Annotated in this window: 40 protein-coding genes (1 of these 40 running past the window's edge); 26 read left to right on the forward strand and 14 right to left on the reverse strand. The window is 42.8% G+C overall.

All coding sequences use genetic code 11. The features are described from left to right. The first annotated feature begins 154 nt into the window (after positions 1-154). Complete coding sequence (locus tag L4C35_RS15020; protein WP_428463647.1) at positions 155-1,315, forward strand: chemotaxis protein; 1,161 nt, start codon at positions 155-157, stop codon at positions 1,313-1,315. 71 nt (positions 1,316-1,386) lie between these two features. Here the strand turns inward: L4C35_RS15020 and L4C35_RS15025 are convergent, their stop codons facing one another. The 3 genes from L4C35_RS15025 to hdfR form a co-directional block, all read right to left on the reverse strand. Next, positions 1,387-3,246: an Ig-like domain-containing protein gene (locus L4C35_RS15025; RefSeq protein ID WP_428463648.1), complete on the reverse strand. Its 1,860-nt coding sequence runs from the start codon at positions 3,244-3,246 to the stop codon at positions 1,387-1,389. Positions 3,247-3,934: 688 nt separating this feature from the next. After that, positions 3,935-4,096 carry a hypothetical protein gene (locus tag L4C35_RS15030; protein ID WP_428463649.1) on the reverse strand — a complete coding sequence of 54 codons (162 nt, stop codon included), beginning with the start codon at positions 4,094-4,096 and terminating at the stop codon, positions 3,935-3,937. A gap of 305 nt (positions 4,097-4,401) precedes the next feature. Beyond that, the gene (gene hdfR, locus L4C35_RS15035; RefSeq protein ID WP_428463650.1) at positions 4,402-5,262 is read right to left on the reverse strand and encodes an HTH-type transcriptional regulator HdfR; all 861 of its coding nucleotides are present in this window, start codon (positions 5,260-5,262) and stop codon (positions 4,402-4,404) included. Positions 5,263-5,431: 169 nt separating this feature from the next. On the opposite strand from hdfR, the gene L4C35_RS15040 reads away from it, so the two are divergent. The 8 genes from L4C35_RS15040 (at position 5,432) to L4C35_RS15075 (ending at position 15,946) form a co-directional block, all read left to right on the forward strand. Further along, complete coding sequence (locus L4C35_RS15040) at positions 5,432-5,770, forward strand: MaoP family protein (RefSeq protein WP_428463651.1); 339 nt, start codon at positions 5,432-5,434, stop codon at positions 5,768-5,770. 123 nt (positions 5,771-5,893) lie between these two features. Then, the gene (gshB, locus tag L4C35_RS15045) at positions 5,894-6,922 is read left to right on the forward strand and encodes a glutathione synthase (protein ID WP_048897925.1); all 1,029 of its coding nucleotides are present in this window, start codon (positions 5,894-5,896) and stop codon (positions 6,920-6,922) included. After that, positions 6,906-8,888 (forward strand): flavohemoglobin expression-modulating QEGLA motif protein, encoded by a 1,983-nt coding sequence (locus L4C35_RS15050; protein ID WP_428463652.1) that lies wholly within the window; start codon positions 6,906-6,908, stop codon positions 8,886-8,888. The genes gshB and L4C35_RS15050 overlap by 17 nt, the downstream gene beginning before the upstream one ends. Before the next feature lie 316 nt (positions 8,889-9,204). Continuing rightward, positions 9,205-10,062: a PA4780 family RIO1-like protein kinase gene (locus L4C35_RS15055; RefSeq protein ID WP_428463653.1), complete on the forward strand. Its 858-nt coding sequence runs from the start codon at positions 9,205-9,207 to the stop codon at positions 10,060-10,062. A 513-nt stretch (positions 10,063-10,575) separates the two neighbouring features. Next, positions 10,576-12,504, forward strand: coding sequence for a carboxylesterase family protein (locus tag L4C35_RS15060; RefSeq protein ID WP_428463654.1), 1,929 nt, complete (start codon positions 10,576-10,578; stop codon positions 12,502-12,504). 265 nt (positions 12,505-12,769) lie between these two features. Next, positions 12,770-13,216, forward strand: a complete 447-nt coding sequence (locus L4C35_RS15065; RefSeq protein WP_428463655.1) for a hypothetical protein — start codon at positions 12,770-12,772, stop codon at positions 13,214-13,216. Positions 13,217-13,266: 50 nt separating this feature from the next. After that, the gene (locus L4C35_RS15070; RefSeq protein ID WP_428463656.1) at positions 13,267-15,387 is read left to right on the forward strand and encodes a protein-disulfide reductase DsbD family protein; all 2,121 of its coding nucleotides are present in this window, start codon (positions 13,267-13,269) and stop codon (positions 15,385-15,387) included. A gap of 4 nt (positions 15,388-15,391) precedes the next feature. Next, complete coding sequence (locus L4C35_RS15075) at positions 15,392-15,946, forward strand: protein disulfide oxidoreductase (protein ID WP_428463657.1); 555 nt, start codon at positions 15,392-15,394, stop codon at positions 15,944-15,946. A 91-nt stretch (positions 15,947-16,037) separates the two neighbouring features. On the opposite strand, the gene L4C35_RS15080 is transcribed toward L4C35_RS15075, so the two are convergent. Continuing rightward, complete coding sequence (locus tag L4C35_RS15080) at positions 16,038-16,487, reverse strand: c-type cytochrome (protein ID WP_428463658.1); 450 nt, start codon at positions 16,485-16,487, stop codon at positions 16,038-16,040. A gap of 361 nt (positions 16,488-16,848) precedes the next feature. On the opposite strand from L4C35_RS15080, the gene L4C35_RS15085 reads away from it, so the two are divergent. Further along, a complete protein-coding gene (locus L4C35_RS15085; protein ID WP_428463659.1) occupies positions 16,849-17,535 on the forward strand; it encodes a tRNA (adenine(22)-N(1))-methyltransferase in 687 nt (228 codons plus the stop codon). A gap of 106 nt (positions 17,536-17,641) precedes the next feature. Continuing rightward, the gene (locus L4C35_RS15090; protein ID WP_428463660.1) at positions 17,642-18,463 is read left to right on the forward strand and encodes a DUF2797 domain-containing protein; all 822 of its coding nucleotides are present in this window, start codon (positions 17,642-17,644) and stop codon (positions 18,461-18,463) included. 73 nt (positions 18,464-18,536) lie between these two features. On the opposite strand, the gene efpL is transcribed toward L4C35_RS15090, so the two are convergent. Further along, entirely contained in the window at positions 18,537-19,103 is a 567-nt protein-coding gene (efpL, locus tag L4C35_RS15095) for an elongation factor P-like protein EfpL (protein WP_428463661.1), read from the reverse strand. Positions 19,104-19,496: 393 nt separating this feature from the next. Between efpL and L4C35_RS15100 the strand changes: the two genes are divergently transcribed. After that, entirely contained in the window at positions 19,497-19,901 is a 405-nt protein-coding gene (locus L4C35_RS15100; RefSeq protein WP_428463662.1) for a thioesterase family protein, read from the forward strand. Between the two features lie 24 nt (positions 19,902-19,925). Here L4C35_RS15100 and L4C35_RS15105 read toward each other — a convergent pair whose 3' ends face one another. Then, positions 19,926-20,795 carry a 4'-phosphopantetheinyl transferase family protein gene (locus tag L4C35_RS15105; RefSeq protein WP_428463663.1) on the reverse strand — a complete coding sequence of 290 codons (870 nt, stop codon included), beginning with the start codon at positions 20,793-20,795 and terminating at the stop codon, positions 19,926-19,928. A 721-nt stretch (positions 20,796-21,516) separates the two neighbouring features. Between L4C35_RS15105 and L4C35_RS15110 the strand changes: the two genes are divergently transcribed. From L4C35_RS15110 to pfaD, 4 genes are read left to right on the forward strand one after another with little or no spacing between them, the layout of a single operon-like run. Further along, the gene (locus tag L4C35_RS15110) at positions 21,517-29,286 is read left to right on the forward strand and encodes a phosphopantetheine-binding protein (protein ID WP_428463664.1); all 7,770 of its coding nucleotides are present in this window, start codon (positions 21,517-21,519) and stop codon (positions 29,284-29,286) included. A 26-nt stretch (positions 29,287-29,312) separates the two neighbouring features. Beyond that, positions 29,313-31,358 (forward strand): PfaB family protein, encoded by a 2,046-nt coding sequence (locus tag L4C35_RS15115; RefSeq protein ID WP_428463695.1) that lies wholly within the window; start codon positions 29,313-29,315, stop codon positions 31,356-31,358. Further along, positions 31,355-37,201 carry a hotdog fold thioesterase gene (locus L4C35_RS15120; protein ID WP_428463665.1) on the forward strand — a complete coding sequence of 1,949 codons (5,847 nt, stop codon included), beginning with the start codon at positions 31,355-31,357 and terminating at the stop codon, positions 37,199-37,201. The genes L4C35_RS15115 and L4C35_RS15120 overlap by 4 nt, the downstream gene beginning before the upstream one ends. Positions 37,202-37,216: 15 nt before the next feature. Beyond that, a complete protein-coding gene (gene pfaD, locus L4C35_RS15125; protein WP_428463666.1) occupies positions 37,217-38,854 on the forward strand; it encodes an eicosapentaenoate synthase subunit PfaD in 1,638 nt (545 codons plus the stop codon). 158 nt (positions 38,855-39,012) lie between these two features. On the opposite strand, the gene L4C35_RS15130 is transcribed toward pfaD, so the two are convergent. Then, on the reverse strand, positions 39,013-41,358 hold the full coding sequence (locus tag L4C35_RS15130; RefSeq protein ID WP_428463667.1) for a glycosyl hydrolase family 18 protein: 2,346 nt from the start codon (positions 41,356-41,358) through the stop codon (positions 39,013-39,015). 510 nt (positions 41,359-41,868) lie between these two features. Beyond that, positions 41,869-42,117: a GlsB/YeaQ/YmgE family stress response membrane protein gene (locus tag L4C35_RS15135; RefSeq protein ID WP_428463668.1), complete on the reverse strand. Its 249-nt coding sequence runs from the start codon at positions 42,115-42,117 to the stop codon at positions 41,869-41,871. Between the two features lie 203 nt (positions 42,118-42,320). On the opposite strand from L4C35_RS15135, the gene L4C35_RS15140 reads away from it, so the two are divergent. Then, positions 42,321-42,626 (forward strand): hypothetical protein, encoded by a 306-nt coding sequence (locus tag L4C35_RS15140; RefSeq protein WP_428463669.1) that lies wholly within the window; start codon positions 42,321-42,323, stop codon positions 42,624-42,626. Here L4C35_RS15140 and L4C35_RS15145 read toward each other — a convergent pair. Continuing rightward, positions 42,623-45,010, reverse strand: coding sequence for a response regulator (locus L4C35_RS15145; protein ID WP_428463670.1), 2,388 nt, complete (start codon positions 45,008-45,010; stop codon positions 42,623-42,625). The two genes, L4C35_RS15140 and L4C35_RS15145, sit on opposite strands and share 4 nt — an antisense overlap. 80 nt (positions 45,011-45,090) lie before the next feature. On the opposite strand from L4C35_RS15145, the gene L4C35_RS15150 reads away from it, so the two are divergent. Further along, entirely contained in the window at positions 45,091-45,846 is a 756-nt protein-coding gene (locus tag L4C35_RS15150) for a substrate-binding periplasmic protein (RefSeq protein ID WP_428463671.1), read from the forward strand. A gap of 75 nt (positions 45,847-45,921) precedes the next feature. Here L4C35_RS15150 and ribA read toward each other — a convergent pair whose 3' ends face one another. Beyond that, positions 45,922-46,974, reverse strand: a complete 1,053-nt coding sequence (ribA, locus tag L4C35_RS15155) for a GTP cyclohydrolase II (protein WP_428463672.1) — start codon at positions 46,972-46,974, stop codon at positions 45,922-45,924. A gap of 237 nt (positions 46,975-47,211) precedes the next feature. Between ribA and yjjG the strand changes: the two genes are divergently transcribed. From yjjG to brnQ (L4C35_RS15170), 3 genes are all read left to right on the forward strand, one after another. Next, a complete protein-coding gene (yjjG, locus tag L4C35_RS15160) occupies positions 47,212-47,892 on the forward strand; it encodes a pyrimidine 5'-nucleotidase (RefSeq protein WP_428463673.1) in 681 nt (226 codons plus the stop codon). A 399-nt stretch (positions 47,893-48,291) separates the two neighbouring features. After that, positions 48,292-49,590: a branched-chain amino acid transport system II carrier protein gene (gene brnQ / locus L4C35_RS15165; RefSeq protein ID WP_428463674.1), complete on the forward strand. Its 1,299-nt coding sequence runs from the start codon at positions 48,292-48,294 to the stop codon at positions 49,588-49,590. A gap of 496 nt (positions 49,591-50,086) precedes the next feature. Then, positions 50,087-51,385, forward strand: a complete 1,299-nt coding sequence (brnQ, locus tag L4C35_RS15170) for a branched-chain amino acid transport system II carrier protein (RefSeq protein WP_428463696.1) — start codon at positions 50,087-50,089, stop codon at positions 51,383-51,385. Between the two features lie 499 nt (positions 51,386-51,884). On the opposite strand, the gene L4C35_RS15175 is transcribed toward brnQ (L4C35_RS15170), so the two are convergent. Then, positions 51,885-52,061: a restriction endonuclease subunit S domain-containing protein gene (locus L4C35_RS15175; protein WP_428463675.1), complete on the reverse strand. Its 177-nt coding sequence runs from the start codon at positions 52,059-52,061 to the stop codon at positions 51,885-51,887. A 640-nt stretch (positions 52,062-52,701) separates the two neighbouring features. On the opposite strand from L4C35_RS15175, the gene L4C35_RS15180 reads away from it, so the two are divergent. Further along, on the forward strand, positions 52,702-53,502 hold the full coding sequence (locus tag L4C35_RS15180; protein WP_428463676.1) for a hypothetical protein: 801 nt from the start codon (positions 52,702-52,704) through the stop codon (positions 53,500-53,502). A gap of 117 nt (positions 53,503-53,619) precedes the next feature. Here L4C35_RS15180 and L4C35_RS15185 read toward each other — a convergent pair whose 3' ends face one another. Together L4C35_RS15185 and dfrA are read right to left on the reverse strand one after the other, a co-directional pair. Beyond that, positions 53,620-53,817: a hypothetical protein gene (locus tag L4C35_RS15185; protein ID WP_428463677.1), complete on the reverse strand. Its 198-nt coding sequence runs from the start codon at positions 53,815-53,817 to the stop codon at positions 53,620-53,622. Positions 53,818-53,997: 180 nt separating this feature from the next. After that, positions 53,998-54,471 (reverse strand): trimethoprim-resistant dihydrofolate reductase DfrA, encoded by a 474-nt coding sequence (dfrA, locus tag L4C35_RS15190; protein ID WP_428463678.1) that lies wholly within the window; start codon positions 54,469-54,471, stop codon positions 53,998-54,000. 367 nt (positions 54,472-54,838) lie between these two features. On the opposite strand from dfrA, the gene L4C35_RS15195 reads away from it, so the two are divergent. The 4 genes from L4C35_RS15195 to L4C35_RS15210 are packed head-to-tail and all read left to right on the forward strand — an operon-like array spanning position 54,839 to position 57,055. Beyond that, positions 54,839-55,777: an IS4 family transposase gene (locus L4C35_RS15195; RefSeq protein WP_428463679.1), complete on the forward strand. Its 939-nt coding sequence runs from the start codon at positions 54,839-54,841 to the stop codon at positions 55,775-55,777. After that, entirely contained in the window at positions 55,770-55,934 is a 165-nt protein-coding gene (locus L4C35_RS15200) for a hypothetical protein (RefSeq protein ID WP_428463680.1), read from the forward strand. The genes L4C35_RS15195 and L4C35_RS15200 overlap by 8 nt, the downstream gene beginning before the upstream one ends. Positions 55,935-55,977: 43 nt before the next feature. Continuing rightward, positions 55,978-56,622: an HNH endonuclease gene (locus L4C35_RS15205; protein ID WP_428463681.1), complete on the forward strand. Its 645-nt coding sequence runs from the start codon at positions 55,978-55,980 to the stop codon at positions 56,620-56,622. Position 56,623: 1 nt separating this feature from the next. Next, entirely contained in the window at positions 56,624-57,055 is a 432-nt protein-coding gene (locus L4C35_RS15210) for a DUF6884 domain-containing protein (protein WP_428463682.1), read from the forward strand. A gap of 600 nt (positions 57,056-57,655) precedes the next feature. Here L4C35_RS15210 and L4C35_RS15215 read toward each other — a convergent pair. Then, positions 57,656-57,671, reverse strand: partial view of a hypothetical protein gene (locus tag L4C35_RS15215; RefSeq protein WP_428463683.1) — the 3' portion only. The gene runs 647 nt beyond the window's last position; 16 of the gene's 663 nt are visible here — the last part of the coding sequence; its start codon lies beyond the right edge, outside the window; it ends in the stop codon at positions 57,656-57,658.

Consider the following 57,671-nt stretch of genomic DNA (forward strand, 5'->3'; position numbering starts at 1 on the left):
CCACTTGCATTATAGTAAGTGCTCATCGCCTAACCACTCGTTAAAAATCACCACCCACTTTTCAAGCCGTTCTACGACGAATCTATTAGACTTTATCCCGCTAAGTTTTTAGACTGACACTCCTTTTATCCCCATAGTTAGTGTCATCATCTTCATGAACATAACCCGTATACTCTCGTTTATTACCTTTATCTATTTACTTTCTGGGTGTTCACTGCTCGAAGTAAAATTAGACTCACAGTCAACCCCTCTTACAACGCAAGAGCTTAATATCCGCTTACTCACGCGTGAATATAGTGCTGTCTTTTTTAAGCATGTTGAAGAAACCGCTGACGATATCGCAAGTAAAAATACCGATAACGACGATATATATACTTTCGCTATTCTTTGGAAGATCTATGCGCATGAAGGGTTACAGCAATCAGCCTACCAAATATCACCTTTCGCGGGTTTAATTGATAGTTGGGTATTCACCCGTCAGATGGAAATGTATTTTACGTCGGGTGATGGAAAAACATTGTTTGGATCAGAACAAATACTCGCAGTGAATACCAGCCACCAGCTCGCTGTTGAAATAGAAAAGCTCGCTGAACGAGTACTGAAACCACAACAATTTAAGCAATCACGCACGTTTGTGAATGACTTCGTTACCAAGCACCCTTTTGACAGTTACTCATTTGCTCGCACACCTGCATTTAATGACTGGCTAAGCTACAACAAAATTGATGAAAGTGAAGCTATCACCACCATAGGTACTATGCCTGAAGCACTTGGTGATTTGTCTGACCGCTTAAGTAACCTCTCAAGCTTGAGCCCTAAATTATTAACGTGGAAAGCTGAGCTTCTTGCGAGAAATAGCCAGATCGACGGTGAACAATTAAGTCGAACGTTAGAAAACATCAACCAGTCATCATTAAAATTTCAAGATTTTGTCGTTAACAACCCTGAATACATGAAAGTATTAGCGGCTGAAATGGGGAAAGTGCTACAGCCATTACTGGACGATTTCGATAAAAAAGCAGACACCAAACTGGGTGTGATTTCACAAGAGCGAATGGCATTAGAAGAAATGGTTGCACGCGAGCGAATCGCGATTGGAGTGATGGTTACTGCAGAGCGAGCAAATATAACACAAGACCTTGATGTGATTGCACAAAATGTCGTACAGCGTGCCATAGAACAGTTAACGATTATGCTATCGGACATTCTTGTCTACTTGATCTTATTTTCTCTGGTGATCTTTTTCGCACCGTTTGGGTTAGGCTTTTTGATGGGTAAACGTTACCAGCGCCCTGCGAAAATCACACGAGCATAATCACTAAAATAGCTTGCTACAGAGCCTGTTAAAACGATTAAAGGCGAACCGATGAAGGTCCGCCTTTAAGCTTATTCTTGCTTAGTTAATATAAACACATCAACTTTCTTGGCATTGCCCCGATAGGCTTCTTCAAAAATATAGCCAGAGGCAAACTCACCGCTATCACCGTAAAACTTCACAAAAAGGTCACCTTGTCGTCTTTTATTTTCATCATATAAATTAGACATAAAACCAGTACCATTAAATTCAGCATCAACACATGTGTATACATCTCGACCAGAGACTACGCATGTAGGGTTACCCTCATTTAAGTTAAGAACTACACGGCCAACGTTCACTGTTAATGGTTTTTCATCTTCAGATAAAACTGAGTACAAAAGCGCTCCACTGTAATTTGAACCTACACTTGCTTGGCTTCGAGTTGAGCTGGCAGAGAAAAAGGTTGTATAAAAGCTGTCATCGTACATATGTTCTTTACTTGTTCGATAAACCTTTACATAACCAGCGAAGCCAACAATATTATTATCTTCGTCTCTTCTCATAATGAAATCATGCCCAACATCTGAAGCTTGAATGTACTGCGCTTCAGATTGCACAAAGACTTCAATGTCATCACCTCGGTACACTAAAGTAATGTCTCGATCTTCGACGAGTATGGTGCCGCTTTTAACTGTTTTTGAACTATGAGCGGTTGAACTCCCAAGCGTAACAATTTCAAACTTGGTTAGTGCATTATTAACATTAATACTAAAATCAGTCTTAATATTATTAGATGTTGCTGAGATGATAGCTTGGCCAATTTCAACCCCCGAGATCATCCCTAGGTTACTAACAAGTGCGACATGCTCATCATCACTAGACCAAAGAATATCATTTGATATATCTTTTTTAGAACCATTGCTAAAGGTACCTACCGCCTTAATCTGCACCTTATTTCCCTTAGGCAAGTCATGCGAGCCATCTTGAGTAGAAAGATCGATTTCCTGTAATGTCGTCTTGCTGCTCGTAATTGATAATGGCTCGCTTTTAATGCTTCCATACTGAGCGTTTACTATCGTTTCACCCTCATTATGAGCTTTAACAACACCATCCTTTGTTATGGTTGCAATAGAATCATCTTCAACAGACCAAATAACACCCTCTTGTAATGCCAATTCAGATCCATCACTCAAGGCTCCAATAGCCACCATTGATTGTGTAAATCCAACCGGGATTGCTTGCATGGTACTTTTGTTTGGCTGGGTAATAATATGGGTTAAAACAGCATCCGTTACGTTAACTTCTAACTCATTACTTTCTTTACCATTAAGTAAAGCGGTTATTTTTGCTGAGCCTAAATTATTCCCTTTAACTACCCCATATTCATTGACAGTTGCAATGTTTGGATCACTCGTATGCCAAACAACATCTGATATAGCCTCTTTTTGGCTCATATCATTGTATGTCGCCATTGCAGTTAGCGGAAAGGATACCCCTTTAGGTAAATCACCAGAAAAAGCGGAAGAAAAATCAATGTTAACATTCCAAAGACTTGCCCCTGAAATAGTCAGTTCAATCGTATTACTGTCTATCCCTTTATACTGAGCTATTACTTTCGTTATTCCTTCTGTAATACCTTTTGCTACACCCGCATTGTTTATTGTTGCAACCGTAGAATCAGAACTAACCCAATGAATATCCTTCGTCACATCAAGCTTTGTTTTATTTTGGAAATAGGCGGTAGCACTAAAAGGTAATGTAGATTGTAAAGGTATTCTTGCTGCCGACGTTCCCGATATATTCTCGTAACTAATCTCTACTGATACGATATTATTAGTGGTAGATGTAGATGTAGATGTAGATGTAGATGTAGATGTAGATGTAGATGTAGATGTACCACTGTTACAACCAAGTATAATTAATGAACATAAAACAAGTAGTTTACGCACAAAAGTCTCCTGTATTTTTCTGTTTAATCTAATTAACAAACACCGACTCTCTTTTGAAAGTCATAATGCTGAAGTCAGCATAAATAGATGCTTTATATGAAAGAAAAGCAGATTAAACAGCATCTTCTACCAGCTTGCAAATGATAATAAATCTCAAGTAATGGTTAATTTCTATGACTAGAAATCTGTTTAAGAACACCATTAGAAGCATTATTTTGACATCAAAACGTTTTTCGATCGCGCCTTAGAGTGGGTTTACATAATAACAAATACGACCACTAATAAAATTAAGCGCTAAATATCAACAGGTTAAGCTGTTGAGTTAATTTTGACCCAAAATGGCATCATCAACGAAATGGGGCATCTGCCTATATTTACTAAACTAAGTTCATTTAGATCATTACGGCTCTAAATAAATTTAATACTATTATTATTCTTTAACTATACGATTTAGGCACAGATGGAAACAGTGTTGTCATGAATTTGATCTAATTAGAAATCAGTCAATATTACGTAATTATGAATAATGGATGGCAATCAATAAGAAGCACATGAATTAATAAAATGCGGAATTAGAAAAGGGAACACTTTACTCTACTATCAGATAGCACCTATAGAAAAGGCACCCTATTGGATGCCTTGTTATTTTTTATACTGTCCCTAGTTTTGCACTAAGCAATCTTAAGCGTTAGAAATCTAAATCACCATACTCTGGGCTATCGTAACGCGATCGTACTGGACGACGCTTCTTCTTTTTCGATTGTGAATTTAAGTCGATAAATTCATTATCGCCATCAAATTTAGACTTAGACCTTGAGCCTTTAGAAAATTTTTGATCTAGCTTAGCCATTTTCGTTTCCTGAAAACATCCAGAGTAATAAAGGTTAAATTGAATATGGGCAATATACGTCAGTTTATGTTGCGTATTATCGCCTTGTTCAATGGCATCATAACTGTTGAATATGACAGAAATACTAAACTGTCCATGGTTTACTTAAAAAGTACAGACTAATAAAAATCAACGGCTATTGATGAATATTATTCAAACCACTTCAACACAGCGAAGGGTAATCTAGGAGAGGCCACTCTGTACAATGAGTAATTTTAGCCATTACAACAAAAATCACTCATCGACATTCGACTTAAAATGCAGGTTTAAACACTTTCGATAACTTCACTAAATGGCACATCCAGCATGCTTGAGATTAGCTCAGTTTTCTCATTATCTTCGCTCCACACTAAGTAAAGCTGTTGCTCCATCACAGGGGCACCTGCAACCAGATGTAGCAAGCCATCTTCAACACTCTGCGCAACCACAGGTGAAGGCAGATAACCCATACTTGGGTTGTTAATAATGTATTCTTGCGCCATTTTGCTTGAGTGCGTATGCAAAATTGGCGTTTTATCTAATTCAATCACACGGCTGTGTTCGACAGAAAAACGCGTGCCCCAATCGAGATATACCAAAGGTAAATCTTTAGCATCCGCCAATGAGCAATTAGGTTTATGGCTAACTAACTGTAATTGGAATTCACGCACTTTTTTAACTTGCATGCTTTCAATGCGCGGAGGCTCACACGTTAAAGAGATGTCAACGCTCTTATCAAAAAGACGCTTGGCCATACTTTGACGCGGTACAGATTCAAGACGTAAAGCCAAACCAGGAATAGACGCGTAAATGCGATGAATCCACTCAGAGATGCCATCAAATTCCCAGAACATTGGCGACGCACCCACAGAGATCTGTGAATTTAAGCTGTCGGTTAGCGCGACATCCTGCTTTGCCCTGCCCCATGTTTGCAAAATCGCTTCTGCATAAGGCTGTAAACGCTCACCCGCTGGCGTTAAATGCACGTTGCCACGCTGGCGAGAAAATAAAGGATTGCCTAACTGACTCTCTAATTGACGGATACGGAAACTCACTGCGGATTGCGTTAGATACAAATTATCTGCCGCACGACCAAAGTGACGTGTTTTTGTAACCTCAAGAAATGTTTTAAGTAATTCGGTATCCACGAGCCAAATCTCATCAAAAATAAAGAAGGGAGTTTAATACGCGATAGTACACCTTAGTGTAGCAAATGCACGATGAATATTTTTTATCGTCATCACGAAAATTCTTTGATTTACAACTTCACTTCTCTCAACGAATATCTGCGAAAAATCAGCATCAGGAACTGAATTAATGAGAAGTGAAGGTAAATTTTACGACGATAAAAATTTCCCACGTGGCTTTAATCGCTCAGGTGTTTTCACAATTTCTGAATCCACCCTACTAGAGAATTACGGCCGAACCATGTCACGCCTGTTCGCAGGTGAAATCGAACCAATGAGTGAAGTTGAACGTCAATTCGTAGCCGAAACAAGTGGCCAACTGAATGTTCAATCCGATTTTGCTAAGTGTTGGTTGAAATATGTCAATCGTACTAGCCATAAGGTGAAAAGCTACACCTTGTGTTCATCGGTACGTAAGCAGAGTCAATCATTCGACGATGACACGGGCGGGGACGACCTCGATTATTAATTTCAGTTACTGATTCAGTAACCTCACTAATTTCTTTACGACCAGCCACCCTCCAAATTAAATCTAGGGTGGCTGGTTGCTTTTTAGGCCTATCAAATGGCCTTCTATATTCGGTAATTTGCTATGAAAATTTGTTTTGTTATGTACCCGTGGGATCGCGTTGAACCAGAAACTGACTCAACACTACGCCTAATACATGAAGCTGCAGCTCGTGGTCACACGGTTGCTATTACAACACCTAATAACCTTACAATGCGTGACAGCATGGCTATCGCTTTTTGTAATGTATTAAAGAACAAAGAAGTCTCTAGCAATATTCCCAGTTTTTACAAAAAAGCTGAGTTTACAAAAGCACAACTGCCACTAGCCGGTTTTGACGTTATCTTCATGCGTGCAAACCCACCGCTAGACACCATGGCACTGAACTTCTTGGATTCAGTCCGTGATGACACTTTCATCATGAACGACATTGATGGCCTACGTGTAGCAAACAACAAGCTATACACAGCATCTCTGCCTGATCCAAATAACGAATTTATCCCGGTAACACACGTTTCTAAGAACCGTGAATACCTAGAGCGCGTGTTAGACGAAAACACCAACGACCGCATGATCCTTAAGCCTCTTAATGGCTACGGCGGTAAAGGTGTAATCCTTGTAGAAAAAAGTGCGAAATCAAGCGTGAAATCACTACTTGATTTCTACATTGGTGACGATCACAACTACGTGATCTTACAAGATTACATCGAAGGCGCAGAACAAGGCGACGTTCGCATCATGATGCTAAACGGTGAGCCAATTGGTGCAATGCGCCGTGTACCAGCACAAGGTGACGTACGTTCTAACATCCACGCTGGTGGTAAAGAAGTTAAGCACGTATTAACCAAGCAAGAACTGCGTCTATGTAAGCACATTGGCCCTAAATTAGTACGCGATGGTCTGTACTTTGTTGGTCTAGACGTGATTAACGGCAAACTGGTTGAAGTTAATGTACTTAGCCCTGGTGGCATTACACGTATCAACCGTTTGAATCGCACTAAGTTACAACGTGACGTTCTAGATTTCGTTGAAAGCGTTGTTGTAGCAAAAGAAGTGAGCATTACACGGAAGAACGAGTTCCGTAAGGTTATTGCTGATGCTACAGCTTACTGAGCAGGAGGTGCTGGATAAGATCCAGCACCTAGTTCCATTCGAAGCGCAACTTAACGACGGAAGTTTAACGATCCGTATTAGCGAATATCAGCCATACATTGCAACAGCCATTCACCATGGCCACCGCTTCCGTACCGAGCTGATGAGCAAATGCGAATTAACCGAAGAAGAACGTTACTACGAAGAAGATCCGTTCACGGGTGATTTTATTTCTTCGTTACCGATTATTTTGCAAGGTGAAGATTCTCGTTACGAGTACGATCTTAACCGTTCAAATGATCAATGCATTTACGATCAAGCTTGGGGAAAAGACGTCTGGTCTACCCCACTGACAGATGCAGAAAAAGCGGTCTCTCTTGATAAGCATGCAAAATATTACCGTATTTTGAAATGCCTTATTGAAGCGCTAGAGAATAAGTTTGGCCTTTGCTTAATTTATGATGTGCATTCCTATAATTACCAGCGTATCGAAAACGAAACGCCAACCTTTAATTTAGGTACGCAACAGATCAACAAAAAGCAGTGGCGTAAAGAAATTGATGAATGCTTAAATCAGCTTAATAACGTTGAATTACCGAACATTGCGGTTTCGGCAAAAGAAAATGATGTATTTAAAGGCATGGGCTACCAAGCTAGCTTTGTAAAACAGCATTTCAAAAAGACGTTAATTTTACCGATTGAAGTGAAAAAGATTTTCATGAACGAAGTTGGCGGCGAAAGCTTCCCACTTGTGATTGAAAAAATGAAAGAAGCAATGAAAACCGTAGTAACGGAACATGCTGCATTCACTTTACGCCGTAAAACAAAAGTTAAGCGTTTAACAAGCAGCCATATTCTTGCGTCTAAGCTGCCAAGAGAAGTGCTTAAGCTAGATCGCCAGTTATTCTCGATTGCGCGTGGTGTTAATACATTAAGTTATATTAACCCGACCAACTTGAAACAAGAGAAACGTCGATTCTTACATAAACCGTTTACGTACCAACCTACGTTTACTTACAGACAGCTGGATCTAGACCCGTATAAGTTTCGTGAGCAGCTTTATCGCCTGCCGGTTGAAGATATTCGTGATGCTGACATTCAGAAAATGTACCGCAAAACAATTGACCAATTGGCAGTACGTATCGACTTGCTTACGAGCATAGGTACTGATGAGTTCTTATACAACTCGTTACGTTACTATGGTCAGCCAGATGATCGCGATATTGCTAACGCGAAGTTCATTCTTCACGCTTGTGAATATCAAGAGAAAGAAGCAGCAACACTGAGTGCCAAAGATGCCATTGCTGCGTTTAAAGCGGCCGCGGCTGATTATGGACTCAAGTGTAATGTGGTTGGGTCAAAAACCTTAATTGCCAGAGCCATGGTAAGTGGCCGCAGCATTAAAGTTAACGTTAACAGCACCTTTACTGAACGCGACTTAGACGCCCTTATTCAACACGAATTAGGTGTTCACTTAGTCACGAGCGTAAACGCAGACAATCAACCGTTGAAAGTGTTGAAACTGGGTCTACCAGGTAACACCCATACACAAGAAGGCTTAGCGATTCTTTGTGAGCACCTATCAGGCAGCTTCCCTTTGCATCGTCTAAAAACGCTGGCGTTACGTGTTATTGCGGTTGATAAGATGGTTAACGGTGAAAGTTTTGGTGATACCTTCCATGCACTAAAACAAGACTACAAATTGTCTGATGACGATGCTTTCACAATAACAGCACGCGTATATCGTGGTGGCGGTTTTACTAAAGACTTCCTCTACCTACGTGGCTTAAAAGATGCGCTGCATTGTTACCATGAGCAAGACCTAACGTCCTTGTTTGTCGGCAAAACTGGCTTTGAGTTTAAGCCTTTGCTTGAAGAACTGATTGCACGTGACATTTTGCAAAAACCAGCATACATGCCCAAGGCATTAACGCTTGAAACAAAAGCAGATCCTGTGATGGACTTTCTTCTGAACTCTATCCGATAGTAGCAAGTACGACATTCTCTAGTCGGTATTTGTCCCCAAATAAAAGGCGATTTGTCGCCTTTTATTTATTTTCCCACTATTCACTCTTACTCCCACGAAGCTAAAACTTCATGACCTAACAACAAAACATCGATATCAGAAAAATCAAACACCTTATCAAACCATTTTCCAAGCTCTGTATTTTAAATACGAGATTTCATGCTTAAAAGCTTGTGAAATACTGTTACACATAGATAATGTCGTCTGAGTATCGTGTAACAATATTTGAACTCTCAAGGTTTGTTTCAACAGTTTTCCTCTATCAAATGTAGGTGTAATGAAAGTACCCAAGCGATTAGAACCATTGGTTGAAGATGGTTTAGTAGATGACGTATTAACTCAACTTATGAGTGGCAAAGAAGCGGACGTCTATATAGTACATAGCCAAGACAAAATTTGTTGTGCAAAGGTGTACAAAGAAATTGAACAGCGTAGCTTTAAGCAAGCTGTAACCTATCGTGAAGGGCGTAAAGTTCGAAATAGTCGCAGAGCACGTGCGATGGAGAAAGGCTCAAAATTCGGCCGAGATGAACAAGAAAAAGTGTGGCAACGCGCCGAAGTAGATGCACTATACACTCTCTCTGATGCCGATGTACGTGTACCCACTCCCTATGGTTGTTTTCATGGCGTGCTACTCATGGAGCTAATGACAGACCAAGAAGGTGGTGTTGCTCCCCGCTTGAATGACATTACACTAACAAAAGAACAAGCATTAAGAGATCATGACTTAATGATCAAGTATGTCACCCGCATGCTATGCGCAGGTATCGTACATGGTGATTTGTCGGAATTTAACGTACTGGTTGATGAGTCAGGTCCAATCATTATCGACTTGCCCCAGGCTGTTGATGCCTCTGCGAATAATAACGCGAAATGGATGCTAGAGCGTGATGTCACTAACATGACAAACTATTACGGTCAGTACGCGCCTGAACTGCTTGAAACCCAGTTTGCAAAAGAAATGTGGGCACTATATGAATCTGGTGAGCTCACGCCAACAACAGAGCTGACGGGGCACTTTGAGTACAGCGATGAAGATGCCGATATTGACGGACTTATGGCTGAAATTAATGCCGTTATGGAAGAAGCAGCCCTACGTAAAGAGCGCCAACAAGAAGATAGTGAAGTGGACTAACTGCTGAGTTCTACAAACTTGGATTCTATGAAGCAACTGCCTGCAACATATCACCTCACAAAAGGTATGTTAAGGGCATTTGCAACTCCCCCTCGTCATACACCCCAGTAAATCCAATTACACAGGTATTCAAGCCTGATGGTACAACCCGCACCGACTTTACGTAACGATTTACTTACACTCAGATAACGTTACTGAATATAGACTTATCTTCCGCCTAAATAGCCCGTCATTGCCTCTTGTGATTTTTGAGAAACACGTCACAATAGCGCAAAAATTTCACCTATTGTACGCTATCTTCACAAAGGTAAATGAACAATAGTAATTTGGATTTACGCTTTCCGCTATAACATACACCAAGTGGCATTTTGACCACGTTTATAGAGCATTGAAAGCGCTTTACACCGTTTAATATTTCTCATGTTGTTAGGCCAAGCTTCCTGCACTTAGCCGTTAATATTCACATGGCATCAACAACATTTATTTAATTACATTTAAGCTCGAACACATACCATGTTAAATAAAAAACTGATTCTCGCCAGTTTGGTTGGCCTTCTCCTTACTGGGTGTAATGGCAGCTCTGATACTAAAACCGAAAGTACTCTTACGTACACCTATGCAAAAGCGAATGGTACCCAGTACCAAGGTACGGTTGAAGCAGTAAAGGATAGCAAAAACATTACAGGCAACGTTGAAGCCTTTAAGGGTATTAAGTATGCACAAGCTGACCGCTTTTCGAATGCGGTTTTGTACTCACCTGAAAACCCAGTAAACACACCAGCAATAGATTTTGGCAAGCAATGTCCTCAAGGCAGTGTCGCGCGTTATGACGCTACTAAAATGTCTGAAGATTGCTTGTACTTGAATATTTGGCGCCCTACCCAAGCACATCAAAAAGCAGCTATGCCTGTGTATGTTTTCCTTCACGGTGGTGCATTCGAAACAGGGTCTGGCTCTAACGCGATCAACCACGGTGATGCTATCGTGGCCAATGGCGTAAAAAATGGAAATCCATTCATTGCGATTACGCTCAACTACCGCTTAGGTATTTTTGGCTCGCTTTACCAAAATGATGATGAGAGCGGAAACTATGGCATCAAGGATCAGCGAACCGCGCTTAAATGGATTAAAAACAACATTGCTGATTTTGGCGGTAATCCAAATAACGTGACTCTGTTTGGTGAAGGTGCTGGCGCAATAGCTGTGGGTATCCACCAGCTAAACCCTATTGATGCTGAAACAAACGAAAAACTATTTCATCGTGCGATCATGCAGAGCAACCCTTATGGGATACCTTACAAAACAAGAGATTCAGCTAAAAACTTAGCAGCGACACTTGAAGGGTTCAAAGATAAAACCTTTGGTGGACCAGACGCAGCAGAGGTAGATTGGTCAAACTTATCGACGACAGAGGTTCTACAAGTCGGTGCGCATGCCAAAAATCCACTAGTTTTGGCTAATAGCCTGATCAACCCACTTTACATGCAGCCTTATGGTGCTGGCGTATTGGCATTCGCACCATACAAGGAAACACGCGGCTGGCTAAGTAAATCACCTGAAGATAGTGTCGTTACAAAGCAGCCAACAGAGGCCGACTTCCAAGTACCGACTGTACTCGGCTTTAATAACGATGAAGCCAACACATATTTGGGCTTTATTGAGCCATTGTTTATGGTTGACTATGATTTAGTCATTCCCCTTGACCTAGGCGATGGTAATACAGTTAATTTGAAGGTTAATTTCAAATCAGACACTTATCCGCTACTCGTTAATGTTATCTTTGGTGCCGATCAGCTCATCTATGATGCGATAGATAACCAATTCCCTGAGCAAGCAGATGCACTGAAAATCGCTTGGGAAGGCTTAAAGTTCGTAAAGGGACTTGATCCAAAAGCCGATCAATTACTGGCTATCCCTCACTACCAAATGGACAAAAATGAGAGTGGCGAGATCATCGGTAAAGAAACCGTAAAACGCGCGCGTATGATGGCTAACGATGTGCTATTTACTTGCCCTAATCGCAAGATGGCACAAAAAAATGAATCGCGTCTATATCACTATAATTACAAATCTGATTTAACCTTCAGACCAATTGATGCCTCTTTCTTGCTGTCGATTTCATGTGCAAGCGGTGTTTGTCAGGGCGATGAGTTACCTTTTGTATTCAACAAAAACTTAAACATTCGCTCTATGCAGGCTAACGCGAGCGAGCGTGATGCAATTATGATGGATACTGTCTCTCGTCAGTGGTTTAAACCAGCTATGTTTGAACCATCTAATACTGCAAATGTTCAAGATACAGTTTGGACAATTGACCAAAATGGCTTTACCCCAGTTCCTGATTGGGACAGCACCATTAATGCGATTCCAAATGCTGATGGCACCTTAAGCCAACAAGGCCGCTGTGATGCATTAGAAAAAGCAAAATTACTAAAGTTCTAAGCTGATACTAGGCTATCTCGGGCACTTCCTAACCTTTATAAAGCGGGAAGTGCCCTATCTTATGCCCCGCATTAACCACAATATTTATCCATTTCTCACCATAAAACCTACCTCACTCATTTATTCTTGTGCTTTTTGATAAAAACATCACAATAGACGAAACTTTTTCAGTTGTGGCACGGTCATACTGTGGTGATAACTGATGGTATTTCGAATAGTTAATGATTTGATATAACACCACATTGCTGATTAATGTAAGGCTAAAATGACACCCACGCTTTTCCGACATTCCTCACCGCAGATTGCTAAAGTTGCTTTAGTGCTGGTTATGGTGGTGATAACGCTTTGCCTAAGTCAGCGTTCTGGGTGGGTTTCATCGTGCCCAAATGCAGCACAGTATTCCGAGCAACATCCTGCGCATTCACCTGCTCAGAAAACGACATTACATGAATTTATTCAAGAGGCAGCAACAAAAATACCAGATGCTAGCAACTTAACTGAACCTAGCCCTATCACACAAAAATCGTGTGATATGAGCGACCATCTGCTTCAAATTCACGGTCAGTCCCTAGAATTAGGGCTGCTTTATCTTCCCTTTATTTTCATTCTGTTAAGCTTATTAAGTACTGGTCACTCTTTAGTGCCAGCACTAACAGAGCCAATACCGTCCACTCAGAGACGTCATTTAACCTTCTGTGTATTTAGAGAATAAACACATCGAATCATCCATGTTTATTTTTTGTGTTTATTGGAGTTATACCGTTGAAAAAAACCATTACATCTCAACATACGCTGTTGACCATATTTGCAGCATTCCTTTTCAGCTTGTTCGCATTCAATGCACAAGCCAAAGATTACACAACGGGCTGGTTGACCAACCCGATGCACCCGCCTGTACAAGTACGCTTCATGCTGACAGGGCAAACCGATGAAACAGCAAAAACTGTAGAAGGATTACTAGAAGTTGATCTTGATGGTGATTGGAAAACCTATTGGCGATCGCCTGGTGAAGGTGGCGTAGCACCTAAAGTTGACTGGGAAATGTCTAACAACCTTAGCGATCTCGAATGGCACTGGCCAATGCCGAAACGCTATGAGTTTTTAGGCGTTGAAACATTAGGCTACAAGCATAAAGTCGTTTTCCCGATGACCCTGACTGTCGATGACTTTAACAAGCCCGTCTTTTTCTCTGGCAAGTTAACCATGTCGTCATGTACCAGCATTTGTGTGCTGACAGACTACGAAGTAGTGATGGATTTCATTCCAAACCAACTCACGCCATCAACAGATGCGATGCACTTATACAACCAAGGTATGAGTAAAGTACCTGCCAACAGTGCCAACGTAAAAATTGATCAAACAAGCTGGAATAGCGATAAGCAAGAGCTATCCGTTTTGATCAGCAATAGCCACGCTTGGGCTAAACCCGATGTATTTGTCGACAGTTACGATAAAACATTAGAGAACGTCTCATTCAGCACACCAAGCATATCGAAAGATAACCAACAGTTAATTGCGACATTTAAAGTTAGCAGTTGGTTCGGCAAGCCTGAGCTAACAAATAAAACCGTAAACGTGACAGTAACCGATGCCGACATGGCCGTTGAAGAGTCATCTATTGCCACTAACCTACCCATTACCGTACAAGTCAGTTCAAGTATTTGGCAAACCATTGCTTTTGCGCTGATTGGTGGTCTAATTCTGAATATCATGCCTTGTGTCCTACCTGTCCTCGGTATGAAACTAAGCAGTATTATCGCGACCAAAGGCATGGAACGTCGTCAAATTCGTACTCAATTCATTGCATCTGCGGCGGGTATTCTCGTGTCATTCTGGCTATTGGCTGGGTTCTTAACCGCATTAAAAGTATCTGGGCAAGCATTAGGCTGGGGCATTCAATTCCAAAGCCCATACTTTATTGGCGCCATGATCATCATTACTGGTGCATTCGCCGCTAATATGCTGGGTCTGTTTGAAATTCGCCTTTCAAGCAGCACTAATACTTGGCTAGCCACCCGTGGTGATAACTCACACCTTGGTCATTTTGTACAAGGCATGTTTGCAACCTTACTTGCAACGCCTTGTAGTGCGCCATTCTTAGGCACTGCTGTCGCGTATGCGCTTGGCGCAGACATTGTTACTCTGTTTGCCATTTTCACCGCGCTGGCTATTGGCATGGCAGCACCATGGTTGTTAATCGCGCTATTCCCTCAGCTTGCTTCTAAGTTGCCTAAGCCGGGCAATTGGATGAACGGTGTTAAAACACTGTTTGGCTTAATGATGCTAGCCACCAGTCTATGGCTACTCAGTTTAATGACCAGCTTTGTGAGCACAGGGACTGTGGTTGGTTTCGCTGTGACTTCTCTTATTCTTTTATTATGGCGTTTGGGCCAAGTAAAAGGCCGTAAGAGTGTCGTGATTACCCTTGCCGTTATTCTACTTGGCGGTGCAAGCAGCTTACTTGTTGGTAGCCTAACAGCAGATCAGTGGTCAACCCCGCTTCCTGCGGATCATGCTTGGCAACCGCTAAAAAGCGAAGCCATTAGCCAAGCTGTCGCGCAAGGAAAGACTGTCTTTGTTGATGTAACCGCAGATTGGTGTATTACCTGTAAAGCCAACAAAATTGGCGTCATGTTACAAAACCCGGTGTACGACAAGCTGGACCAAGACAATATTATATTAATGCGCGGAGATTGGACCAAACCCTCAGACTATGTCACAGGTTTCTTGCAGTCCTACGGTCGTTTCGGTGTCCCTTTTAATATTGTCTACGGCCCTAACGCACCAGAAGGTATCGCGCTACCTGTCATTTTAACCAAAGATGATGTTATGGGCGCAATCGCTGAAGCTGAAGGCAAGAGCACTTCGAGTCATAAGGGCTGATCGCATGCCAGACAACACGAAGGCTAAAAAAACACAGGTGAAAGCATCACAATCAACTAAAGGCTCTAGGGTAAAGAAATTGGCCAAAGAAGGCTTAACCCTGCTGCTTATTATGCTAATTGTAAGCACGGCGATGGATTGGTGGCGTAATCAATCTATTCCCCAAAACACGCTAACACCTACGGTATATACCGCCATCAATGGTGAGCAATACGATCCTGTATCGCTCAGCTATGAGAAGCCAGTGTTACTGTATTTTTGGGCGACATGGTGTAGCGTCTGTAAATTTGTGAGCCCAACTATTGATTGGATGAATGATGATTACGCTGTCATCTCCGTTGCAATGACATCAGGTGAGAATGATAGGCTGAATGCGTATATGAATTACCACGAGTACCAGTTTCCTGTAGTGAACGACCCATCAGGGCAACTTGGGCATCAATGGGGTGTTTCAGCCACGCCAACCATTATGATTTTGCGTGATGGTAAAATTGCTTCAGTCACAACAGGTGTTTCTAGCCCGCCCGGTATTTGGGCGCGCATGATGCTCGCTAAGTAATGTTATGAGTCTTAACCAATAAAGCTAACAACAAACAAAAACACCCTCAAATGTGACAGCATCGAGGGTGTTTTTTATTAAAATTGTGTGCTTAGCGGAATTTATAATCGCTATGACAGGATTTACAGTTTTTAGCGGCAACACCAAAGGCTTTCTTCGTTGCTCGCTCATCACCTAGGGAGGCCACTTGCGCGAGTTGATTCAGATCCGTTTGAAACTTGTTTAGCTTTACCGTAAAACCGTCCCAATCATTCCAAATTTCGGGCTTAGCTTTTGTGTCCCCCTTATCAGAACCATCAACACTGAATGCCTCAGCTGGCATCAACGCCAATGTTGAAATGTATTGCGCACGCTGACTAAATACATCTTGGTTCCAGTCTTTACGACCTTTCACCATATCTGCCATATCACCAAAGTTTGCTGCAATCATAGAGAATGCTGCTTGACGATAATGAATGGCATCTTCAGGTTTTTCAAAAGGGGATGCTGACACTGTGGTTGCTAGCAGCGTAAGGCTAGCCATCATCATTTTTACTTTCATCGCTTCTTCCATGTTTTTATTGTCATGCTTTGAGCTGCAATAGCTTTCGTTATTATCGTTAAACAAACCATATTCAACTCGATGAGGCGATCTTATCAAGCCTCTCAACTTAGTAAACCACTTTCACATAAAACTTACATTGCTTTACAACTAAACACCTAAAGGGTCACATTACCGTTTGCCCTATGCGTGCTGAAACGAAATTACGCCATTCATCTTACTCAAAATCCAAGATCGTATACTGAACATCCGTTCGTTTAACTATCAAGCAGCAAACTTCACTAAAAGCTATAAACTTCGCTAAAAGCAATAAAACCATTACAATGCCACCCGTTATTACCCTTTGATGCAGGCACTTCCCTTGAAACTCAGTAAGCGATTAAGAAAAATTGAACAAATGGTGACATCCGATTACAGCCACATCTGGGATTGTTGCTGCGATCATGGGTTTCTTGGCGCAGCCTTGTTATCACGACAAGCAGCCAACAACATCCACTTTGTTGATATCGTGCCTGATCTTATGTCTGAGTTAGCAAGCAAACTACAACGCTTTTACTCAGACTCGGCATCGAATTGGTATACCCACTGTCTTGATGTTGCAGAACTGCCTTTGCAGCAGCATGAAGGAAAACAACTTATCATCATCGCGGGTGTCGGTGGTGATCTGATGATCCAATTTATTGAAGCGCTTCACCGTAAACACGCGCTAGCAAGCAACAACTCAAATATCGATTTTTTACTGTGCCCTGTACATCATCAATTTGCATTACGCCAAAAGCTGATCGAGCTAAATTTCAGCCTGAAAGATGAAGCTCTCGTTGAAGATAACCAACGCTTTTATGAGACCATTCTGGTTTCATCCAAGCCTGACGAAAGCGCCCCTATTTCATTTGTTGGCGATAAAATCTGGCAGTCAGATTCTGACAAACAAGCAAATATAAACCAAAAATACCTGATAAAAACACTCAATCACTATCAGCGAATTCAGCAAGGCAACACAACTGATGTCAGCCACATTATTGATGCTTATCGTGCCATAACGCTGTAATTCCACGCATTTGTAGCAAATGACAAGTAACAATAACGGCGATATCGATCACTTCATTTATTAATTGCGATAAACTGATAGAACTATAAAAACATAGAGTAAAGTCATGCACGGAACCTTAAGTAAAATGAAGTCGAGCTTGTGCCCTGAAAGCAGCACAGTCGACTACCAACTACCAGTGGGCGAATCCCTACTCGCTTTAAATCCACTGATTGGAAAACCATTAAAAATGACTTTCACAGGCAACATCTTTTGCGATGCTTGTGGAAAGAAAACGAAAAAGAGTTACTCACAAGGCCACTGCTTTCCTTGTATGAAGAAACTTGCGCGTTGTGACATGTGTATCATGAAGCCAGAAACCTGCCACTACGATGCAGGGACGTGCCGTGAACCAGAATGGGGCGATAACTTCTGCATGGTGCCGCACTATGTCTACTTGTCGAATACCTCAGGCTTAAAAGTTGGGATTACGCGTCATACTCAGCTTCCTACTCGCTGGATAGATCAGGGAGCCACTCAGGCACTTCCTATCTTCAAAGTTAAAACACGTAAACTGTCTGGTTTAGTCGAAATTGCATTAGCCGAGCTTGTTGCGGATAAAACCAACTGGCGCGCCATGCTTAAAGGCGATAACAAAGACATAGATTTAATCGCAGAAGCAAAGCGCTTGATCCCAGAGATTGAAGCAAAACTGGAAGAACTGACTGGCACATTTGGCAGTGATGCTATCGAACGTCTTGATGAAGACTTGGTTAACATCAGTTACCCTGTCACTCAACATCCAACCAAGATTAGCTCACATAACTTCGATAAAGAGCCTGTTGTAGAAGGGACTTTGCTGGGCATTAAAGGCCAATACTTGATGTTTGATACCGGTGTGATCAACATCCGTAAATTCACCAGCTATGAAATTACTGTTGACGCTTAAACACTTAATTCTATAAAAAAAGCCCGTATACGCTTACACGTATACGGGCTTTTTAACAAGCAAAGCTTATCAATTAAGCACGGCTCATGAACTTGTGTTCAGTCGTGTTAATTTTGATTTTCTCGCCAGATGCAATGTACTCAGGTACTTGTACTGTTAAGCCTGTTGTTAATACAGCTGGTTTAGTACGTGCACTTGCAGATGCACCTTTAATTGATGGATCTGTTTCAACAATCACAAGATCTACCGTTGCAGGTAGTTCGATTGCAACAGGGGTACCATCAACAGTAAGAACTTGAATGCCTTGAGTCTCTTCAGTAATGAAAAGAAGCTCTTCAGCAATAGATTCTTTGGTGAAGTTGTATGGCGTGTAATCTTCGTTATCCATGAAGACATACTCGTCACCATCGATGTAAGAGAATGATGCTTGATGACGACGGAAGTCCGCAAGGTTAATCATTTCATCTGCTTTGAAGCTTTCATCGCTTTTTGCGCCCGTAGCTACATCATATAGACGCATACGGTAAAGGCTTGCACCAGCACGACCACTCGGAGTTAGTTTTTTAATTTCTTTCACTAACAATACTTTGCCATTGAGTTCAATGGCTGCAAATTTTTTGATTTCACTTGCCTTTGGCATAGTCTGACATCCAGTAATAGATTGTGGGTAGAAATTACCACGAACTCAATTTTAGGCAAATAAAGAAATTATGAATAGCTGATTTATTCACCATTTTTGCGTGACATTTTTTGCTTTTTTCACCCTATATAGTATTCAACCACCAAATGACGTTCGCAAGCATGTCTAGAAGAGATATCAATCGTTGGTTTGATCCTTAAGCGTTAGTTCGTGGTAAGTCACTCAAGCCTAATGGTCAAATCTCGATTCTGTCTGCTATGACCAGTTCAAAACCGATTAAATTTACAAATACAGTCATGTAGAGTGTCTTGCTTCTAGGCGTACTGCTTGAAATGTTTCTTAAAGTACCTGGCAGCATTCGCAAAATACAACTTAATTGAGACAGCCTGAACAATGACGACCATTCATCATCATCCTGTACAAATCTACTACGAAGATACCGATCACTCAGGTGTTGTTTATCACCCAAACTTTCTAAAATATTTTGAACGCGCTCGTGAGCACGTAATCGACAGCGATAAGCTCGCAACCTTATGGAATGACCATGGACTTGGCTTTGCGGTTTATAAAGCGAACATGGTTTTTCAAGATGGTGTCGAATTTGCTGAAGTCTGCGACATTCGCACCAGTGTCACCCTCGACGGTAAATACAAAACCCTATGGCGACAAGAAGTTTGGCGCCCAAATGGTACACGCGCCGCTGTGATCGGCGATATTGAAATGGTTTGCTTAGATAAACAAAAGCGTTTACAGCCTATCCCACAAGATTTACTGGATAGCATGACATCCATGGTTTAATAAACATGAGCAATGCAATCACAGTTACTTAGTTAGTACATCCTCAAGAGAAACTTGGCGGGCGTAAATAGATGAAGACTCTAGATTATGCCCTTTTACCACTAAGCCAAATCGACAAGCCGCTGATAAGCGCCCCAAGTAGGTAGACCAGACGCCTGCTTCTGTTTGCTTCGTACTATTCAAGCTCTTATCGTTTCCAACCCTCAACGGCAATGCATCCAAGGCAATGCCAGTGACAAGTTCAAGCCATTGCTCACTCTCGTCTTTTTCATTCAACAATGAAAGCTGTTGTTTCTGACTAGAAGAAAAGTCAAAACCAAATGATTTTAACGATAGAGCAAGTCCAAGTCCTGTTGCCTTAATATACGACTCTTTAAGTACCCACAAATCAAAAAAACGTCGGCGCTGATCGCTCAGCTCCAACTGCATTAATGATGTAATCTCTTGTGGTTGAAAGTAATTCTCCATGATAGTGCTAAAAGACAAGCCTTCCCTTTCACACTCTATATCCACACCCAGCGCTATCTTTGGATCTGCCGTTTGGGTAACTGCCAGTAATACTTGATCGCCAGTATGACTTAAATTAAAGACCAAGCCTGTTTGCTGGCGCTGGGGGTTACACACACTCGGCTTGCCTTGATCACCATATTCAAAACACCATTCGTGAGGCTGTATACGCGCATAGCGTGACAGCGTCACACGAAGAAATGCACGTATATAAATCGCGTACATTCGCACCAAAGGCTGTCGGTAGCGCATCGCCTTGGCTAACTCAGCTTCGTTAAGTAAAGGGCGAGCTTGATTGATCAAATAAGAATGATCAATTACCACAGTAGAGGAACGCTCTTCTACATTTTTATGCGTTTTTGGCAATGTGAGGAACCATAAGTCCACGGTGTTTTTTCGCGTCAAGTCTAATCAATCCAAGCAAGATTTATAGCGTGTATTATACGTCGCTATATCATCAAAACAACTGAGCAACGAGCCGAAAACCACGCATTTAACAGGTCAGATGACTGACCAATAAAATAAAAAACCACTTTGCACCAACCCCTACCAAACAAAGCGCAATAAAACTTTTTTACACAAAATGCGACACAGATCACCATAACATGAAAAACTGAGCATTTACACTAAAAAACACCAACACTAACTTTAATATCAACAAGTTAAAGTAAATATCATTACAAAATACACGAATTAACAATTTTGAACTGGTCTGAAGAGATCCAACCTCTTACTCAGGCGATTGTAACCATTATCCGCCTCGGGTAGGCTGCTCAACCATTGACTGATTCAGCGATAAACATGCCAGTGAAACCTAGCTTCCACAAAGTGCATAACGCTGCTGCTCTACAGGATAGTAATGGATACGAGCACTATGGATTACCTGACAATATTACCTTGTCGAACGGCTAGAAGACGTGTGATTTAACATGCCGTTTTCTCGTCACCCTTCATCTTGGCGCTATCCTGCCTCTACTTATTTTTTAATAAGCGCATCTTTGCGCTTACCTCTATTGCTTCACCTTATATTTTTTCATCAGTTGCCTAGCCGCAACACTTACACCGAATGTATAGCACCCGTAACTCAAGTGCTGAGCGGAGACTCATAATGAGCCAAACCCCAAAAACCACATCTGAATCGCAAGAAGATAAGCGACTCAATAAACGCTTAAAAGACATGCCTGTTGCTATTGTTGGCATGGCGAGCATTTTTGCTAACTCTCGTTACTTAAATAAGTTCTGGGATTTAATTAGTGAAAAAATTGATGCGATTACAGAAGTTCCAGATACGCACTGGCGCCCTGAAGACTATTACGATGCAAACAAAAGCACGCCAGATAAGTCTTACTGTAAACGTGGTGGCTTCATGCCTGAAGTCGATTTCAACCCTATGGAGTTTGGTCTTCCGCCAAATATTCTTGAACTAACGGATACTTCGCAGCTGCTCTCTCTGATTGTAGCCAAAGAAGTATTAGCCGATGCAAAACTGCCAGAAGGTTACGATCGCGATAAGATTGGTATTACCTTAGGTGTCGGTGGCGGGCAAAAAATCAGCCAAAGCTTAAATGCACGTTTGCAATACCCTGTTCTGAAGAAAGTCTTTGCCAGCAGTGGCATTAACGAACAAGACAGCGAAATGCTGATCAAGAAGTTCCAAGATCAGTATATTCACTGGGAAGAAAACTCATTCCCTGGTTCACTAGGTAACGTTATTGCAGGCCGTATTGCCAACCGCTTCGATTTAGGTGGTATTAACTGCGTAGTTGATGCGGCATGTGCAGGTTCTCTGGCAGCACTTCGCATGGCATTGGGTGAGCTGGTTGATGGTCGCAGTGAAATGATGATCACAGGTGGTGTGTGTACCGATAACTCACCAACCATGTACATGAGCTTCTCGAAAACACCGGCTTTCACTACCAACGAAACCATCCAACCTTTCGATATTGATTCAAAAGGCATGATGATTGGTGAAGGTATCGGTATGGTCGCACTGAAGCGACTTGAAGATGCAGAACGCGATGGCGACCGTATTTACTCGGTGATCAAAGGTGTTGGCGCCTCATCAGACGGTAAATTCAAAAGTATTTATGCACCTCGCCCTGAGGGCCAAGCCAAAGCACTGAAACGTGCTTACGATGATGCTGGCTTTGCACCTCAAACACTTGGCTTATTAGAAGCGCACGGAACTGGTACAGCTGCGGGTGATGTTGCAGAATTCAACGGTTTGAACTCTGTATTCAGTGAAGGCAATGACCAAAAGCAACACATTGCTTTAGGCTCAGTGAAATCGCAAATTGGTCATACTAAGTCAACAGCAGGTACAGCAGGCTTAATCAAAGCAGCCCTAGCCCTTCACCATAAAGTATTACCGCCAACGATTAATGTTTCGAAACCAAACCCGAAACTGAATATCGAAGATTCACCTTTCTACCTCAACACTGAAATGCGTCCTTGGATGCAACGTGTTGACGGTACGCCGCGTCGTGCAGGTATCAGCTCCTTTGGCTTTGGTGGTACTAACTTCCATGTGGTGCTTGAAGAGTACACCGCTGAACACCAACGTAGCGATCAATACCGTCAACGTGAAGTGGCACAAACTTTACTATTCAGTGCGCCGTCTCGTGATGCCCTGATTGCTGACCTAAAAGAGCAAATCAACGTTGTTCAAGCGGGTGACGCAACACTTACAGCTTTAGCGAAAACACATGGTCTTCGTGACATTGCCGCTGGTGATGCGCGTTTAGGTTTAGTTGCTAAATCAGCGGATGAACTACAAACGTTACTAACTCAAGCCTTATCGCAGCTAGAAAAACAAGATGCGACACAATGGCAGCTTCCAAACGGTACTAGCTACCGAGCTTCTGCGCTGGTTGGCGGCAAACAAGCAGGCAAAGTCGCGGCATTGTTTGCAGGTCAAGGTTCACAATACCTGAATATGGGTCGTGAGCTTGCGTGTTACTACCCTGAAATGCGTAACCAATTAGCCAATGCCGATCAGGTGTTTGGTCAGAATAAGAAAACAGTTCTTTCACAAGTTCTATTCCCCGTTCCAGCCTTCAGTAAAGAAGACGTGGCAGCTCAAGAAGCAACGCTTACCAATACTGCCAACGCACAAAGCGCAATCGGCGTGATGTCTATGGGTCAATTTGATCTGATGACACAGGCAGGCTTTAAAGCCGATATGGTCGCAGGTCATAGCTTTGGTGAACTCAGTGCGTTATGTGCGTCTGGTGTGATCTCACAAAATGATTACTACAAGCTCGCTTTTGAGCGCGGTAATGCGATGGCCGCTAAGCCTGCAGAAGGCGATAGCGGCACTATGTACGCCGTTATTCTTGATGCAAACAAACTTGCCGATGTTGAAAAGTGCATCAGTGCTTTCGAAGGCGTCAGCATTGCTAATTACAATGCCCCAAGCCAACTTGTTATCGCAGGCCCAACGGTTGGTGCACAACAAGCAGCCAAAGCACTGACAGAACAAGGATTCAAAGCAATCCCACTGCCTGTTTCTGGTGCATTCCACACACCTTTGGTTGCTCACGCTCAAAAGCCCTTTGCTGCTGCAATTGATAAAGCCGCTTTCACTGCCCCTACTTTACCTTTGTATTCCAACGCAACGGGTGAACTGTACAAGAAAGATGGTAAGGCAATTAAAAAGGCCTTCAAACAACACATGCTGCAATCTGTTCGCTTCAGCACTCAGTTAGAAGCCATGTATCAAGCAGGTGCACGCGTATTCGTTGAGTTCGGTCCGAAGAACATTCTGCAAAAGCTGGTTGAGAAGACACTGCAAGCTAAGTCTGATGAGTTATGCACCATCAGCCTGAACCCAAACCCTAAAGGTGACAGCGATCAGCAGTTACGTTTAGCCGCAGTACAACTGGCTGTTGCTGGTGTTTCATTAAGCACTATCGACCCATACCAAGCGGAAATTGCAGCACCTGCTGCTGCATCGCCAATGAACATTAAGCTTCATGCAACCAACTACATCAGTGATGCGACACGTAAGAAGATGGCGAAGTCGTTAGAAACAGGTGCCATTGCCCCACTGACTGAAATTGTTGAAGTTGAAAAAGTGGTAGAGAAGATTGTGGAAAAAGAAGTGATTAAAACCGAGATCCGCGAAGTACAAGTGCCTGTTTCAGTCACTGATACTGTTGCAGCAGCAAATGCAGCACCTGAAGCATCAACTCAAGTAAGTGTGCAAGCTCAACCGCAAGCAACAGCGCCTGTAACAGTATTAGCTTCAACAAGTGATGACTCATTAACGGCATTCTTCACTGCACAACAGCAAGCAGCTGAGCTTCACCAACAATTCCTTGCTATCCCGCAGCAATACGGTGATACCTTCGCGGCACTCATGACAGAGCAAGCGAAAATGGCAGCAGCTGGCGTAGCGATTCCAGAAAGCCTACAGCGCTCAATGGAACTCTTCCACCAGCATCAAGCAGATACCTTAAAAGCACATGCTAATTACCTTGCACTGCAAGCAAACAGTAATAATGCTGCATTGGGTATGGTGTCGACACAACCTATCGCACGCGTTCAAGCACAAGTAACCCCAGCGCAAGCGCCTGTACAAGCCGCTGTTCAAACACCAGTTCAACCTGTTGCTAAAAAGCAGGCAATCGCTACACCAACAGCCACGACTCAAGCAGTAGCGCCAGTTGCTAAAGCTGAGCCAAAAACAGTTGAACCAAAACAAACGACGCCACAAGCTGCTGCACCGATTCAAGCGCCATCACTTTCAGCCACGATGGCATCGGCGGCTGCACCACAAATCGCGGTATCTGCACCTGCTGCAAACCCTGAAAAAGTGATGCTAGATGTTGTAGCTGAAAAAACGGGTTACCCAACTGAAATGCTTGATCTAGAAATGGATATGGAAGCTGATCTGGGTATCGATTCTATCAAGCGCGTTGAGATTTTAGGTACAGTTCAAGACGAACTACCTAACCTACCAGAGCTGAACCCTGAAGATCTGGCAGAGTGCCGCACGCTTGCTGAAATTGTTAGCTACATGAACAGCAAAATGCCTGCGAACGCAACGGCAGCAACTGCGTCAGTAGCACCTGTTTCTCAAGCTAATGGCTTAGGCGCAGAGCAAGTACAAAACACCATGTTAGAGGTTGTGGCTGATAAAACCGGTTACCCAACTGAAATGCTTGACCTAGAAATGGATATGGAAGCAGATCTGGGTATCGATTCTATCAAACGCGTTGAAATTCTAGGCACAGTGCAAGATCAACTGCCAACGCTACCAGAGTTGAACCCTGAAGATTTAGCTGAGTGTCGCACGCTGGGTGAAATCGTTGCTTACATGAACAGCAAGCTAACTGCTGCTCCTGTCGCAACGGCATCAGTAGCAACTGTATCAGTAGCCGCTTCATCTAACGGTCTAGACGCTGCACAAGTACAAACAACCATGCTTGACGTTGTCGCTGATAAAACGGGCTACCCAACGGAAATGCTAGACCTTGCGATGGACATGGAAGCAGACCTCGGTATCGATTCTATCAAGCGCGTTGAAATCCTAGGCACAGTGCAAGATCAGCTACCAACGCTACCAGAGCTAAATCCTGAAGATTTAGCAGAGTGCCGTACGCTGGGCGAAATCGTTGATTACATGAACAGCAAACTCCCTGCTGCTCCTGTCGCAACGGTACCTGTTGCAACAGCATCAGTAGCTGCGACTTCAACAGTTACATCTAACGGTTTAGACGCTGCGCAAGTACAAACGACCATGCTTGACGTAGTCGCTGATAAAACAGGCTACCCAACAGAAATGCTAGACCTTGCAATGGACATGGAAGCAGACCTAGGTATTGATTCTATCAAGCGTGTTGAAATTCTAGGCACAGTGCAAGATCAACTGCCAACATTGCCAGAGCTGAATCCTGAAGATTTAGCTGAGTGTCGTACGCTTGGCGAAATCGTTGATTACATGAATAGCAAGCTACCTGCTACTTCAGCTGTAACACCAGCGTCTTCAACAGCAGCGCCAGTAGCAGCTTCAACAGATACATCTAACGGCTTAGACGCAGCGCATGTGCAAAGCACCATGTTAGACGTTGTAGCGGATAAAACGGGTTACCCAGCAGAAATGCTAGACCTAGCCATGGATATGGAAGCAGATCTTGGTATCGATTCTATCAAGCGTGTTGAAATCTTAGGGACAGTACAAGGCCAATTGCCGTCACTACCAGAGCTTAACCCAGAAGATCTTGCTGAATGTCGTACATTAGGTGAAATTGTTACTTACATGCAAAGTAAGCTTGCTGCGGACGCTGCGACAACGGCTAACGAAGCGAATCCAGTTACACCTGTAACTGATTCAGTATCAGCCTTAACAGCAAATGCGGACCTTCCTCCGCACAACGAGGTAGCGCTAAAAAAGTTACCAGCGGTAGATAAACTATCAGACTGCTTTGCTAAAAATGCATGTGTTGTGATCACAGATGATGGTCACAATGCGGGTGTTCTCGCAGAGAAACTAACAGCAAACGGCTTACAAGTCGCTGTTGTTCGTAGTCCGCTATCTGCCGCATCACCGCTAAGCACAGAAATCAAAAGCTACGACTTAGCAAGTGTTGATGACGCAGGCATTCAAGCTGTTATCACTGATATCGAAAAAGATCAGCAAGAAATTGCTGGCTTTATTCACCTTCAGCCTCAATCAGAAGTGACAGATACAACCACTGTTGCCCTTAATGATGAAGCAAAAGCCAACCTCGACGTTGCGTTCCTGTTCGCTAAATGGCTTAACAGCCAGTTAAACAATGCAGATTCAACAAGCCGTCGTGTTTTCTTCACGGTAAGCCGTATTGATGGTGGTTTTGGTTATGCTGATTCAGCACAACTCGCATCAGCAGAACTCAACCAGGCGGCACTAGCGGGTTTAACTAAAACCCTGAGCCATGAGTGGCAAAATGTATTCTGCCGTGCACTTGATGCAGCACCAGCGTTAGATGCTCGCCACCTTGCTGATACTATTTACGCTGAGTTATTCGATATGAATACCCAAGCGGTAGAAGTTGGCTTTAACTTGGTAGATGAAAACACAGTACGTTCAACCTTGATTACTGTTGAAGCAGGCCAGGCAGAGACAAAGAATGCAGCCGCTAAGCTCACCAAAAACGACAAAGTGCTCGTTACTGGTGGCGCAAAAGGTGTGACGTTCGAATGTGCACTGTCACTTGCTAAGCAATGCCAATCACATTTCATTCTTGCTGGCCGTAGTAAACATATTACAGCAGCTGAGCTACCTGAATGGGCGCAAGGTAAGAAAGACAATGAATTGAAGCCAGCGGCTATTCGCCACCTTCAATCTTTAGGTTATAAACCAACACCAAAGAAAGTCGATGCCCTACTTCGTCCTGTATTAAGCGGTATTGAAATTAACGCTGCTCTATCTGCATTTACCGCTGTAGGCGCAAGCGCTGAGTACATCAGCCTTGATGTCTCTAACCGTGAGTCTGTTGCCAATACACTGTCAAAAATCGACGGTATTACAGGCCTTATCCATGGCGCAGGTGTGCTTGCTGATAAACATATCCAAGATAAAACCTTAGACGAGCTAAACCTTGTTTACGGCACCAAAGTGGGTGGTTTAAAAGCAGTGCTTAACGCGATTGATAACAGCAAACTAAAACTACTAGCGATGTTCTCATCAGCGGCAGGTTTCTATGGCAACACAGGCCAAAGTGACTACGCCATGTCTAACGACATTTTGAACAAAGCAGCACTGCAATTCTCAGCTCGTCACCCTGAAGCGAAAGTAATGAGCTTCAACTGGGGACCTTGGGACGGTGGCATGGTTAACCCAGCCCTGAAGAAAATGTTCACTGATCGTGGTGTGTACGTTATTCCACTACAAGCGGGTGCCGATCTATTCAGCAGCCAGCTATTAAATGAAACAGGTATTCAATTGCTTATCGGTACTAGCATGCAAGGTACTGATAGCAAGGAGAACGCTGTAAAAAAGCCTAATGCGGAGTCTATGCAGGTAGCACAGAGTCCGCTGAATACGAGCATCACTGTAACACGCGACCTTGACCCGAAAGCGATGCCTTTCATCAAGGATCACTGTATCGCTGGCAACCCAGTGTTGCCAACGGTATGCGCCATTCAATGGATGCGTGAAGCAGCACAGCAATGGTTAGGGGCGAACGTTAGCGTTCGCAACTACAAGCTACTAAAAGGTGTGATTTTTGAAAATGATGATGTGCAAACACTCACATTGACTATTTCACCTGATGCAAAAGTAGCAACGCAGTGGAAAGCGTTAATCAGTTGTGGTGGTCGACCTCAATATCAAGCACAACTTGTTATTGATAACGACACGGCAGCTGCAGGTTTAGAAAAAACCTTTATTAACGATTCAGCGAAACCTGTGACAACCGCGAATGATCTATACCGCAACGGCACCCTGTTTCATGGGCCTCGCCTGCAAGGTATTCAAGCGGTGACACGCTTTGATGACCAAGGTTTGATCGCGCAATGCCAGCTACCTGTTATTTCAGATAGCGACTGTGGCTCTTTTGTTCCAACTCAGCATGCTGGTGGCTGTCAGCCATTTGCTGAAGATTACTTACTGCAAGCGATGTTGGTATGGGCAAGATTGAAATACGGTTCGGCTAGCCTGCCATCTGCGATTGGCGAATTTGTTTCGTATTCACCGATGCAAGCTGGTGACTGCGGTTGGATCGAGCTAGAAGTGATTAAAAGCACAGCTCGTTCGCTGCAAGCCAATATTGCGTTATACCACCAAGATGGACGCCTAAGTGCCGTAATGAAAGGCGCTAAAGTGACCATCAGCAAAACCCTCAATGAGGCGTTTTTGGTGAAAACTCAATCAGAAAAGGAGCTTCTGTCGTAGTGGCTGATTCTTCTACTAATAAAGCGATGCCATTGCGCATCGCTCTTTTAGCCCAGCCTCGCGCTGGGCTTTCTGCCAACCTTTTACCCTCGTCATTAGAGATTAAAAACCTCGAACTCTGTGACGATTTCACTGCCACACTGAATACGGCTATTCAGGTAGTTAACCAAGGCAAAGCCGTCACATTAACGTCTCAGTCTGGTCTTTCTATTGTGCTAATGGCTGGCTTAACAGCGGCTCAAAATCGCATTCACCCACATGCGTATTTATCTGGTTTTGCGGCAAGTTTATCGCTTGCGGTTGAGCAATCACGCCGCCAACCCGACGACATTAGTATTGAGCAAACATCGACGGCATCAACAGCCGTTGAACAGTTTTCAGCGCTGTATCAACTGATTGATGATATTGCAGCACGGCATCAGCAACCTGAATCCACGCATGAGGGTGATGATGACTGCCAGTATTGGTTTACCGAACCCAATAAAGCGCGGGTTGCTAGTCTGACTTTTAATAGCGAAAACCTAGCTTTTGATGCTAAAAGCCAAGCTGGCAGCACTAGCCTTGTGTTAACCCAAGCGACAGGCTTGAAAGAAGCGAAACCACTGCTCGATTCATCGCGTTTATTTTTCATTATTACGGGAAATACAGAGGCCGAGCTATCAACCAAGCTTGCAGAGCTCAACAAGCACTTGGGTAATCCAGCGCTAAACTCTTCGGTTCTTATCGAATTAATGCACCAAAACTTAGTGTGCTTTCAAGCTAGCTCGCAAGCGTCATCTTCACAATTCGCCATAGTATTGCAAGGTGCGTCGGCCGATGCGGTGTTGTTAGAAATCAATGCACTAACCAAGGTGTTATCCAAGGTTATTGCAGAGCAAATCGACTATAAAACCCCTGCAGGCAGTTACTTTTCACCGGCACCAGATAGTCGGGGCAAAGTCGCTTTTGTTTACCCTGGTGTCGGCACTGTCTACCCGGGCATGCTGCGTGATTTTTACCAATATTTCCCAGAACTTTACGCTCGATTAGAGCGTGAAGGCAATTTAAGAGAAATGCTACAAGCGGATAAAATCTACGCGGCTAGCAATGGCAATAACGAAACAGATAATCAGCCGCAAGAGATGACGCTTAGCGAACTTGCTATCGCAGGTGTTGGCAGCAGTTATATCCTGACTCAGCTCTTGTGCGAGTCATTTTCGGTCAAGCCTGATTTTGCGCTAGGTTACTCCAAAGGCGAGGCCTCTATGTGGGCCAGCCTAGATGTGTGGCGTAATCCCCACGCTTTGATTGAAATGACCCAAACAAGTCCGATTTTCACCACCGCAATCTCGGGTGAATTAACGGCAGTGCGTGAGGTATGGCAACTCAATCAAGACGAAGAAATTTCATGGAATAGCTTCCTTGTCCGCAGTGAACCTGCAGCCATTGAAGCATTATTGCCTCAATACCCTCGTGCTTATCTTGCCATTATCCAAGGTGATACTTGTATTCTTGCAGGTTGTGAGCAGAGCTGTCGCGATCTACTCAAACAACTGGGTAAACGTGGTATTGCCTCTAACCGTGTTACGGCTATGCATACCACACCTGCTTGGAGTCAGCATACTCAGGTGACTGATTTTTATAATCAACCACTGTGTGACGCACTGCCTCACCATATTCGTTTTATCAGTGCAGCCGAGTTGCTGCCTCAAAATGCTAATCAGCCAGTAAATCTGGATAGACAGAGTATTGCGACCTCCATTGCCGATACCTTCTGCTCAACCCTCGACTTTACTGCGCTCATTCGTGCAGCGCGAGAACATGGCGCGCGTCTGTTCATTGAGCTAGGCGCTGACCGTCAAACCAGTACCTTAATCGACAAGATCAATCGAGCAGATAAAGTAACGGACAGCCTTGCTGTGGCAACGAACGCCAAAGGCGGCGATGACATTCAAACATTATTGAAATGCATCGCCCAGTTAATCACCCAGCAAGTGCCTTTATCTATTTCGCCTTTAGTTGACGGTCTTACCCGCCAGCTCGCCTCTTTAGAGGCCCAATCTACCCTTCATACACAAGGAGAGCCAGTATGAGTTCTCAGCACCATTCGGCTAACAAAGCAGCAAAAATTGCGATTATTGGTTTAGCCAATCAGTATCCCGATGCCGATACACCAAAGGGCTTTTGGAACAACTTACTGGATAAAAAAGATTCACGCACAACATTGCGCCCTGAAAAGTTAGGTGCAAACCCTGACGCCTATCAAGGCCAACAAGGTGAATCAGACCGCTTTTACTGTGATAAAGGCGGTTACATTGAAAACTTTAGCTTTGATCCGAATGGCTACCGTTTATCCTCTGATTATTTCAATGGCTTAGACGATAGCTTTCTATGGGCGTTAGATACCAGCCGCAAAGCACTGCTAGATGCAGGTGTGGCACTTGATGACGATCTACTTGAACGCACTGGCATTATCATGGGGGCCTTATCTTTCCCAACGACGCGTTCAAATGACTTGTTTCTGCCGATTTATCATTCAGCAGTAGAAAAAGCGCTACAAGACAAACTGGCTAATCCAGAGTTTTCATTATTGCCATCAAACGGCCAACCACAAACGCTAAATACCGCAAATGGTGCCGCAGCCCATAACGCATCGAAAATTGTGGCAGATGCACTTGGCCTAGGCAGTGCTCAGCTCAGCCTTGATGCAGCGTGTGCTAGCTCTGTTTACTCTCTAAAACTGGCTTGTGATTACCTAAGTACAGGCAAAGCAGACATGATGCTAGCAGGCGCAGTTTCTGGCGCTGACCCATTCTTCATCAATATGGGCTTCTCGATTTTCCACGCCTACCCAGATCACGGTGTTTCTGTTCCTTTTGATAGCAACAGTAAAGGCCTATTCGCGGGCGAAGGCGCTGGTGTTTTAGTGCTGAAACGTCTTGAAGATGCCGAACGCGATGGCGATCATATTTATGCAGTTGTCAGTGGCATTGGTCTTTCAAATGATGGTCGCGGCCAGTTTGTATTAAGCCCAAATAGCAAAGGTCAAGTACAAGCCTTTGAGCGCGCTTATGAAGCCACCGATTTGTCACCAGAAAGTATTGAGGTGATTGAGTGCCACGCAACAGGTACACCGCTGGGTGACAAAGTTGAGTTAACCTCGATGGAGCGCTTCTTTGCTGACAAGCTCAATGGCAGCCAAGTACCTTTGATTGGTTCAGCAAAATCAAATTTAGGTCACCTACTGACAGCCGCAGGTATGCCGGGGATCATGAAAATGATCTTTGCAATGAAAGAAGGTGTGTTACCCCCTAGTATTAATCTGTCAGAACCTTTGTCATCACCTGAAGGTTTATTTGGTGCTCAAACACTACCGACTCAAGTACAGCCTTGGCCAGATAAAACAGGCAACCCTGCACGTCGTGCTGGCGTATCAGTATTTGGTTTTGGTGGCTGTAATGCTCACCTATTACTTGAGGCTTACCCAGCAACTCACTCGGGTATTGTTGCTACAAACTCAGCAGCTACAACGACCATGCCACAAGCAAGTGCGTTACCGCGTCACTCAAGTGCATTAAAAGTGACAGGTCTTGCTTCGCACTTTGGTTCATTAAAAACCATTAATGCCCTTAGCCATGCGATTCAACATGACGAAAACGCCTTTGTGGCTTTACCGAAAAAACGCTGGAAAGGCTTAGACCAACACCCAGAGCTATTAAGCCAATTTGGCCTACACACCATTCCGCATGGCGCTTATATCGATCAATTCGAATTGGATTTCTTGCGCTTTAAAGTGCCACCAAACGAAGACGATCGTTTGATTTCACAACAGCTCTTGTTGATGAAAGTCGCTGATGAAGCCATTCGTGATGCCAAGTTAGAATCAGGCCAGAAAGTTGCGGTACTTGTTGCGATGGAAACTGAGCTTGAAATGCATCAGTTCCGCGGCCGCGTAAACCTACATACTCAGCTTGCAGACAGCCTGACGAACATGGGGGTTGCGCTAACGGAATCAGAATATGCATCTCTTGAAGCCATTGCTATGGACAGTGTGTTGGACGCCGCTAAGCTGAACCAATACACCAGCTTCATCGGTAATATCATGGCATCGCGCATTGCGTCGCTATGGGATTTTAATGGCCCTGCATTCACTATTTCAGCTGCCGAGCAATCGGTCGCCCGTTGTATTGATGTAGCTGAAAACCTAATGAGCCAAGAATCGCTTGATGCAGTTGTGATCGCGGCAGTGGATTTAAGTGGCAGTGCTGAACAGGTGATCTTGAAGAACAGCATTCGACCTGTCGCCACCAGCTCAACACAAACAACGCAAGACGCAGGTTGGCATATTGGTGAAGGTGCTGGTGCTATCGTACTGACGGATGCAGCATCTGATTCTGAATCGCAGTCGCAAGCACTGGCATACGGTGAAATCACAGCATCAGGTTTTAGTGCGACCAATCAAAGTCACACTGTCACCGATCGCTTATTAACATCATCAGGTGTATCGGCATCTGCCATCAAGGTACTGGAAGTTAACCAAGCCCCTGACAGCACAGAAGCCTTGCAGCTACCCCTACCCACTGCACAGCCTGTATTCGCCAATCAGCGTTTAGGCCATAGCTTTGCCGCTTCAGGTATGGCGAGTTTGCTACATGGTTTAATCACCTTAAATCACACAGCAACGCATGAACCAACTAAAGCCGCAATTATCGCCAGTGTGAGTGAAAACCAATGCTCGCAATTGCTTGTTTCGCAATCGCAAGCCGAAACGCACGCGTTAAACACTCGCCTAGACAATGAACTTGAAAGTGACACTAAACGTCAGCTCATTAAGCAAGTCACACTAGGTGGGCGTGACATTTATCAACACATAGTCACTGCCGAACTCGCTGATATAGCGTCGATTCAACAAAAAGTGGCGAATACTGCACCGCAAATTAAGGCGCAGAAACCCGTATTTAACCCAATTGTGGCAACGCTGCCAGTTCAGAATCAGCAACCATCCGTATCCCCGATTTTGGCAACCACACGCCAAACGCCGATAACAGGAATTCAAAGCAATATGACCAACGTCCTATCCGCTAATAACAGCCAGAAGACTCAGACAGACAGCCCTGCATCATCACAGCAAGCGGCATTTATCGAGAACCAGCAACTTGCTCAACAAGTGCACCAAGCCTTCTTACAAAATCGTGAGCAAGGATTGAAGATGGCTGATGCTTTACTAAAAGCGCAATTAAACGAAGTAACTGCACAGATGGAAGCGGGTTATAACCCACAACCTGCGACTGCATCTGCATTAGCTAATGCAGCAACTCCCGCAGCCGAACCTGTAAACACCTACACAGCGCCTGTAAAGCCAATTCGTAAACCATGCATTTGGGATTACGATGACTTAGTTGAATACGCCGAAGGGGATATTGCTAATGTCTTTGGCCCTGATTACGCCATTATCGACAACTACTCACGCCGCGTAAGGCTGCCAACCACAGATTACCTCTTGGTTTCGCGTGTCACTAAACTTAACGCAACCATGCTGGAATACAAACCAAGTACCATGACGACAGAGTATGACATTCCTGTCGATGCACCTTACTTGGTGGATGGACAAATTCCTTGGGCCGTTGCCGTTGAATCAGGCCAGTGTGATTTAATGCTGATCAGCTACTTAGGCATCGATTTTGAAAACAAAGGTGAGCGTGTATACCGTCTACTCGATTGTACCCTGACCTTCCTTGGTGATTTACCGCGCGGTGGTGACACTCTACGTTATGATATTTCGATCAATCACTTCGCCCGTAATGGCGATACTTTGCTGTTCTTCTTCTCGTACGAATGTTTTGTTGGCGATAAGATGATCCTGAAAATGGATAACGGCTGTGCAGGTTTCTTCACCGATGAAGAACTGGCTGATGGTAAAGGCGTTATTCGCACTGAAGACGAAATCAAAGCGCGTAACCTCGCCACTAAGCAACGTTTCAACCCGCTACTTCATTGCCAGAAAACGCAGTTCGACTACCACACGCTACACAACTTGCTAAGTGCAAACATTGCGGGCTGTTTTGGTGACAGCCATATCTCTGATCGCCACCAGCCTTCATTGTGCTTTAGCTCTGAAAAATTCATGATGATTGAGCAAGTCAGTCGCGTAGAACCACAAGGTGGCGCGTGGGGACTTGGCTTAATCGAAGGTCATAAACAGCTAGAACCTGAACACTGGTACTTCCCTTGTCATTTTAAAGACGACTCCGTAATGGCAGGATCTTTGATGGCTGAAGGCTGTGGTCAATTACTCCAGTTCTACATGATGTACCTAGGTATGCACACTCAAGTACAAAATGGTCGATTCCAACCGCTTGAAAACGCACCGCAAAAAGTACGTTGTCGTGGACAAGTATTACCACAATCTGCGGTATTAACTTACCGTATGGAAGTGACAGAAATTGGTTTGAGCCCTCGCCCATACGCCAAGGCTAATATCGATATTTTGCTTGATGGCAAAGTCGTGGTGGATTTCCAAAATCTGGGTGTGATGATCCGTGAAGAAGAAGAATGTACACGCTACCTTGGCTCGTCTGATTACGTTGTTGAAGACGTAACGGCACAAGTTGAAGCAAATGTTGAAGCAACAAGCACATCACAAGCGAATGTAAGCAAAGCTGCATCGGCGAATGCCCCGCTAATGGCGCAAATCCCTGATTTAGCAACCGCGACCAACAAAGGTGTGATCCCACTACAACACGTAGAAGCACCGATCACGCCAGATTACCCAAATCGCACCCCAGACACAGTACCGTTTACGCCGTACCACATGTTTGAATTTGCAACGGGCGATATTGAAAAATGTTTTGGCCCTGACTTCTCCATTTACCGCGGTATGATCCCACCACGTACCCCATGTGGTGATCTACAGCTGACCACTCGTGTTATTGAAGTAAATGGCACACGCGGTGATTTCAAAACACCATCATCTTGTATTGCTGAATACGAAGTGCCAGAAAACGCGTGGTACTTTGACGAAAACAGCCATCAAACACTGATGCCTTATTCAGTATTGATGGAAATTTCCCTGCAACCAAATGGCTTTATCTCTGGTTACATGGGCACTACCCTTGGTTTCCCTGGTGAAGAACTATTCTTCCGTAACCTTGATGGTAGCGGCAAGATGCTACGTAATGTCGACCTACGCGGCAAAACTATCGTTAACGATTCTCGCCTACTGTCGACCGTTATGATGGGCACTAACATCGTTCAGAGCTTCAGCTTTGAGCTAAGCACAGATGGCGTGCCTTTCTATGAAGGTACTGCGGTATTTGGTTACTTCAAAGGGGCGGCACTAAAAGATCAACTTGGTCTTGATAACGGTAAAGTTACCCAGCCTTGGCATGTTGATAATAACCGCACCCCAGATGTGACAATTGATTTACTGGATAAAACCAGCCGCTACTTCAACGCGCCAACATCAGCGGCAGGTGAAGAACAACCACACTACCTGCTTGCGGGCGGTCGCTTGAACTTTATTGATACCGTGCAAATCACCAGTGATGGCGGTAAAGAAGGCTTAGGTTACTTATACGCTGAGCGCACCATCGACCCAAGTGACTGGTTCTTCCAGTTCCACTTCCATCAAGACCCAGTAATGCCAGGCTCGTTAGGTGTTGAAGCCATTATTGAGCTAATGCAGACCTACGCGCTAAACAAAGATCTTGGTGCGGGTTTCCGTTCACCGAAATTTGGTCAAATCCAATCAGAAGTGAAATGGAAATACCGTGGCCAAATCAACCCACTGAACAAACAAATGTCGCTCGATGTTCACATCACAGCGATTAAGGATGAAGACGGTAAGCGCATCATTATTGGTGACGCCAACTTGAGTAAAGACGGCCTGCGTATTTACGAAGTAAAAGACATCGCTATTTGTATTGAAGAAGCTTGAGTTAAGGATTAAAACATGACAACGCAAACAACCCTAAATAACGAAAAGCTTTCTCCTTGGCCGTGGCAAGTCGAAGAAAGTGCCACCGAGTTCAATCTAGATGTAATGGCTAAGGTATTAAAAGATCTGAGCCGTGGCTGCTACGTCATCAATCACCCAGAAAAAGGGCTGGGTGTCAGCCAAGAAGCAGAATTGACCTCAGGGGATAGCGCAAGTGCTAGCAGTACACACCCAGTTAGCGCATTTGCGCCAGCACTTGGCACACAAAGCCTTGGTGACAATGATTTTTGTCGTGTACATGGCGTGAAATACGCTTATTACGCAGGGGCGATGGCGAATGGCATTTCATCTGAAGAACTAGTCATTGCTCTCGGCCAAGCCGGTATTCTTTGTTCATTCGGCGCGGCGGGGTTAATTCCTTCACGTGTGGAGCAAGCGATCAACCGTATTCAAGCGGCACTGCCTAACGGCCCTTATGCGTTTAACTTGATCCATAGCCCAAGTGAACCAGCACTAGAGCGCGGTAGCGTTGAGCTATTCCTAAAACATAAAGTACGTACTGTAGAAGCATCAGCCTTCTTAGGTTTAACTCCGCAAATCGTGCAATACCGTGCTGCAGGTTTAAGCCGCGATCAAAAAGGCGACATTGTTATCGCTAATAAGGTTATCGCTAAAGTCAGCCGTACCGAAGTTGCCACTAAATTCATGGAACCTGCACCAGCTAAAATGCTGCAAGGTTTAGTCGATGAAGGCCGTATTACACCAGAACAAATGGAACTGGCACAGCTCGTTCCGATGGCTGATGATATTACCGCTGAAGCAGATTCTGGAGGCCATACTGATAATCGCCCTCTGGTTACCTTACTACCGACGATTTTAGCGTTGAAAGAAGAAATTCAAGCTAAATACCAATACAAGACACCGCTTCGTGTCGGTACTGGTGGCGGTGTAGGCACACCCGATGCCGCACTGGCTGCATTCAATATGGGTGCTGCTTATATTGTGACTGGCTCTGTCAACCAAGCGTGTATTGAAGCAGGTGCGAGTGAACATACGCGTAAGTTGCTATCGACCACAGAGATGGCCGACGTCACCATGGCACCTGCTGCCGACATGTTTGAAATGGGTGTTAAATTACAAGTAGTAAAACGCGGTACGCTCTTCCCTATGCGTGCCAATAAGCTTTATGAAATTTATACCCGTTATGATTCGATTGAAGCGATCCCTGCCGATGAGCGTCATAAGCTGGAAACCCAAGTTTTCCGCTCAACACTCGATGACATCTGGGCTGGTACCGTGGCGCACTTTAACGAGCGCGATCCAAAACAAATTACGCGTGCCGAAGGTAACCCTAAGCGCAAAATGGCCTTAATTTTCCGTTGGTACCTTGGTCTTTCTAGCCGTTGGTCAAACACTGGCGAAGCAGGCCGTGAGATGGATTACCAAATTTGGGCTGGCCCTGCGCTTGGTGCGTTTAATGCTTGGGCAAAAGGCAGTTATTTAGATGACTATACAAACCGCCAAGCTGCGGATGTTGCAAAACACTTGATGCACGGTGCGGCTTATTTAGCCCGTATTAACTTGCTAGCATCACAAGGCATTAAACTACCAGCGGATGTTGCACGTTGGAAACCTGTCGAGAAAATGATTTAACTGCATTTGCTAATCATCTCTCGCTAATCAGTTAGCAGACATAATAAAGCCCAGAAACATGATGTTTTCTGGGCTTTATGTTTCTGGGCTTTTTCTTTGTTTTTAGTCCCTAACCAGCAATGTAGACCGCTGGCTAGTATCAACTAATCGTAAAACGATTAAAGTGCCGCCCAAGGGCCCGCTGCATTGCCAGGTTGATCCCCCTTAGTCCACCACTTCGCTTTGTAAGTTACACCACTAAACGTTGTTTGGTCACCACCGTTATACACTTTATCTGCGCTCCACGTTTTCACGCTTCCATCATCAAATGCAGCCCATACAGCACTTGAACCTGGTTTTTCACCTTTAGTCCACCATTTAGCCGTGTATTTCACGCCATTATAAGTAACTGTATCACCCGTGTTATAGATGGTATTCGCATCCCACGTTGTACCAGTGCCACCATCAGCTTTTACTGTCACCACGACTGTCGATTCAGCGCTGGCTTGGCCGTCCGTGACAGTTACCACCACATTTACCGCAGTATCAGCCGTTACTGTTGGTGCAGTAAAGCTAATGTCCGCACCTGTCGCAGTCGGTGTTACCGTACCAGTAGAGGCTGTATAGGTTAATGCATCGCCATCCGCGTCCGTTGCTGAAACGCTGAACACAGCCACTTGACCACTGTTCACATCTAGCGTTGCGGGTGCAGTGAGTACTGGTGGATTATTCTCGACCGCACCTGAACCTTTAACAGCAACTGTAACATCTTTACTTACTTGCTTACGGCCATCACTCACTGTCACTGTCACAACCGCTGTCAGATCTGTTGCTGTATTTGGTGCTTTATAAGTAACAGTCGCTGTACCATTACCGTTATCAACAACTGTCGCATCTTTAACAGTAAAACTGAGCTTGTCACCATCAGCATCGGTTGCCGAAACATCAAAGCTAATCGCTTGACCCGAATTAGCCGCTTGCGCTGCAGGAACGGTTAAAACAGGCGCCACATTCGGTACGGTTCCCGCACTAAATACGCGATCAATTTCAGAAGCCAGTGGCGAACGCAGGTCAGTACACTCTTTCAAATTGCGACCATGGCTAATGAATGTTCCCGCACACTCAACATCACCATGAACCTGCCACACAATCACACCGCCAAGGTTATGATCGACAATGTATTGCGCTTTTTTAGCAATAGACGCTTCATCGTCATAGCTTAAGAAGTATTTGCCTTTTACAGCATACGGCACTTCCGCTGAAGCATCCCACTTATGCTCCCAACCCGTTTGTTTTTTAATAAAGTTGTAGTTTGGTTGCCCTTCAAACTGTTTCCAGTTATCTAAATCAACCGCAGATAATGTTGGGCCATCAACACTGAAGTTTACATTACGTTTATCCGTTGGCGCACCAACATAAGCAGTCGCTTCGGTTGTTTGTACACCGCGTCCATAGAAAGCAGCACCGAAGTTAATTTTCTCAGATGGAATGCCTTTCGCAGCCATCCAAGTACGGAGGTGATCAAGTTCTAAACCTTGGAACTCTTCTTCTGGGTATGGGTAAAGTGGTGCGTTATGCCCAGCAACATTCGACCAACCACCATTAAGGTCATAAGTCATCATATTGAAGTAATCCATTGAGGCTGCCAATCGAGCCCAGTCATAGCCTTCCAGTTTTGCCGTAGATGCCGCAAAGGCAGCTGTTAACAATTTATTCGGCCCAATACGGGTACGAATATCTTCCATCAACAATTCAAAGTTAGCGTAATCTTCAGGGCTTCCTTGGAAGTTCATACCACCAGTGCCTGGGTATTCCCAGTCAATATCGATACCATCAAAGCCAAGCGCCATCAGCTTATCAAGATCCTGCATGAAACGTTCTTTCTTAACAGGATCAGCAGCCATCTCAGGGAAGTGCTTAGACATACTCCAGCCACCCAGCGATGCCATGACTTTGACACCTTTCTGATGCGCTAAGTCAATCAAGCCCGGTGCGCCACCTGCTTTTTTTAATGGAATTGGGAATTGACCAGTAACGCCTGTTGGTTGATGTAACCAGCCGCTCCCTTGCTTAACAAAACCTTGGTCTTGCACTTTTTTCAGTTGTTCAGCATTCCATGGTTCATCTGTTGGATACTGGTGAATGTATTCAAGTTCACCCCAAAGAATATGGAAATCCCAGCTTGAATATACATCAGGGTGTAAAAGCGACCCAGGCTCTTGAACTGCATTGGGTTGGTAGATGCTTTTGTTGCGCAAATCACCACTGTGTAATGAGCCATCTTTGGCTACACCAAAGAAAGAGAAGTTCAGTATTGAGTAGACATCCATATCTACGTTTAAATGGGTTGCTTCGCCCTTAACGCTAAAGCCCTCATTTGGCCCTTTCCACGCTTCCCATTGGGTAATATAGCCAATTACGTTCTTATCGTGGGTAGGTGCAGCTTGAATAGAAGCGGCAGTAGTGGCCATCAGCATGGCTGCGATAGTGCAAGCAATCTTGCTTTTTTTCATTCCCTTTTGCATTTCTAGCTCCGTGTAATGGTTAGCTATCTCAAATAAAAATTCATTTTATGCATTGAATTTATAAGTCTTGATTCTCGCTCAAAGCAGGATGAGTACTAGTCGACTAACAGCAGCAGAGGCTGACATGCATACCTGACTGCCTTTAAGGCGAGTTCAGCTCTAATTGTTAGCTAATCTTTTTTCTTTGGCTAAAAAATGATCTCAGATTTAGACACTCAACCAAGCTGAATGTAAACGACATGTAAATTCAACACGTGTTTTTTTGGATGCGTTCCAATTTTCCAGCAATAGAGCTCGGCGATAATTTTCACCGAAAATAATGCAATCGTTTGCTATTTTTCATTTAAAGAGAAGAAGTTAGAAGCTAGATGACAGGAAAGGAATAACTTAAACAAGAAACATCCCCTAGAGCAATAAATGCAGGGCGTTAAACGCACTGCATTTGGATGAGAATTACACATCAAAGACGAATTTTTACTTTTTGACCCGCTATTTTAACGTATATAGTGGCTATTTAACGAAGCGATTATAGAGAAACAGCAGTACAAATGCGCCAATTGTTGCCGTAATTATGCTGCCAATATTCACACCATCGGCACCACCTAAGCCAACAAAAGATCCAAGCCACCCACCAACGAAAGCCCCACAGACACCTAAAACCATTGTCATGACAATACCGCCACCATCTTTACCTGGCATCAGCCACTTGGCTAAAGCTCCAGCAATCAAACCCAATATAATCCAAGAAAAAACACCCATACCGCCTCCACAACGATGAATATAAAAAGAAATACCAGTCTTGCCCCCTTAAAGACAAGACAAGCTAATCTCCCTCTAAACGTAGACACTAAATGCGCAAGAATCCTTTTCAAATATAAGGCATGTTTTTACTCTGCACTGACAATTGGATGAATCGCTTAGGGCACACTCGTTATTCATGCACCAACTCAACAAGACAAATCATGTTTAAGAAACGCCTAATCGCAACAGTTTTTGCTTTATTCAGCACTTACGCCGCTGCCGCTCCAGAATTAATGTCCCCTGTTGAAATTGAATTTGGTCAATACGCGCATATAGAAACAATCGAAATTACAGGCAATATTAATGCTAGCTTGCTTCGACTGGTCGATGATTCACTACAAAGCAATGAGTCTGATTACTATGTGATCAGCGATATTTCAGAAAATGCCCAGCAAAACACCATGACGATTTCAGTCGATCTGTATAACGATATGAACGCAGCCGCTGAAACAGTGGCAATGAATTAATGGGCAATTGTATGTTCCGATTGCTTTAAGTATTTAAGCACCGTTTCTCGCAACAGCTTTTGATTGACGGGCTTGGCTAGAAAATCATCCATGCCCGCCTCAAAACATTTGTCTCTTTCTTCTTTCAAAACGTTGGCTGTTAACGCAACAATTGGGATTGTGTCACCATTACCTCTATCCGCTTCAATAGTTCGAATACGCCTTGTTGCATCAAAACCATCCATCACTGGCATTTGGCAATCCATTAATATCAAATCAAATTTTTGAGATTCAAACTGCTCGACACCAAGAAGTCCATTTGCAGCTACAGTCACTGTCATACCCATCTTCTCTAGCATCATTTTCGCCACTTTCTGATTAACGACAGTGTCTTCAATCACAAGTACATGACTTCTGCTAGCACTCCCCTTTTCTTTCGCTGAAACAGGTTGTTCAGTGACTGTCTCTTCGGAGTATTCTGATCCGCCACCAGCGTTGGTTGATAGTTGTTGAATAGCAACTACTGGTGGCTGATTTATCTTGCCTTGCATTACTTGTTCAACTTGTTTTTTTAATTCAAATTCTTTGTATGGACGAGCAAGTACAGCGGAAACACCCGAGGATTGCATTTTACGCTCATCACTTAAATCTGGTCCTGCTGTTATCATCATCATCACAGGGCATTGCTCACCAAATCGTTGACGTAATTGCGTAGCAAGCATAAAACCGTCCATCGTCGGCATCCACTTGTCTAGCAGTATTAAATCAAAGGGAGCGCCACTTTTTATCGATTCATCAATAAATTGCTCGGCAAGTTCCTCATCCTCACAACATATTGAGTTAGCACCAAAACTACATAATTGAGCCGACGTGATCCTCATATTCATCATGTGATCATCAACCAGCAGAACTTTGGCGCCTTCTAGTGATGTCGTTATATCTGCTTCTTCAGCATCCATTTCATTAATCGCTAATGACAGGCATTGCTCAAATTGAACCGTAAAATAGAACTGGCTTCCCTGACCTTCTTTGCTCTGTACCAGTAGTTCACTGCCCATTAGCGCCACCAAACGCTGACAAATAGCAAGTCCTAAACCACTGCCACCATATTGACGTGTTGTGCTCCCATCTGCTTGTTGGAACTTTTCAAAAATAGCTTGATGCTTATCTGCAGGTATACCAATCCCACTATCTACCACTTCGAATTTAACACTAACTCTCCCATTTTCTTCAGATACATAATGTATATTTAATTGGACACTCCCTGTGTCTGTAAATTTAATTGCATTACTGACTAAGTTCACCATCACCTGTCGTAGTTGCGTTGGATCACCGAGTAACATAGGTGAGATTCGACGATCAATCGAACATTGTAGTAACAACCCTTTTTCAGCAGCTTTCACTAGAAATATATTTTCAACATCCTTATTAAGTTCGAATAAATTAAGGTGGGTATTCTCGAGCTCCATTTGGCCTGATTCTATCTTTGAAAAATCAAGAATATCGTTAATTAAATCCAGTAAGGACAAAGAAGAAGAGTGCAGCATATCGACATATTCTTTCTGATCTTTTTTTAAGGGCATCCCCTGTAATAATGATGAAAGGCCAATGATGCCATTCATTGGTGTTCGAATTTCATGGCTCATGTTTGCCAAAAATTCACTCTTTTTATTGTTTGCATCTACAGCCTGCTCTTTCGCCTGTTCAAGTTCATTATAATGGTCTCGAATACGCATCACTGAGTGGTTATAACTTACTTGCAGAGCCGTAATTTCATCATTAAAAAAGCGTTTTTTCAGTATCAAAATACGAGGGAATTGCCTTTCATCAAACTCACTAACGACAGCTGACATATGCGCGAGGTGTCGTACAATTACGTGATAAACAATAAAAAGAATAAACGCGGCCACTAAAAAAACCTTTACTGCTTGTGATAACAATAAAATCAAGAACTTACTAAACAAACCATCATAGATTTGATATAAATCTGACTGTACAGTTATTGTTGCTAGTGAAAACTGTCGGCTACCACTTACGAATGTCATCGCCCAGGTTTTTTCATACTTGTATTGCTGTAACTCCTCGCCAAGCTGAAAAATAACGCCATTATCATCTCGTATCACTAAGTAGTGAATCTGAGGTTGCTGGTAAATGCCTTCCGCTTGTAACTGCAACTGTTCTCGATCTTCGACCCATAAGCTCGATGTCAAGCTTGCTAAAGAAGTCTGCTTTATTTGGTCAAGATGGTCATTAATGCTAACCAAATCACGCTGATAATCAAAATACAAATTTATAGCGGTAGTGAACAATGTCAATACACTACTAACGACCAGTATGTAAATAAGCATTTGCTTAGCAAGCCCTAATTTTCGCGACTTATTGTGACTCTGATGCGTTTTGTTCATCCTTAAACTCACACTTATATTTTCTTCTACTAATCTAATAATAGACAGTCAATTAGAATTAATAAAAAGGGATTTTAGCAATGAAACTAATAAACATTATCGCAGGATTACTTTTTGGCTTTACTACAGTCCAAGTTACAGCACAGGATGTTAATTATTATGTGATATCGAAACAAGCCGCCCCATTCCAGATTGAAAACAATGAAAATCAACACAGCGGAATAGTGACTGACATTGTAAAAAAAATATTTGAAGATAGTCGCTATGCGATCAACTATCACTCATACCCGTTTAACCGAATGATCTCGATTCTTGAAGATGGTGGTCAACCTAATTGGATTACTTATGGCAGCCCATCTTGGGGCGGTGTTCAAGCTGAAAACTTATCAGAAGAACCTATTTACACGGTCAAACATGTTCTACTCAGTAGTAAAAACAATGAATTTACCTTTAAAGACATGAAAGATATCAATAACAAAATTGTTGTTCTACTTCATGGCTTTGACTACCCTCAACTAATCCCATACATTGAATCGGGTAAAATAGAGGAGCTACGTGTAAAAGATTATCAAGCGGCATTTCGCATTGTTAACAAGTTACAGGGCGTTGCAACATTCGTTGAGATGGATTCACGCATAAAATATAATTTTGCCAAACTTGGCTTAGATGATAAACAATACAAGACACAGTCTTTTAATATAGTAATCCCCGACTACTCTATCTATTTAGCGCTAGACCCAAATATGGACAAATCGATTCAACAATTTATAAATAACAAATTGAAAAGCATGAAGTCAAATGGAGAATTAGATCGCATTGTTAACCAATACATTTAACCATAAATAGCAATAAGAGGTATTCGTAAGCTGAATAACTCTTATTGCATTAGCGACAACTAACAATAAATAATTTTAGTTTACGAAGTTTTTATCAAACAGGTGCCCTAGCTTACTCGCTTTTGTTTTTAAATACCCTTCATTATGCGGATTATTTCCTTCCTGTAATGGAACTCGCTCGACAATTTCTATTCCTGCACTTTTAAGTGCATTTACTTTTCGTGGGTTATTGGTCATTAACTTCACTGATTTTATATTTAGAAAACTCAACATTCCACGACAAAAAGTATAATCTCTCATATCGGCTTTAAAGCCCAACTGTTCGTTCGCTTCCACTGTATCTGCGCCTTGATCTTGCAAGTGATAAGCTCGAATTTTGTTAATAAGGCCAATTCCTCGACCTTCCTGACGCAAATAAAACAAGACACCACTACCAGCTTGCACAATATTTTCCATTGCTCTGGCTAGTTGAAATCCACAATCACAGCGGGCACTGAATAAGGCATCCCCAGTCAGACACTCTGAATGTAATCGAATAAGCGGCGGTGTCCCAGAATCAAGTTCACCATAAACGAGTGCAAGGTGTTCTTTACCTGTAGAAATTTCGGTGAAACCATACATTTGAAATATACCCCACTGTGTGGGTAGCTTTGCACTATCAACAAAATAGACGTGATTAAAAGGTTCTTGTTGTGCAAAGTGGCTTCGAACCTCCATCAAAATTTTACCTAATTCGTTCTGACCTCGACCATCACCACCATCTCCCCAAAAGGCATCTTTGTGCGAATGCTCTTTAATTACGCTGTTGCCTGTCGACACTAACTGATGAGTCAAATTAGGGTTTTGGCGGAATTTTTCAAAGACAACATAGCGCATAACTGTCGTTCGAACTTCCATCCAATCCGCTTTTACTTGATCTTGATATTCACGACTTAATTCAAACGCAGCATCTGGGGTAAGTGCATTACGTATCTGTTCTTGAATGCTTTTATCAGTGAACTTTTGAGCTTGATAATAGTGTTCACTGGTTGGCCATACTATATTACTTAATGATATTGGGTTTGCTGAAAAATTAGACAAAAAACCATGAGGATCTTGAGGCTCATAAAAAAATATTTCATCTACCATTTTAGTTGCTCCATAACGTTAACAGTACCCTAGCCACGATATGTCTTTTCGATGTAACAAACATGTCTGTTTTTATCGACATATTTTATAGTCTAGTCCATTTACATATTCATCATGTGGCATTTGTGAATTTTATTTTTTAGCATTGCAGCACAGTATTATGAAGCTTAGAATCACGCATAAAACGTGATTACAAAACAAAGAAAATTTCAATTTGCATTACAGAAAGGATAAAAAATGAACTTCAAATGGATTCTATTTGATGCGGATGAAACATTATTTCATTTTGATGCTTATGAAGGCTTAAAGCTGATGTTTAGTCGATTTGACATATCTTTTAGCCGAGATGACTTTGCTCACTACCAACGAGTAAACAAACCATTGTGGGTTGATTATCAAGATGGAAAAATTACAGCTCAAGAGCTGCAGCACACGCGTTTTGAATCATGGGCACATAAGTTAGAAGTAACAACCACAGAACTAAACAGTGCATTTTTATCTGCAATGGCAGACATTTGCGCGCCATTACCAGGTGCAAAAGAACTATTAGATTTCTTGAAAGGAAAAGTACAACTGGGCATCATAACTAACGGTTTTACTGAGCTTCAGCAAATTAGACTCGAGCGCACTGGTTTAGCTGAACACTTTTCTACTTTAGTTATTTCAGAGCAAGTCGGTGTTGCAAAACCAGATCGGGGAATTTTTGAACATGCTTTTATGCAAATGGGGAATCCCGACAAACGCGATGTTTTAATGGTGGGCGACAACCCACATTCTGACATTTTAGGCGGGAATAACGTTGGTATTTCTACATGCTGGCTAAACAGTTCACTACTGCCTGTACCAAAAGATGTCAAACCTTGCTTCCAAGTTAGTTCCCTACACGAGCTATACACTATGTTAAAACCACACTATTAAGCATCTACTACACATTTGGCAATATGCTTACCACCACACAGCTTTTCAATGGAGGGAGTCCCACATCCTTTTTGGGCAAAAGCACTACACGAAGCGCATATCAGCCAAATAACATACCGAAATTAAATGCTTTACAACCACAACATATCCCTTTATGTTGTGGTTATTCTTCTTAAACACAGATGTGGATCATGCCAATGTTATTTACTAACAGTACAAATGTATGTTCAAGCGCACTTTCGAATGCGTCTCACACTGTGGTCTCTGTCGTCGTCGTGGTCTCTCACTAACGCTGACAGATAAGTTATTTCGTCAGCCTGGCTGATGAAATAGTAATAACTCTGCATTTCTCCCACGCCAAGCTGACCTAAACGCAAACATTACAAAAAAGGTTAGTTCATGAAAAAGCGTGATTTAGCAGCCATAGGTTTTATGACCTTCGCGCTGTTCCTCGGAGCAGGCAATCTAATATTCCCACCACTAATGGCACAACAAGCAGGCGAAAACTGGTTAATCGCGATTGCAGGTTTCTTACTAACAGCTGTAGGCTTACCCGCCCTCACTATTTTAGTGCTTGGTCGACTTTCTTCTGCAGAAAAACTCACCAGTGCTTTACCGTCTTGGATGAATCGTACCTTCTGGTTTTTAGTATTAACAACCTTAGGCCCTGCATTCGTTCTTCCTCGTGCTGTTACTGTCGCTTACGAGATGGGTATCAAGCCTTTTACCGACGCTAACTTATTACTCCCTTTTTCTATTATCTTTTGTGCCATTACCTTAGCGTTAGCCCTAAAGCCAGGTAAGCTTCTAGATTATATAGGCAAAATAATGACGCCGACCTTAATTGCCATGTTAACGCTTTTAGTGGTAGCTGCACTAATCAACCCTCTGGGCACGAGCTTACCCGCAACACAAGACTACCTAGAACAACCTATCGTTAACGGACTTATCCAAGGGTATATGACATTAGATGCCATCGCAGCTGTCGCTTTTGGCTGGGTGATCATTAACACCATCAAGAGTAAAGGCGTGACCAGTAAAGCTGACTTAGCAAAATACAGTAAATGGATTGCACTTATTTACGTTGTGCTTATGTCACTATGCTACTTAGCGATGGGATACTTGGGGGCGACGTCATCTACTATCGCTCCAAACGCTGCCAATGGTGGGGAAATACTAACACGTTATGCTGCGGGTGAATTTGGGTATGCAGGTCAATTACTCCTTGCTGGTATTACCTTAATGGCATGCTTAACAACAACCGTTGGCCTAACCAATGCGAATGCAGAGTACTACCGCAATACATACAATATTCCCTTTCATCGCAGTGCTATCGTTGTAACCGCTCTAACGGCTGCGGTTTCAAATGTGGGCTTAGAGCAGATCATAACCGTAAGCTTACCCGCGATTTTGATCCTGTGTCCTATCGCAATCGCGCTGATCCTAAGTATCATCTTTTTACCAAAACATGTTATTAAAGCCGGCCAGCAAAGCAAGGTAGTTATTGCCGCGACTATTTTTGGCAGTATCGATGCATTTGCAGTGTTAGATATGATTCCTAACACGATTCACACCCAGCTTAATCAGTGGCTACCTCTGTATGAATATCACTTAAGCTGGCTAATCCCTGTTGTGATCATCTTTGTGGGCTTAAACATTAAACTACGTTCACAAATAACAAACACTGAAGCTGCATAATCTCGCCATAAAAGTCACCGCCAGTTAATTCACACTGGCGGTCGACTTGCCATCTCTCTCTTTTATCTCACCAAGATCCCTTTCCCGCAGTAGGTTTAATATCACACGCAATAGTATTAATCGCTCAATTATCACGCGAGCATATCAAGCAAAATAAGCTTTCAATAAAAGTTAGTGTTTTGTTCAAGGTAAGACTTTACATCTATCTTCATTCCGCATATTGTAAATGCGTTGCCGAGATTGAATATAGGTTCATTATGTTTTCACTTACAGCTAGACTCATTGCTAAAAACTCATATAAGACAGAGTTAGCTGTGCGCGCAACAAACTCAATTATCATCATTATTCTAGCGATTATTCGCTAGGCTGACGGTGATAACTTTCCGTCAGCCGAGCTGATGGAAAGGTAGTATCCCTCTATATTTACTTTATCCCTTCATTAGCTCGTTAGACGGTTCACACAATAAATATTGTAGGACAGTCAATGAACACGACATTGAAAACACAAGATTTACTCGCCATAGGCTTAATGACATTTGCCCTTTTTCTTGGCGCAGGTAACCTGATTTTCCCACCATCAATGGGACTTGAAGCGGGAACAAATCTACTTCCTGCTATGATGGGTTTTTTGATCACTGCCGTTGGCCTGCCAGCGTTTACCTTAATTGTCTTAGGCCGTATCGCTAATACAAATAATCTAACCAAAGCCTTGCCATCTTGGCTTGGTAAAGCATTTTGGGTTTTACTATTCACTTCAATCGGGCCAGCCTTTGGTATGCCTAGGGCTGTCACCGTGGCTTATGAAATGGGCATTAAGCCTTTTGTTGAAGGCGACCACTTACTCCTTTTTACTCTTATCTTTTGTGGCATCACTTTATTACTTGCGTTCACTCCTGGAAAACTTGTTGATTACATTGGCAAATTCATGACGCCAGCGCTGATATTAATGTTAATCGCACTATCAGTTGCCGCTCTGGTCTCACCATTAGGTGTACCACAACTACCGAGTGCTGATTATCAAAATAGTGCAGTTACCCATGGTTTAATCCAAGGCTATATGACAATGGATGGTATTGCTGCCGTGGGGTTTGGTTGGGTGATTATTCAAGCTATCAATGCCAAAGGTGTAACGGCACCTAAAGATGTTGCTCGTGTTTCACTTTATGTGGCAGGTATTTATGCCGTACTAATGGGCGCTTGTTACCTTGCGATGGGATATGTAGGTGCAACATCAAGTACTATCGCTAATGGTGCAACAAATGGTGGCGAGATCCTGACGCTTTACGTACACGGTATTTTTGGTGACTATGGTCAAGTCTTACTTGCAGCTATCATTATCATGGCATGCTTAACGACAACAGTAGGCCTAACAAATGCGAGCGCTGAATATTATCGCTCATCATTTAAAGCGCCATTTATGCTCACATCTATCATTGTTGTTGCACTAACATGTGTTGTTGCTAACTTTGGCCTTGCGCAGATCATTCAGGTCAGTCTCCCTGCGATTCTACTGCTGTGCCCAGTTGCTATCGCACTGGTTATGGCTTCATTTGTCAGCTCAATCAATTCGAAAATCAAGCCTAGTCATGCCTCTGTTCTTGTCGTGACATTAGTGTTTGGTGCCATTGATGCACTGGCTATTTTAGACCTAATGCCTAGCAATGTTCATAACCAATTACAGGATACGCTTCCGCTGTACAATGCACATGCTAGCTGGTTACTACCTTGTGTAATCGTACTAACATTCAACGCATTGTTCTCTATTGTCAATCAGCGAAAAGCATGTGTAGCTTAATCGACTGACAATAAAAATCCCCTGTTTGCTCAGCACCAGGGGATTTTTCCATTTAGATGTGGATTAGTTAGTCTTGCGTTCAATTTGATATCAATATGGGATAGCACTACTTGCATCATGTTTTGATTGGTATGTGTTGCCATCTGTCCTCCATAGACAGAAAAATTTCCGCTCATAAAGAAAATAGCAATGTTGCTTCTTTATGATCTTATAGCGCGTTTTCATTCCTTTAAAATCAAATAACCATTTCATGGCACTATTTCTCTTTCCTCTAAACTTACAGCACCTAAAGTACTATAAAACAGAGTGCGTAAGAGAAACCGTCAATAATTTTGCGATGCATTCAACATTTTCGAACTTTGACCTTGTGCACAAATTCACTTGTTGACACAAGAGTAAATAGAACCATAGTCACATACCGCATAAAAAAACGGCCACTCATCGCGGCCGTTTTCACTAACTGAAGGTAAGTATTTTGGTAATACTCACTTAAAAATACTTATTCAGGCTTACGCTTACCCGTCATAAAGTCGGATAAAATTTCTGGCGTCAACTCACCAGCATCTTCCAAGCGCTTTAGCTCTGCAACAATAGCTTGTTGCTCTTCTAGTGAAGGGATCGGCAATTCAGGTTCTTTTTTGATCGCTTCAGGATCAATCGATAGATTATCAAGCATGATTTATCTCACTAATACAAATTCTGTCCTGAGTATAACGTAATCCCAAAAAATAAGAATTGATCCCTTTACCTGCAATGTAGGAAATTTGGCTAAATGCTTAATTTAAAAGCATGTTCTTAGTATTGAAAATGTCAAGGGGGACTCTTACTCCAAGTTGCTATAACTTCTTAATCGATTATCTACTACATATATGAATGACTTGCTATATTTTTACTGACGTATAATGACAGATTTAACGATACTAAGTAGCGCTAAAAAATGAGCAATCGCGACCGTAACGAAAACCCCCAGTAAACTTGCATCCATACACACAACGTCCTTGTTGGTTAATTAACATACAACCATAATGAATATTACGTATTCGCTAAACCCGCTAAACGAACTAGCGTTCAGATCAGAGCTGCTGAGTAGAACAAGCCATTAAATGGGAATACTTAACGGACTAGAAACTCAATTAATACATGGCACTAACTAATCAACCTATTATAAAACGTCGATCCCCTACTTTCGGATAATATCATTAAGGAATATTAAGTGAAGTGCCAACAAAGGAAGTTAAATTAAACTAGGCTTTAGGTATTCGAACGAGAAGCCTTTGCAGTAGACAGCTTGGCCCTTAAATTTGCGGAACTATTTAATGAAAAACAAGGTAAATAGACAACAGAGCACTCCTGTGGCTCTTACCATCAAAGGCTCTGATGTTATCAATCCTTGCAGTTTGTCCAGTGCAGAAAAGGGACATTTGATTGATTCACTGTACCAGCTTCATTCAAAAATATTTAGTGGCGTCACACAAGAACAGTTTGTCTCATATGTGATTGATTCTCCAGCGGATTGGACGCGTATTCGCGTGTATAAAAATAGTCTCAATGAGTGGGTTGGATATTGTGTTGTCCACCGTTTTAACAAAGATATTTGTGGTCGACACTTCGTCATTTTCAGAGCAGAAGCTGGCATTTTACGAGCATATCGTGGACGTAGTCAGACCTTATGGTTTGCCTTTAATGAAGCAATAAAGTATCGAATAAGGCACCCATTTCGTGAGGTCTATTATCTCGGTTCTTTTGTTCATCCTTCTGTTCTGTATATGTTCTCCCGCTATTTTAATCAATACTATCCACGTGGAAATAGTCCCGTTCCAAATAAAACCAAAGAATTCATGCTGGAGTTAGCAAATATTTTCCATCTTGAACCGATTGCGAAGCAGGACGTGTTAGTCAGAAATGTTGGTTGGATAACAAATGATTCAGACGCAGACAGACACTTCTGGCTAAACCATACGAACCCGATAGTTAAATTTTATATTCGCATTAACCCGGGGTATATAAACGGGAATGGCCTGCTCACACTGGTGCCCCTGACTTTCAGTAATATTTTCACATCATTAGTTAAGTTCATGCGAAATAAACTGGCAAAGCGCTTTTCCCAAACACGATGAGACTACCGAAAGCCCTAAAGCAGCTTGCCTACCATGATGAAGTGCAATTAAAAGCTGCTCAGATTAAGCGCGACAAACACGCGGCCCAAATTAAAGCCGCGAACATCGCCCACAATTCTATTTCTTTCGGCAACCACCAAAATGTAACCACTTCCCTGCCAGCGAACCGACCACATTATTGAAAGCGGCTATCCTCGATAATAGTGCGGTAATGGCAGAGAGATTTAAGAACGAGTAAGTACGCGGAGCATCAACTACTACGGCCGAACCATGGTTAAACCAAAAACAGAAGTTGGCGTGGTGACCTGCGAACATTCACTTCCCCATCACAAAGAAGCACGTTATGTGAAGTACAATAACGGAAATACATTATGCCGACCATCATTACAACAACCACAAAATACTTAAAAAACCACACTATAAGCCAATAAAGTAGGCGGGCAATGTAAGCAAAACTTGATAAATCATGTTTCAACTCAGCTCGTCACCAAGGTATTACGATTTTTGCCATATACGGTATGTGTAGTTGATGTTTGACTCAAAACACTGCTCAAATACCAAACGATAATTATCGGGCACTTCCGGAAAGGTAATATCTCCATCAATCGATTTATGGACTGTAGATATATGCAAAATATCGGCTTTATCAATAGTGCTTTTGTAAACTTCACCTCCACCTGAGACAATTACATGATTCGTATAATTTGAAAGTTCTTCAAGCGCACTCTCAATTGAAGGAAAAATAAGCACATTTTGAGCATGTGATTTTAGTGCTGATCTTGTAACTACCGCATACTTTCTATTAGGCAACACACCCATAGATTCAAAAGTCTTTCGCCCAACAAGTAGCCACTGATTATATGTCAGTGCTTTAAACAGCAACTGCTCTCCTTTTACCGACCACGGAATATCGGGACCACAACCTATAACTCCATTTTCAGAAATAGCCGCTATTAATGATATCTTCATGATTTTCCTCGTAGGGTTAACGCTTGCCACTTATGAATCCCCACAAAATACCTTTGTAGTTCAATAAGTAGACACGCACCTTACCTTCTGATCTAATGAGTTCACCACAAACACAAAAGATTGAAAACAAGATGCGTGATATTCAAATACTACACGAGTCGCTGGAAAATCAATGCCCGAAGATTCAAAAAAAGAGACTAAAATCACTCATGGACTCGGTGCAATCATTGCTTAGCAATAATGCACTTACGCTTACTTTGCTAGGGCGCTCACTTCCTTCAAAGGCCAAAACGAAACACTGTATTAAGCGCGTTGACCGTTTATTAGGTAATAATCACCTGCACCACGACAAACTCGATATTTATCGGTGGCACTGTCATCAATTTTGTTCGGTCAATGCACACCTATTGTCTTAGTCGATTGGGCTGATATCCGCAAATATGGTACTAAGAGCATCTATTGCTGTAGATGGTCGTTCTGTTACGCTTTTCGAGCAAACTTTTACTTTCAAAACTACAACTCTCCACGTAGTCATCAAAAGTTTCTCGATAACTTTAAAGCTGTTTTACCCTCGCATGTCATCCCTATCATCGTGACTGATGCTGGCTTTCGTAATACATGGTTTAGACAAGTTAATAACATGGGTTGGTGTTATCTTGGACGCGTAAGAGGTGATGTAAACGTCTTAATAAAAAACCAATGGCAACACATCAAGCAGTTGTTTAATCAAGCGAATAGCAAACCTAAGTATGTCGGATTCACACAGCTAGCCAAGCGAAAGTCATTGCAATGTCATCTTCATCTCTATAAAAAACAAACACCTAAAAAACGTAAAGATCGGCCAAAAGGTCGAGAACACTTCTCCGCCCAGGTTGTGCATAAGAAGTCAGCACTAGAACCTTGGCTGCTGGCGACTAATATCTCAACCAATATATTTTCATCTCGATGTATCATCAGGCTCTATACCAAACGCATGCAAATTGAAGAAACATTCCGAGACTTAAAAAGTCCACAATATGGTTTTGGCTTACGCCAAAGCCGCACTCATGACCCTAAGCGCTTCGACATTTTACTGCTCATTGATCTGCTCACTTTTATGGTCTATTGGTGGTTTGGAATAATTGCAGAACATAACGGTTGGCACCGTCACTTTCAGGCCAATTCAATAAAAGACCGACGCGTTTTATCATTTGTTAGGCTAGGAAAAGAGGTCTTACGACGGCAGGAATATCACATCAACGAACCAGCAATTCGTTGGGCGCAATCCACCCTAATTCTAATGGCAAGGAACAATTATCGTGCGTAAATTATGTGGGGATCCGCCAGCGCCTGCCATAAAACGCCAGCAACGCATTACGATTATTTCAAATGACCACCGTAAACACCATAGCCAATTCAGACCTAGAATGCCGAGCGTTGGTGGTCGTTTTGATGGCCTTGTTAAGCAACTGTACACCCCATAGGCATATGGTATAACATACCACCACACTAGATATAGAGGCTGGAATGAGAACAATAACAACAATCACTAATAGGCTATCAATAATTAAAGCAATTGATGAATGCAATACACTCGGGCACGAAGCCTTCTTAGAAAAATACAATTACAAACAATCACGATCCTACTTTCTCCTTTATAAAGGACTTGAATACCCATCTAAAGCAATTGTTGGAGTTGCTTATAGATTTCAGCACTCTAGCTCAGCACTAGCAGCTAATGAATTTAATGGAGGTAATGCAACAGTAAGACCCCTTTTGGAGAACTTAGGGTTTACTGTCATTCAACGTTCAGTTGACGACCAACCAGAGAAGCTACCAGAAGAGGTATCTGGTAACTACGATGAAGGCAACGTAATACAAGTCAAAGTAAATAAATACGAACGCAGTAGAGCTGCTCGTAAAGCTTGTATTGAAATTCATGGCACTGTTTGCATTGCGTGTAGTGCAGATCTAGGCAAGATATATGGAGCAAAGTATCAAGGTTTCATCCACATTCATCACGTAAGACCTTTAAGCACCTTAAAAGCCAACTACAAAGTAAGCCCTGAAAAAGATCTAGTTCCTCTTTGCCCGAACTGTCACGCAATTGTTCACTTTTCTCAGACACCTTTATCCATCAGCCAACTTAAACAGCTAATCTCAAAGGAATAAAATGAAGACGATTTTTCTTATTTCTTGCGTGAGCAAGAAAAAAGACATTCAGTGTATGGCTAGTGAACTTTATATAAGTCCGCTATTTAAATTAAATTACGAGTTTGCAACCAAACAAAACCCTGCTGAAATATACATCCTTTCGGCAGAGTACGGGCTAGTAACGCCCTATGAACAGATTGAGCCATATGATAAAACCTTAAATAATATGAAGAATCATGAAATTCAACTTTGGGCAGATAAGGTGTTGCATTCACTGAAAAAGCTACAGAACATCGATAACTGCAAATTTATAATTCTCGCAGGAGAGAGATATCGTCGTCACTTAACCCCAGAGTTAAAGCACTATAACGTTCCGTTAAAAGGCTTGACGATTGGAAAGCAACTGCAAAAACTCAAAGTCCTGATTAATGATGGCCAGAGTGTTGCCTAACGCCTACAATAAGGTGTGCCAACGCTGAACTAACAAAGCACACCGAACTCCATACCAAAAATGCCGAGTGTAATGCATCACCTTGATTGTTTTGTTATGTTTCTGACTTCCTGCTGTGAACTAGCAACATTAGGGACGTCGCCAAGAGTGTTGCCATTACATCATTTAAATCGAATATTCTAGCTGTCCAATATTGCTCTGTCTCATAAGTCAGTGCACCCACCGTAATGAACAGTGTATATATTTTGAACTTTAAAGGTTCGATATCTCTTTTAACCAGTGGTATGAACGATATCAAGCCAAATAGATACAAAAAGCTTGGAGATGAACCCAATAAAACGTCGATTAATTCGTTAACACCATAGTAATTGGTTCTAATAGCTTTAACGATTATTGCTAAAACCAAACACATAATGAAACTAATTAGATAAAAATTAGTACTTCGTAATTTCACAGGATCTCCATAGAAAAGGGCTAACGCCCAATTAAGGTGTGAAGCACGCTACCACAGTACTTAATTTGACTACCGTAAACACTAAACTCAACCCAAACCAAAAATGCCAAGCGTGCTGAATCACTCTTAAATTGTTTGTTAGGCAATTATTCCAACAAGTAC

Origin of the sequence: Photobacterium kagoshimensis (assembly GCF_050337045.1) — a bacterium.
Classification (GTDB): Bacteria; Pseudomonadota; Gammaproteobacteria; order Enterobacterales; family Vibrionaceae; genus Photobacterium; species Photobacterium kagoshimensis.

What these genes read in the sequence shown, in the direction of transcription:
- L4C35_RS15080 (WP_428463658.1), bottom strand. Translation starts at nt 16,487, where the DNA reads ATGAAAGTAAAAATGATGATGGCTAGCCTTACGCTGCTAGCAACCACA.
- L4C35_RS15185 (WP_428463677.1), bottom strand. Translation starts at nt 53,817, where the DNA reads ATGTTCGCAGGTCACCACGCCAACTTCTGTTTTTGGTTTAACCATGGT.
- yjjG (WP_428463673.1), top strand. Translation starts at nt 47,212, where the DNA reads ATGAACTTCAAATGGATTCTATTTGATGCGGATGAAACATTATTTCAT.
- efpL (WP_428463661.1), bottom strand. Translation starts at nt 19,103, where the DNA reads ATGCCAAAGGCAAGTGAAATCAAAAAATTTGCAGCCATTGAACTCAAT.
- L4C35_RS15100 (WP_428463662.1), top strand. Translation starts at nt 19,497, where the DNA reads ATGACGACCATTCATCATCATCCTGTACAAATCTACTACGAAGATACC.
- L4C35_RS15115 (WP_428463695.1), top strand. Translation starts at nt 29,313, where the DNA reads ATGCCATTGCGCATCGCTCTTTTAGCCCAGCCTCGCGCTGGGCTTTCT.
- L4C35_RS15145 (WP_428463670.1), bottom strand. Translation starts at nt 45,010, where the DNA reads ATGAACAAAACGCATCAGAGTCACAATAAGTCGCGAAAATTAGGGCTT.
- L4C35_RS15205 (WP_428463681.1), top strand. Translation starts at nt 55,978, where the DNA reads ATGAGAACAATAACAACAATCACTAATAGGCTATCAATAATTAAAGCA.
- L4C35_RS15060 (WP_428463654.1), top strand. Translation starts at nt 10,576, where the DNA reads ATGTTAAATAAAAAACTGATTCTCGCCAGTTTGGTTGGCCTTCTCCTT.
- L4C35_RS15090 (WP_428463660.1), top strand. Translation starts at nt 17,642, where the DNA reads ATGCACGGAACCTTAAGTAAAATGAAGTCGAGCTTGTGCCCTGAAAGC.
- L4C35_RS15135 (WP_428463668.1), bottom strand. Translation starts at nt 42,117, where the DNA reads ATGGGTGTTTTTTCTTGGATTATATTGGGTTTGATTGCTGGAGCTTTA.
- L4C35_RS15065 (WP_428463655.1), top strand. Translation starts at nt 12,770, where the DNA reads ATGACACCCACGCTTTTCCGACATTCCTCACCGCAGATTGCTAAAGTT.
- L4C35_RS15110 (WP_428463664.1), top strand. Translation starts at nt 21,517, where the DNA reads ATGAGCCAAACCCCAAAAACCACATCTGAATCGCAAGAAGATAAGCGA.
- L4C35_RS15020 (WP_428463647.1), top strand. Translation starts at nt 155, where the DNA reads ATGAACATAACCCGTATACTCTCGTTTATTACCTTTATCTATTTACTT.
- L4C35_RS15050 (WP_428463652.1), top strand. Translation starts at nt 6,906, where the DNA reads ATGCTACAGCTTACTGAGCAGGAGGTGCTGGATAAGATCCAGCACCTA.
- L4C35_RS15150 (WP_428463671.1), top strand. Translation starts at nt 45,091, where the DNA reads ATGAAACTAATAAACATTATCGCAGGATTACTTTTTGGCTTTACTACA.
- L4C35_RS15140 (WP_428463669.1), top strand. Translation starts at nt 42,321, where the DNA reads ATGTTTAAGAAACGCCTAATCGCAACAGTTTTTGCTTTATTCAGCACT.
- L4C35_RS15030 (WP_428463649.1), bottom strand. Translation starts at nt 4,096, where the DNA reads ATGGCTAAGCTAGATCAAAAATTTTCTAAAGGCTCAAGGTCTAAGTCT.
- L4C35_RS15180 (WP_428463676.1), top strand. Translation starts at nt 52,702, where the DNA reads ATGAAAAACAAGGTAAATAGACAACAGAGCACTCCTGTGGCTCTTACC.
- ribA (WP_428463672.1), bottom strand. Translation starts at nt 46,974, where the DNA reads ATGGTAGATGAAATATTTTTTTATGAGCCTCAAGATCCTCATGGTTTT.
- L4C35_RS15120 (WP_428463665.1), top strand. Translation starts at nt 31,355, where the DNA reads ATGAGTTCTCAGCACCATTCGGCTAACAAAGCAGCAAAAATTGCGATT.
- L4C35_RS15210 (WP_428463682.1), top strand. Translation starts at nt 56,624, where the DNA reads ATGAAGACGATTTTTCTTATTTCTTGCGTGAGCAAGAAAAAAGACATT.
- brnQ (WP_428463674.1), top strand. Translation starts at nt 48,292, where the DNA reads ATGAAAAAGCGTGATTTAGCAGCCATAGGTTTTATGACCTTCGCGCTG.
- pfaD (WP_428463666.1), top strand. Translation starts at nt 37,217, where the DNA reads ATGACAACGCAAACAACCCTAAATAACGAAAAGCTTTCTCCTTGGCCG.
- L4C35_RS15130 (WP_428463667.1), bottom strand. Translation starts at nt 41,358, where the DNA reads ATGCAAAAGGGAATGAAAAAAAGCAAGATTGCTTGCACTATCGCAGCC.
- L4C35_RS15055 (WP_428463653.1), top strand. Translation starts at nt 9,205, where the DNA reads ATGAAAGTACCCAAGCGATTAGAACCATTGGTTGAAGATGGTTTAGTA.
- L4C35_RS15040 (WP_428463651.1), top strand. Translation starts at nt 5,432, where the DNA reads ATGAGAAGTGAAGGTAAATTTTACGACGATAAAAATTTCCCACGTGGC.
- dfrA (WP_428463678.1), bottom strand. Translation starts at nt 54,471, where the DNA reads ATGAAGATATCATTAATAGCGGCTATTTCTGAAAATGGAGTTATAGGT.
- L4C35_RS15075 (WP_428463657.1), top strand. Translation starts at nt 15,392, where the DNA reads ATGCCAGACAACACGAAGGCTAAAAAAACACAGGTGAAAGCATCACAA.
- gshB (WP_048897925.1), top strand. Translation starts at nt 5,894, where the DNA reads ATGAAAATTTGTTTTGTTATGTACCCGTGGGATCGCGTTGAACCAGAA.
- L4C35_RS15175 (WP_428463675.1), bottom strand. Translation starts at nt 52,061, where the DNA reads ATGCTTGATAATCTATCGATTGATCCTGAAGCGATCAAAAAAGAACCT.